Here is a 55,132-nt window from a genome sequence, read left to right as displayed (position 1 = left end):
CGCGGCGGCAGCATCCTGATGCTCCAGCCGGCCGCGGCCGCGCGTTCAGTTTGACACGATCAGGGCGCGAGCGCCGCTTCCAAATCCTAAAGCATTGGCCCTAGCTGTGCATGCTCAAACGACTGCTGTCGCGTTTTGGACGTCGTAGTATGCCTCCGAGAAGACCGACAACAACCGGTGATCCAAAAGGGCTCGAATAATGTCCGGGCATTGCGCCTCGGTCGCGACAAGACGACCGTTGCCATCGAACGTGAGATCAAGCCCAGCTTGGGCATAGTTCTGGCGGAGACGATTCATGAACTCTTGGTTCAAATAGTATCCTTTTTGCCGGATGGCGCTTACCCGCCGCAGATGGAGCTTGTTGGTCCCAACGAAGGCTACTAGAGGCGCCATGTCGACAAAGAGACCAGCGAACCCCGGTTCGGCTTGGAGTTCAACGAAGTCCGTAGCGTGTGCCTGTTTATAGTTCAGGACCGATTCGAAATCAGCCTTGTCGAGAATTACGATGTCCTCACCGACAACGAAGAAATCGACGCTACGCGATAATGAAAACGAGGGGTCATGTTCCAACCCGAGCTGTTCACCGTTGAAATAGACAGTAAATAGATTTTGGATCTGACGTGACTTCCATGATGAATTGGTCTTTGTGACTGCGTGGAGAACCTGGTCCTGATAAGTCAATTTGACAACATAGAAGTCCGTATTCCGCATTTGACCCACATTGAGGGCTCGCCTCTGGGGCAGTTCGGCAGCGGCGCTGTCTACAACTAATCCTGCGTGGGTCTCGTCCAAACTAATCGTGAGTGCCTGGCCTTCTCCAATTGCTGCGAGCAATCCATAGGGCTCGGCCTCATCAATTCCGGCACGGATCTCATGGATTGCCTCCCTGAGCGCTCCCCTCAAGGCGTCGTCAGTCGGGACCCAGCGCCCGGTGAAAACTGGGGCCTCGGATAAACCTGATTTCCGAAATAGCCAAACAGACACCGCAGCATCAGCGATGTTGAAGTCAGTCAAGGCATCGGGAATAGGCATCGTCAGGTACCTTCCAGCGCTCTTGTCGGTTTGATGATAAGCAGTTCTTGAATCGTCAACTGATTGACGCTTTCGCCGGGTGCGATGAAACCTCGGACCAACGCATGGCCGGTTCGCTCGGTCGTTTCCCCACCAAAACTGTAAGTGATTTCATAATAGCGCCAGCCGAAGGCTATGAGCACCGGGTTGAGAAGTATCTGCCCGGAGCGATGGGTTATCCAAAACATCCACGCCAGGAAGATTAGAAAGCCGATGAATTTTCCTGCATCCTGATAGTCGATGCTCATGAAAGATACGACGTAGGGTAGCGAGTAATTCATGAGGTCAGCTGGCGTATGCGACGCTCCACGAACTGTTATTGAGGTATATGGCCTCAAAGTCGCGAGCAACACCAGAGTCACAATAAGACAGGCGAAGCAAAAGACGAAGATTCCTATCGAAAACCAAGGGTTCTTGAATGGAATTATACAGGTTGGCGCCCAGAAATCCCAGCAAATAGATTTCCCAAAAAAACTATAATCGTAGTTCTGAGCTAGCAGAATCAGACTCAACGGCAGGTAGGAGCCGATGAAAATGAGGAATGATATTCCTGTTCGAAACTGCAATAACGTCCAACAAATTAAGTTAAAGGGTCCTCTTGGTTCTAGCAGATAGAAAGCAGCTCGGCAACAATGACGGGTCATCCATCATCTAACTCGGCCCTAGTGCCTACAAGTGAAAGGCTCGGCCGTTGTGGGCGCGAAGGCGTCGACCCGGTCAGGCCGAATACAAGCATTTCGACCTCATCCCAAGGTAAATTTAGATCATTGGCGATGTCGCCACGCGTAATGCCCTTACCCCAAAGGGCTGCGAAAACTTTGGGCAACAGGGTGGACGTTTCACGTTCCACTCCCAGAGGTTCCCCGGTCCTGAAACCACGTTGCCCGAGGTCAATTACAATCGATCGGTAGTTCCAATCAGAAAGCATTCCGATGTGATGAAGTCGGTTGGCCAGGGCAAGGGCCGACACCTTCCATCGCACCTTCGTCTTGATGATCTGCGATGAGCTATAAATAGACGACAAAACGCTTTTCAGGTCTGCATCCGGCATCAGAAAGGCCGATGCGAACATATTGGCCTGCCGCTCAGCATCGTCTTCTGGCAGCGATTCTGCCTGTGCATGGAAGTGCAGGACCAAGTGACCCAGTTCATGGGCGGCATCGAAATTGGAACGCTCGGCAGTCTTCTTCTGATTGAGAAAGATGTAAGGATAGTCTGCATGCCAGAACGAATAAGCATCTACATTGTGAGTGTTCTCAGACAGGGAGAGCACTCTAATACCTTTCGACTCGAACAACCGCAGTATATTTCCTACAGGCCGATCCCCCAATCCCCAATGTTGGCGAAGCAAACGTGCTGCCACTTCTGGGCGAGCCTGTTCCCTGCTCAGATCAATCAAGTCTGGTGCCGGCAAATCGAATCGCGCGCTTATCCATTGATAAAGAGCAATGCCATTTGATCCTGCCGCAAGCGATGCATTGCGTTCTGCAGCCTTCATTTTCTTCAAGCTGCGAAATGATACTGCCCTGGGTTCAAGCACCTCGGGGCTATCCATAAAGAAAAACGCTCGCGGATAGCCGAGTGCCTCCGCTAACTTGTCAACAGTTGCATCATCCGGTTGATGCCCATTCTCCGCCTTGGAGACGGTGACATCCGTAAGTCCCGCCGCTTCTGCTAGCTGCTTTCCCGTTAGCTTCTTTCGATGGCGGGCTACCTTCAATCTCTCTGCACAGAACATCACGCGGCGCGTTCTTTAAGGATCACCGGGACATCAAAGTCGTCGATAGGCCCGGTCTCCGGATCCATGCGCACGTCCAAGCCGTCATCGGGGCGGTCGATGAAGATGCGTTCCACGAATTCGGCATACTTCTTATTCGCGATGACAGGACAGGACAGCTCCACGCTGCCGTCTTCGCCAACCATAACGAAATAGGTAACAATCTGGTCGCTATGCGGATCCTTCACATCGTCACCAGGCAAACGGTCTGTGTCGGACTCCAGAACTACGCCGTAGAAGTCGAACAGAGGCAGGCGACACAGACGGGCCGAGCCGCTGCCCTTTTCTGAGCGGGGCATCGGCGGAAAGTTCGGGTCGCACGAACGATCCACATTCTGATAGCCAATCCGGATGCCCAGCCGATGATTGATGACTGCCTCGACACCAAGCGTCCGGTCGATCACCCACTCGCCGTCCAGAACCTGGCTACGGAGCGCTCCAACGCCATAGATATAGGCTAGTGTGCCAGGGGCATTCTGCGGCATCAACGGGCTTGCATCATCGGATGCCGCACGCGCGCTGTCACGGACAGCTAACATTTGATCGACCGTCAAGTCGAAGTCCGCAAGCCTGCGGCTTGCGTCAACCGGATTTTCGATCACAGAAGTGCGGAAAAGCGGCATGTGTGCTCCTCGCGTTTAAGAATCGCTCTCTCAGTAGAGAGGAAATTTCTTAAACGCACAAGAGGCTTCCCTCACCTGCGCCTGGATGCCAGTCATCACGGCGCGAGAGCCGCTTCCACCAGCCGCTTGGCGTCGGGGCTCGACCATTCGGCTGGGCCGTTCATATGCGCGATCAGGCAGCCTTCGCCATCGATCAGCATGGTCACGGGAAGCCCGAGCGCCAGGCCGCGCGTCTTCGCCTCGTTGAACAGCGCGATCGTCGGGTCCCGGTAGAAGCCGAGCGTCTCGATGCCGATCTCCTTGAGGAACTTCTTCGGCTTGGTATCGTCGCCCGTATCGACATTGACCGCGACGACCTCGAAGTCCTTGCTGCCCTTCTCCTTCTGCAGCGCGTCGAGCGCCGGCATCTCTGCGCGGCACGGCGCGCACCAGGTCGCCCAGAGATTGAGCAGCACCGTCTTGCCGGCATGGTCGGCGATCGTCATCGGCTTGCCGTCTGGCCCGTTGAAGGCGAGGCTTTTCAGCGATTGCGGCGGATCGGCCGGTTGCAGCGCCGCGACCTGGCCGACGGCTTTCGCCGCGATGGTCTTGGCCCGGGTTGCCTTGGCTGCGCAGGCGGCGTCGTCTTTGCCGGCGGCCGCAGCGACCTTCTCCGGAGCGTTGTTGCCAGAACCGCTCTCGCTGACATATACCGCGACCGCGCCGGCCAGCACGCCCGCCACCAAAGCGGCTAGGATGAGGCGCGGGGCCGGGAAGAATCTACTGCCGTCTGCCATTTTCAAAACTGCTCCGGAGCACGGGTTATAGCGATGAGCGACAAGAAGGCCAGCAACCAGATGTGGGGCGGACGTTTTGCCTCGGGTCCGGCCGCGATCATGGAAGCGATCAACGCGTCGATCGGCTTCGACCGCAAGCTCTATGCGCAGGACATAAGCGGATCGATCGCCCATAGCGAGATGTTGGCTGAAACGGGCATTATTTCGGCGGCCGATCAAGAAAAAATCGCTCACGGGCTGAACACGATCCTGAAAGAGATCGAGGCCGGCACATTCGAATTCTCGACCAGGCTGGAAGACATCCACATGAATGTCGAGGCCCGGCTTGCCGACCTGATCGGCCCTGCGGCCGGACGTCTGCACACCGCCCGCTCACGCAACGACCAGGTGGCGGTCGATCTGAGGCTCTGGGTCAAGCAGGAATGCCAGCGCGTCGCCGGGGCATTGAAGGACCTGATCGCCGCGTTCCTCGAACGCGCCGAGGAGCATGCGGCGACCGTCATGCCCGGCTTCACCCATATGCAGGCCGCGCAGCCGGTGACCTTCGGCCACCACTGCATGGCCTATGTCGAGATGTTCGGCCGCGACCTCTCGCGCGTCGGCGACGCCATCGAGCGCATGGATGAAAGCCCGCTGGGCGCGGCGGCCCTTGCCGGCACCAGCTTTTCCATCGACCGCCATATGACGGCGAAGGCGCTCGGTTTCCGCGAGCCGACGCGCAATTCGCTGGACAGCGTCTCGGACCGCGATTTCGCGCTCGAATTCCTGAGCCTCGCCGCGATCTGCGCGACGCATTTGTCCAGGCTCGCCGAAGAGATCATCATCTGGTCGACGCCGCAATTCGGCTTCATCCGCCTGTCGGATTCCTTCTCCACCGGCTCCTCGATCATGCCGCAGAAGAAGAACCCGGACGCCGCCGAGCTGGTGCGCGGCAAGACCGGCCGCGTCAACGGCCATCTCATCGGCCTGCTGACCGTGATGAAGGGCATGCCGCTGACCTATGGCAAGGACATGCAGGAGGACAAGGAAGCGGTCTTTGACGCCGCCGAGGCGCTCGACCTGATGCTGGCGGCGACCACCGGCATGGTGCGCGACATGACCGTCAACGCCGCCGCCATGAAGAAGGCCGCCGGCGCCGGTCACGCCACCGCGACCGACCTCGCCGACTGGCTGGTGCGCAATCTCGGCCTGCCCTTCCGCGAGGCACATCATGTCACCGGCCGCGCCGTGGCGCTCGCCGAGGAGAAGAAGGTCGGCCTGGAGAGGCTCTCGCTGGAGGACCTGCGCTCGATCCATCCCGGCATCACCGACGACATCTTCTCGGTGCTTGCCGTGCAGAATTCGGTGAAGAGCCGGGTGAGCTTTGGCGGCACGGCGCCGTCCGAAGTGCGCAAGCAGATCCGCTACTGGAAAAAGCGGCTCGCCAAGGCTTAATGCCTGTCGCCCAGAAGTACATAGCGGTTCTGGGATAACGACATGCATCAAAACAAATGCCTGTCGCCCAGAAGTGTGTAGCGGTTCTGGGACAACGACATGCATCAAACAATTGCCCGGATGCAAAGCGCCGAAAACTCGGCTAAAAGCGGCGGCACAGGAAACAGTTTCAAACGGATGGATCGATGACCCGTAGCAGGATTTTGGTGACGCTGGCGCTGCTGGCGGCGGTTGTCACCGTCACCGCCTGCGGCAGGAAGACGGGGCTCGACACCCCCTATGAGGCGGCGGAGCAGGCGCGTAAGGATGCCGAACGCGCCAAGCAGCCGGTACCGCCAGAGCCGGAAAAACCGGTCAAGGATAGGAAGTTCATCCTCGATCCCCTGCTCTAGAGCCGACGGGATCGCTCGATCTCACCACGCTCCAACTTTCCGGGACCAACCCTCGTGAACCATTTCGACTACCGCGACGGCGTGCTCCATGCTGAGGACGTCGCCATCCCCGATATAGCAGCCGAGGTCGGCACGCCCTTCTATTGCTATTCGACGGCGACGCTGACCCGGCATTTCCGCGTTTTCAGAGAAGCCTTTGCCGGCCTCGACGCGCTGGTCTGCTACGCCATGAAGGCAAACTCCAACCAGGCCGTGCTGAGGACGCTGGCCAGGCAAGGTGTGGGCGCCGACGTGGTCTCGGAAGGCGAATTGCGCCGCGCCCTGGCCGCCGGCATCCCGGCCAGCAAGATCCTGTTTTCCGGCGTCGGCAAGACCGCGCGCGAGATGGACTTCGCGCTCTCCGCCGGCATTCTGTGCTTCAACGTCGAATCCGAGCCTGAACTCGAATTGCTGTCGGCGCGCGCCGTGGCGCTCGGCAAAGTGGCGCCCGTGTCGCTGCGCATCAATCCGGACGTCGACGCCAGGACGCACAAGAAGATCTCGACCGGCAAGGCCGAGAACAAGTTCGGCATCCCTTGGCAGCGCGCGCGGCAGGTCTATGCCCGCGCGGCCGAATTGCCGGGCATCAAGGTCACCGGCATCGACACCCATATCGGCAGCCAGATCACCGAGCTGCAGCCCTTCGACGACGCCTTCGCGCTGCTGGTCGAGCTGGTTGGAGCGCTACGCGCCGACGGGCATGCGATCGAGCATGTCGATCTCGGCGGCGGCCTCGGCATTCCCTACCGCGTCGACAACAGCCCGCCGCCGCTGCCCGACGCCTATGCCGAGATCGTCAGGAAGCATGTCACCAGGCTCGGTCTCAAGGTGATGTTCGAGCCAGGCCGCCTGATCGTCGGCAATGCCGGCATCCTGGTGTCCGAGGTCATCTATGTGAAGGAAGGCGACGCCAGGAATTTCCTTATCGTCGACGCCGCCATGAACGACTTGATCCGGCCGACGCTCTATGACGCTTTCCACGACATCCGGCCGGTGGTGCAGTCGCCGGCGTCCACGCCGCGCATGAAGGTCGACGTCGTCGGCCCGGTCTGCGAGACCGGCGACTTCCTCGGTCATGACCGCGACCTGCCGAGGCTGAAGGCCGGTGACCTGATCGCCGTTTCCACCGCCGGCGCCTATGGCGCGGTGCAGGCCGGCACCTACAACACCAGGCTTCTGGTGCCGGAGGTTCTGGTCGACGGCGACCGCTTCCATGTCGTGCGGCCGCGCCAGACCTATGAGGACCTGATCGAGCTGGATTCGGTTCCCGACTGGCTGAAGTAGCCGAGCGGCGACGCCTTAAGGAGCAAGCCATGCTGGAGAAAAAGACGATCACGCGCGAGCGCATCGCCGCCGTGGAGCCGCGCATCCGCCCCTATATCCGCCATACCCCGGTCATGCGCGTCGACATGGCGGATTTCGGCCGTCCCGCCTTTCCGGTCGACCTGAAGCTCGAAAGCCTGCAGCATTCCGGGTCCTTCAAGGCGCGCGGCGCCTTCACCAACCTGCTCGAACGCCAGGTGCCCGAGGCAGGTGTGGTGGCCGCGTCCGGCGGCAACCACGGTGCGGCCGTCGCTTACGCCGCCATGAAGCTAGGGCACAAGGCCACGATCTTCGTGCCCGAGGTCAGCCCCCCGGCCAAGCTCGCGCGCATCCGTGGCTACGGCGCGGATCTGGTCGTCGGCGGCGCGCGCTATGCCGAGGCCCTGGCCGCCAGCGAGGACTTCGCGGCCCGGACCGGCGCCCTCCAGATCCACGCCTTCAACCAGGAGGAAACGCTGCTCGGCCAGGGCACGCTCGGCCTGGAGATCGAGGCCGATCTGCCCGAGATCGACACGCTGCTGGTTGCCGTTGGCGGCGGCGGCCTGATCGGCGGCATAGCCGCCTGGTTCGCGGGTCGCATCCGCATCGTCGCCATCGAGCCCGAGGGCGCGCCGACGCTTTATCGCGCTTTGGAGGCCGGAGAGCCGGTCGATGCCCCGGCCGAAGGCATTGCCGCCGATTCGCTGGCGCCGAAGCGCGTCGGCGAGATGATGTTTCCGATCGCCGAAGCCTTCGTCGAGCGCTCTATCCTGGTCAGCGACGACGACATCGTTGCTGCGCAGAAGGCGCTGTGGGAGCGGGTGCGAATCATCGCCGAGCCGGGTGGCGCCGCGGCCTTCGCCGCCATGCTTTCCGGGCGCTATGTGCCGACGGAGGGCGAGCGCGTGGCGGTCCTGGTCTGTGGTTCCAACACGAATCCCGGCAATTTCTGATCATAACCCGGCAAAACCGCTTCACGTTTTTGGAACCCGCCTCGCCTTTGCCGTGTTTGTTGGTATCCTTCTGGTGATGACGTCCGGGCTGTTGTGCCCGGGCAGGAAGGGCCGATGACGGAACGACCCATTTCCAGCGGCGAACGCGGCCTGGCCCTGCGCCTGGCGCTCAGCCGGTTGGCGACGCGGGCCTCGATGGTCTTCGAGCGCGGCTGGCCGCTCGTGCTGCCGCTGTTGATCGTCATCAGTCTGTTTCTCAGCTTTTCGTGGTTCGGCCTGTTCCCGCGTCTGCCCGACGTCGCGCGCATCGGCCTTCTGGTCCTGTTCGCCCTGTCCGGGGTCGCGGCGCTCTATCCGCTGCGTTTCTTCCGCATACCCTCTGCCGCCGAGATCGACAGGCGCATCGAGGCGGCTAACCAGTTGCTGCACAGCCCGGTGCAGGTGCAGAGCGACCGCCCGAGCGGCGCCGAGAGCATCTTCTCGCAGGCGTTGTGGCGCGAGCACCAGAAGCGGATGGCCGAGCGGCTGTCGAGCCTCGGCGCCGACCGGCCGCGCAGCCGCGTCCCCGACTACGACCGCTGGGGCCTGCGCGCGGTGGCCGGATTGCTGTTCGTCACCGCTTTGGCCTTCTCCTTCGGACCCTTCGGCGGCAGGGTGAGCGACGGCTTCGTTGCCCGCGCCGCGCGCGATACCGTGCCGCCGCGCATCGACGCCTGGGTGACGCCGCCCGCCTATACCGGCAAGGCGCCGCTGTTCCTGACGGCCGACGCCAACCAGGCAGTCCAGACCTTCTCGGTGCCGCAAGGCAGCGACGTTTCGCTGCGCGTCACCGGTGGTTCCGGCGAGGAAACGCTAAGCTACGCCGATCAGGGCGGCAATGCGCGCGCCATCGAGCCCGCGGCGCCCAAAGGCCCCGCGCCCGCCAGCCAGGCCGCGCCCAAAGTGCGCCAGTTCTCCGGCAAGCTGGATTCGAACGGCACGCTGACGCTCAAATCCGCCGAAAGCGATCTCGGCCACTGGGCCTTTGCCGTCATTCCCGACAAGCCGCCGGCGATCCGCTTCGTCGGCGAGCCGAAGCGCGCCGTCAACGGCTCCATGGAGCTGAACTACGAGGTCGATGACGATTACGGCGCAGCCTCGGCCAAGGCCGTTTTCGATCTGTCGGACGCACCGGCCGCCAATGCGCATCCGCTCTACGGCCCGCCGGACCTGCCGTTGACCCTGCCGCGCCGCGGCGGCAAGACGAACGCCGCCAAGACGACCAAGGACCTGACCGAGCATGTCTGGGCCGGCAGCGCCATCAAGCTGACGCTGAGCGTCACCGACGATGCCGGCCACACCGCGACCAGCGAAACCAAGACGCTCGTGATGCCTGAGCGGCCCTTCGCCAACCCGCTGGCCCGCGCGGTGATCGAGCAGCGCCGGCTGCTGGCGCTGGATACCAACGCCAAGCCGCGCGTTCTCGACCTGATGGACGCGATCACGCTGCGGCCCGAGGATACGTTCGACAACATGTCGAATTATCTGGCCATCATGAGCGCAAGGAGCCGTCTGAAGCTCTCCGAGAGCGACGACCAGCTGCGCAACGTCGTCTCCTATCTCTGGGAGATCGCGCTCGGCATCGAGGAGGGCAATCTGTCTGCCGCCGAGCGGCGGCTGCGCCAGGCGCAGCAAGCGTTGCAGGACGCCATCAAGAACGGCGCCAGCGATCAGGAGATCGAGAAGGCGATGAAGGAACTGCGCGAGGCGATGAACCAGTTCCTGCAGGAATTTGCTGAGCGCGCGCAGCAGAACCCGAACGCGCCGCAGATGCAGCAGAACGGCCGCGAGCTGCGCCAGAGCGACATCGACCGCATGATGGATCAGATCGAGAACATGGCCAAATCCGGCGATCGCGACAAGGCGCAGCAGCTTCTCTCCGAGCTGCAGGACATGATGAACAATCTGCAGGCCGGCCGCCAGCAGCAGGGCGGCGAGCAGGACAGCGAGCTGCGTCAGCAGATGGACAAGCTCGGCGACATCATGCGTCGCCAGCAGGAGATGATGAACGACACCTTCCGCCTGGACCAGATGCAGCGCGGCCAGCGTGGCGAAGGCGGCGAGCAGCAGCAGCTTGGCGAGGATGGTGAACAGGGCCAGCCCAATGACCAGCAGCGGCCGGGTCCCGGCCAAGATCGCGATCCGCTAGCACGACCGAAAATGTCGCCGAAGGATTTCGCCGATGCATTGAAGCAGTTGCAGGAAGGCCAGGGCCAGCTGCAGAGCGAGCTCAATCAGCTGAAGAAAGGGCTCGAAGGCATGGGCATGGAGCCCAATGAGGGTTTTGGCGAAGCCGGCAAGTCGATGGGCAATGCCGAGCAATCGCTCGGCCAGGGCGACGGTGACCAGGCCGTCGGCCACCAGGGTCGCGCGTTGGAAGCGCTGCGCCGCGGCGCCAAGGACATGATGAAGCAGATGCAGGCCATGCAGGGGGACCAGGGGGGCAGCGAGCAGGGCGGTCGCGAGCAGAATGCCGACCGTGACCCGCTGGGACGGCCGCGCGCCACCAATGGCCCCGATGACGGCACCTCGGTCAAGGTTCCCGACGAGATCGACGTCCAGCGCGCCCGCCAGATCCTCGACGCGATCCGCAAGCGGCTCGGCAATGCGCTCAGCCCCGGCATCGAGCGCAGCTATCTCGAACGGCTCCTGGAGCTGAAATAGCCCGCCGATCGGCGTTGCCAGATTGCCCCGCAAAATCGGAACCGATACCGTCATGCCCCGGAGGACAGGGCGATGATCGACTTCTGGTTTTCCATCGGCAGCACTTATACCTACCTTTCGGTGATGCGACTGGCGGAGGTCCAGGCCGAGACCGGCATCGAATTCCGCTGGCGGCCCTTCAATGTGCGCTCGATCATGATCGAGATGGACAATGTCCCCTTTGCCAAAAAGCCGGTGAAGGCCGCCTATATGTGGCGGGACATCGAGCGCCGCGCGGCGATGCACAGGATGGTGCCGAAGCTGCCGGCGCCTTATCCGCTCGCCGAACTGGAACGCGCCAACCGTGTCGCCGTCATCGCCGCGCGCGAGGGCTGGTGCGAGGCCTATGCACGCGAGAGCTACCGGCGCTGGTTCGAGATGGGCGAGCCCGCCGGCAGCGAGCCGAACATCTCGGCAAGCATCGGGAAGGCGGGGCGGAAACCGGAATCAGTCCTGCGGCAGGCCGACAGCGACGCCGCCAAGGCTGATCTCGCCGCCGCGACGGAACAGGCCAAGTCGCTCGGCATTTTCGGCTCGCCGAATTTCGTGGTCGACGGCGAATTGTTCTGGGGCGACGATCGTCTGGACGACGCCATGCGCTGGCACCGGCAGATCGAAAGCGGCCCGCCGGATTAAAGCCCGGCCGCCGCGCCCGCCTGCCTTGTCAGCATGAAGGCGTCGCGGATCGCGTTTTCCATGCCGTCGATCGCCTCGCCGGTCGCGAGCGGATTGCGATGCAGGACGACGTTTGACGAATCGATGTCGCCGAAGCCGTCGGCGGCCGTCAGTTCCCGGCAATCGGGCGGAATGTTGCTGCGCGAGATGGGTGCGATCGCCAGGCCCGAGGTAACGGCAAGGGTCAGCCCGCCATTGGTGTCGCTGGTGTAAGCGACGCGGTAGTCGAGGCCGCGCTGCTGCAGCGACTTGATCGCGAAGTCGCGGCACCAGCCGTTGCGGCTGTAAAGCGCGATCGGCACCGGCCGTTCCTCATGCATGCGGTGCAGCGTCGATGTCACCCAGACCGTCGGGTCGTGCATCAGCACCTCGCCGCCGGAAGAGCCCTCCCATTCGAACACCACGGCGAGATCGAGCTCGCCGGCCGCGAGCGCCCTCACCTGCGAATCCGAATGCGCGTAGCGCACCGTGACCTCGACGCGCGGATGGCGCTTGGCGAATTCGCCCAGCGCCCGCGACAGGATCGAGCGGCCATATTCGGCCGGGATGCCGATGCGTACCAGCCCGCCAAGCGGCGGCGCCACCAGCGAGGCCGCCGTCTCGTCGAGCAGCGAGACGATCCGGCGCGCATTGGCGATCAACTCGCCGCCGCGGCGCGTCAGCGCCACGCCGCGCGAGCCGCGCTCGAACAGATTGTCGCCGACCATGTCCTCCAGCTTCTTCATCTGCATGGACACGGCCGATTGCGTGCGCCCGGCTTTTTCCGCCGCGCGTGTGAAATTGCCGGTTTCGGCTACCGCCACGAAGGTGCGCAGGAGGTCGCTGTCGAGGACTGGTCTCATCGAAAATCGCCATAAGAAAATCTGATTGCTGGCATCATTCCAATTCGTTTGCAACATGTCAAACGCCGCAGGATAGTTTCCATACCCATTGGATATGCGGTCGCGAATCGGCCGCGGACCAATCGAAGAGTCCTCACTCGTGCCCGCTGCCCTGAAAACGGTAGCGGGTTCTTTTTGCTGCTAGATTACGGCTCGCGGGGGCCGAGACTGATGCAAAACCGGATGGTGCTTGGCATTCTGAGCCTCTGCCTCGGTGTGCTGGTCTTTTCGCTGCAGGACCCGCTGGTGAAGGCGGTGTCGGGCGGCTATCCGGTGACCGAGGTGATGGCGATCCGAGCCATCGTCGCGCTGCCGATCCTGATCGTCATCGTCCAGGCCGATGTCGGCCTGAAGGCGGTGCTGTCCAAGCGCTTCGGCCTGCTGACGCTGCGCGCCTTTATCCAGTTCTCGTCCTATACGGTCTATTATCTGGCGATCGCGGCCTTGCCGCTGGCCGATGCGGTGGCGCTCTATTTCATGGCGCCGCTGTTCATAATGGCGATGGCCGGCCCCTATCTCGGCGAGCGCGTCTCCTGGAAGACGCTGGCGACGGTGCTGATCGGCCTTGTCGGCGTGCTGGTGATGGTGCGCCCGGGCGCCGGCGTGTTCGACTGGGCGGCGCTTTTGTCGCTGGGCTCGGCCTTCCTCTACGGCTTTTCGCAGTTGATGGCGCGCCGCATCGGCGACACCGAATCGTCGACCGTGATGGCCTTCTACCAGAACGGCGCCTATCTCAGCGGCGCCATCGCGGTTGCGACCGTCTTCCATCTCGCCGGCATCACCCATGCGGCGCATCCGAGCGTCGAATTCCTGGTGCGGCCATGGGTGTGGCCGACGATGCCGGATTTCCTGAAGATGGCCGCCTGCGGCTTCGTCGCTTCAGCCGGCATGATCCTGCTGTCGCAGGCCTACCGCATGGCGCCGGCCAACCGCGTCGCCACCTTCGAATACACCGGCATACTGTGGTCGCCGCTGTGGGGTTTTCTGTTCTTCGCCGAAGTGCCGCGCGAGACGACCGTGCTCGGCGCGGCGCTGATCATTGGCGCCGGGCTGCTTGCGCTCAACGGCGAGCGCCGGCGAAGCGCAGCACCCGCGGCCGGTGCGGTCTCAAGCGAAGCAGCTTAACGCCTTGCCAACGCGGGCGCGGATCTCGGCAAGCGTGAACGGCTTCTGCACGACGTCGAGGATGATGCCGTTGAGTTCCTCGGCGCGCTCGCGCTGGTCGGCATAACCGGTCATCAGCATGATCCGCAGCGTCGGGAACTCTCTTGAGGCGGCAGTGGCCATCTCGATGCCGTCCATCTCCGGCATGCGGATGTCGGACACCACCAGATCGTAGCCGCCGCGGGCCTGCCGGATCGTGTGCAGCCCCTGCGCGCCGTCGGTGGCGACGGTGACATCATGGCCGTCGCGCTCCAGAGCGCGGGCGGCGAGGGTGCGGACGGACTCATCGTCCTCGACGATCAGAAGCTTTGCCATGCCGAGATAGATGCCGCCGAAACGTTGACGTTTTCTGAAAATTCTAACGATCAGCGGCTTTTCGGGGCGAAACGGGGGCTCTTCAGGCGTCGCCCTTCACCACCCCGACAAACGGCAGTTCGCGAAACGCGTGGGCGACGTCCATGCCATAGCCGACCACGAAATAGTCCGGGCAGTCGAAGCCGACATAATCGGCGTTGAGCGCGGTCTGGCGGCGCATGCGCTTGTCGAGCAGCACCGCGATGGCGCAGCTCTTGGCGCCGCGCGACAGCATCAGGTCGCGGGTGTAGGAAAGCGTCTTGCCGGATTCCAATATGTCGTCGATCAACAGCACGTCGCGGCCGGCGACCTCATTGTCGATGTCGCGCAGCACCCTGACCTCGCCGCTCGTAGTGCCGGCGCCATAGCTCGAGATGAAGATGAACTCGACTTCCGGCGACAGGCCGACATCATGCATGGCGCGGATGAGATCGGCCGCGAAGACGAACGAGCCCTTGAGAATCGATATCACCAGCAGGTCATGGTAGTCGCGCCCGGCGATTTCCTTGGCGAGCTCGAGATTGCGGCGCGCGATTGCCGACGCCGAAAACAGGACCTCGATGTCCTTGCCACGCACAACTGGCATTCTTTCGTCCTTCAAAATCACCTGGGAGCGGGGGAAGCCGCTCTTCGCAGGCCGGCCTCACCTGAATATCGGCATACCTAGCCGGCGAAGATTACTGAGACAGTCCTGACGCCGTTTCTAGGCACATCGAGCCGGCTGGAAAAGCCGAATCTTTCGCCGGGCGCCAATGCGCGATTGGATGTCCCCAGCCTGTAACGGGTGATGTTGGCGTTGTTGTCGGTGACGCGGATTTCGAGCGGCGGCAATGCTTGCGATGTCACACCGTCATTGGCTGCCTCGCCATCGACGAACAACACCGGTTTCAGGCCCGACGCATCGATGCGTGACGTCACGCCGGAAATGGTGAGCGCGCTCGCCGGCCCAGCGGTCACCCAGAACGGACTGTGCCGGACCAGCGCATGACCGCCCGACACCCAGAACGAGGCGAGAGCTATGCCGACGCCGGCGGTCCAGAACATCGGTCCGCCACGTGAGGGCCGCGACGGCGCGGCATCCGGCTTGCGCAGCATGCCCATGCCTTCGATCGACGGGGTCGGTGGGATCTGCGGCTGGGGCGGCGGCCGCTCCGGATGCGCGGCAAAACGCGGCAACACCACATAGTCGGCATCGACGATGTCAGCCGCATTGGACATGGCGCGCTCCGGCGCGGCATGTGTTGCCGTGCCGGTCATTATTTCGCCGGAAACGGGGCGCGCGGTTCTATTCTCAGCCATTACGGCACCAGTGCAGTCTTCGTTTCTTTTGCGTAAACGGAATTGGTTAACGCTTCCCCACCGGAATGGCCTTGGCGAGTACCGATCGTCGAAAAATTAACCGCCGGTTAACCATGCCGGCCGATGGTCTGTTAATGTAGATCGTGGCGCGTCGCCGCCGAAAGTTTCAGGTCGCCGAACGTGATCCGCTTCGAAAATGTCGGCCTCCGCTATGGCATGGGTCCGGAAATCCTCCGCGACATCTCCCTGCACATTCCGGAGCGCTCCTTTCAGTTCCTGAGCGGCCCCTCGGGCGCCGGCAAGACGACGTTGCTGCGCCTTTTGTTCATGTCGCTGAAGCCGACGCGCGGCCTGATCACCATCTTCGGCAAGGACCGGTCGCGCATCTCGCGCAGCGAATTGCCGCTGCTGCGCCGCCGCATTGGCGTGGTGTTCCAGGATTTCCGCCTGCTCGACCATATGACGACCTACGAGAATGTCGCGCTGCCCCTGCGCGTGCGCGGGCGCGAGGAGGCGAGCTACCGCACCGACGTCACCGAGCTACTGAAATGGGTCGGCCTTGGCGACCGTATGCATGTGCTGCCGCCGGTGCTATCGGGCGGCGAGAAGCAGCGCGCCGCGATCGCGCGCGCCTTGATCGAACAGCCTGAGATCCTTTTGGCCGACGAGCCGACCGGCAATGTCGACCCGCCGCTGGCGCGCCGGCTGCTAAGACTCTTCATCGAGCTCAACCGGCTGGGCACCGCGGTGGTCATCGCCACCCACGACCTGGGCCTGATGGAGCAGGTCGATGCGCGCCGCATGATTCTGGCCGGTGGAAGGTTGGACGTCTATGACTGACTTTCCGGCCGATCACCTCCAGGATGAAACCGCCGAGGCGCCGGTGACAGTCCGGCGCGTCCAGCGCAAGACGGCGCCGATCGTGCCGGCGCAGAACATCGCCGGGCGGGCGCTGGTGCTGGTCATCGCCATCATGACCTTCCTGTCCTGCCTCACCTTCGGTGCGGTGACGCTGGTGCGCGACACCGCCTCGGTCTGGGAGAACCAGATCTCGCGCGAGGCGACGATCCAGATCAAGCCGGCCGACGGCCTCGACATGGAGGCGGCGCTTGCGCAGGCCTCTCAGATCGCCAGCGAATTCCCCGGCGTGAAGGGCACCAAGATCATCGACCGCGACGCCACCGCGCGTCTTCTGGAACCATGGCTGGGCAGCGGCCTCAACATCGACGAATTGCCGGTGCCGCGCCTCATCATCGTCACCATCGACGAGGCCAGCCCGCCTGACTTTGCCGCCATGCGCGCCGCCATCACTCCCAAGATCCCGACCGCCGCGCTCGACGACCACCGCACCTGGGTCGACCGCCTCGTCGCTATGGCGCACACGACGGTGACGATCGGCATCGCCGTTTTGGCGCTGATGCTCTCGGCAACGGTGCTGACGGTGGTGTTCGCCACGCGCGGCGCCATGGCCGGCAACGGCCATATCATCGAGGTGCTGCATTTCGTCGGCGCCGAAGCGCGCTTCATCGCGCGCGAGTTCCGCTGGCATTTCCTGGTCACCGGCATGAAGGGCGCGGCCGCCGGCGGTGCGCTCGCGATCGCCGTCTTCATCGTCTTCTCCTGGTGGTCGTCCCGCAACATGGCGACGCCCCAGGCCGACCAGGCGACCGCTCTTTTCGGCAATTTCGCCATCGGCTCCGCCGGCTATTTCGGCGTCGGCCTGATGGTGCTGGTGATCGGCGCGCTGACCGCGGCCACCTCGCACGTGACCGTCGTCGCCTATCTCAGCGACATCGACGTTCGCCAGCCGGATGCGGGCTGATCCATGAGCTCCAGCCGAAAGCCCGTGGAAGGCGTTGCATACAAACAAGGCAACGATCACGGCTTGGGCAGGTGCCGTAACGCAAAGTGCGCCGTCTCACCTATCAAAGGCCGCATTTCGGAGTTAACCATTAGAAGCTTTCAGGATTAACCCGGGGATGATGGAAGCGCGGGAGCAGATCGAGACGGCTGGACGGATGCCGGCAGTGCGTGCGCGCGCAGCCGCCCCCGCCAGGCTTGGTCGTCTGCGGCTCGCCCTGCGCGTCTGCGGTTTTGTCGCTCTCGCCGCGCTGGTGCTTTTCGCCGGCGGCTTCGGCTGGTTCGCCGACAAGGTCAGCCATATGACGACCCCGCTCGATCCGGCCAGGGCGGATGCCATCATCGTGCTCACCGGAGGGCAGTCGCGGCTCGACGCCGCCATGGACCTGCTGGCGTCCGGCAAGGGCGAACGGCTGCTGATCAGCGGCGTCCATCCGTCGGCCACAAAACGCCAGTTGCAGGCGGCGATGGGCGGCGACAAGCGGCTCTTCTCCTGCTGTGTAGACATCGACCGTGCCGCGCTCGACACCATCGGCAATGCCGAGGAAAGCGCCAAATGGGTGGAAAACCACGCCTATGGCAGCATCATCATTGTCACCAACAATTACCACATGCCGCGCAGCCTGCTCGAGATGGGCCGGCTCTTGCATGGCGCGCGCCTTGAGCCCTATCCGGTGGTCAACACCAATCTCGGCAATGGCGGCTGGCTGACCAAGCCGGAGGCGCTGCGCGTGCTGCTCACGGAATACAGCAAATATGTGTTGTCGTTGGCGCGCGGCTTCCTGCCGCTTCGCACGACGCCCGAAGGCATGACGCTTGCCGAAGCATCGACCGCGGTGAAGAACTAGACCTTAGCCTCCAAATTATCTCGCAAGCGGGCAATCTCCTGCTCAAGGCTGGCGATACGCCGATCGCGCTCGGCGAGCGCCGCCGCGACATCCGCCGCCTCGAAACGCTGCGGTATGTGCTGCGGACAATTGGCATCCCAGGCCGTGACCGTGAACAGGATCGCCTGCTCCGGCTTTGCCTTGTAGTCCGTCGGCATCAGCTTCGCCGTCAGCTCCGGGTCGTTTTCGACGATCCGCGCCCTGCCCCAGACCTTGATGCGCTGCCTGAGCATATAGTCGATCAGGAACAGGAAGGCCTGGTCGTTGTCCTGCAGGTTGCCCTGGGTGATGAACTGCCGGTTTCCCGAGAAATCGGCAAAGCCGATCGTGTGCTCGTCGAGCACCTTGAGGAAGCCGGCCGGCCCGCCGCGATGCTGGACATAGGGCTGCCCATCGGCGTTGGCCGTCGCCAGGAACGCGCTGGTCTGCGCTTCGATGAAGGCGGCAAGGTCCGGCGTGATCGTGGCCCGCCAGCCGCCGCGCTGCTCGACGCGCGCATAGGAATCGCGCGATCCCTTGCGCGACTGGATGGCCTTGACGGTCGGCGTGAAAGCGACGTCGCTGGTGAATTCATTCATGCTCGCGTTCCTTGGACAGGATTCCACGTCAAATAGTCCCTTCCGAAAAGCGGATGTAGATGGCATAGCTGCAACCTATCCTTCCAGATTTCGGAAGAATGATGGATCGCCTCGACGCCATGTCCCTGTTCGTCGCCACGGTGGAGGCCGGCAGCCTTTCCGCCGCCGCCAGGCGCGCTGGCGTGCCGCTGGCAACCGTCAGCAGAAAACTCTCCGAGCTGGAGAAGCACCTGGGGACGCGCCTGCTCAACCGCTCGACGCGGCGCCTGACGCTGACCAACGCCGGCCAATCCTATCTTGACGCCTGCCGCCGCATCCTCGCCGAGGTGAATGAGGCCGAGCGTACCGCTGCCGGCGAATATTCGAGCCCGACAGGCGAGTTGGTCATCACGGCACCGGTCGTCTTCGGCCGCCTGCATGTGCTGCCCGTGATCACCGGTTTTCTCGCCGTCTATCCGCAGGTGGACGTCCGCCTGACCTTGTCGGACCGGATCACCCAGCTGGTCGAGGAGCATATCGATCTGGCCCTGCGCATCGGAGAGCTGCCGGATTCGGCCATGGTCGCGATCCGCGTCGGCTCGATCCGCCGCATCGTCTGCGCAAGTCCGGCTTACCTTGCCTCGCATGGCACGCCGGAGAAACCATCTGAGCTTGCGGGTCACAGCTGCGTCACCTTCGAGGGCCTTGCCTCTCCCGCGACATGGAGCTTCGGAGCGGGCAAGACGGAAACCACGATCCCGGTCCGCTCGCGCCTGCAAGTCAACACCGCCGAGGCGGCGATCGATGCCGCCATCGCCGGGCTTGGCCTGACGAAAGTGCTCTCCTACCAGGCGGATACTGCCGTGCGCGCCGGCGCGCTGCGTGTGGTGCTGGAGCCGTTCGAGCCGCCGCCCTGGCCGGTAAGCCTCGTCCATGCCGGCCAGGGCCGGCTGCCGGTGAAATTGCGCGCGTTCCTCGATTTCGCGGCGCCGCGCCTCAAGGAGCGGCTGGCGCGGTCATTGTAAGCAATTCCAGGAAAAGTGCCTTGCGGTTTTCCGTCCGGAATTGCGGCAAAGCAAGAGTGGCCGGCGTTTCGAGCATGGCGGCGTTTCCTTTTTGCCGCCGCTTGGTGTAACCAACGCACACTTCCTCACGGGCCCCTTGCATGCTCATCATCCGCTCGCTGGCGTTCAACCTCGTCTTCTATCTCAGCCTGATCGTCCAGATGATCTTCTGGACGCCTTTCTATTTCCTGGCGCCGCGCCACCGTGCCTGGTTCGTGCCGAAATTCTGGTCGCGGACCTCGATGTGGCTCTATGACAAGATCGCCGCGACCAAGAGCGAGATCACGGGCGTCGAGAACCTGCCGGAGGGGTCCTTCATCCTGGCGCCGAAGCATCAGTCCTTCTGGGATGCGATCGCGTTCTTCCCCTATCTCGACGACGCGCTCTACATCCTGAAACGCGAGCTGACCTGGATCCCTTTCTTCGGCTGGTACATCATGAAGATGCGCATGATCCCGGTCGACCGCGGCAGTCGTTCGAAAGCGCTGAAGGCGGTAGTCGTCGCGACCAGGCAGGAGATGGACCGCAATCCGCGCCAACTGATCATCTATCCCGAAGGCACGCGCCGCCCGCCGGGCGCCGAGCCGTCCTACAAATACGGCATCGTCGAGATCTACACCCAGCTAGGTGTCCCCGTGGTGCCGGTCGCCCATGTCGCCGGCCTCTACTGGCCGCGCCGCAAGTTCCTGCGCTATCCGGGCACCATCAAGGCCCGCTTCCTGCCGCCGATCCCGCCAGGGCTCGGCAAGGAGGAATTCATGCAGCGGCTGATCGGCGAGACGGAAGCCGCCTGCGACCAGATGCTAGTCGAGGCCGCGCAGGCGCCGAACCCGCCGCCCATGCCGCCGACGGCGCTGAAGCGGCTGGCGGAGCTCGGCGTAGCCGCCAAGGGCTGATCGGCTACCGCAGCGCCGCGAGCAGCGTCGTCAGCACCAGCGTCGCGGCAAACACCAGATTGATGATCCGCGACGCCAGCGGATGGCGCAGCAAACGCGCGAAAGCCGTTCCTGCGAGCAGCCACACGACGTGGATGGCGACGATCATCGCGGCAAGCACCAGCAGCCTGGTGGAAGCGCCCAGCGCATCGGCCTGCGAGGCTGCGCCGGCGAACACGGCAGCGATCGCCACATAGGCCTTCGGGTTGGCGACGGCGAGCATGACGCCGCCGAGAAAATCGGGCTTCGTCGCCGTGCTCCCGCGCTCGGCCAATGGCGGCGCGGTCGCTATCTTGAAGGCGAGATAAAGGATGTAGGCGGCCGAAAGGATCGCCAGCACCGGCGCCACTCCCGGCACCGAGGTCAGTAGGCCGAAAATCCCGGCCGCCACCGCCAGAAGCACGGCGATCGTGCCGAGCACGACGCCCGCGGTGTAACCCAGCGAAGGGCGCAGGCCGAAAGCAGCGCCAACGGCGGTCACGCTGATCGTCGCCGGTCCTGGACTGCCCATAACGACCGTCGCGGCCACAACAAGCGCCAGCACTTGCTGCCAGGATGCATCGCCCAGACCACTGCCAGCCATGCCGAACCCTCCTCCTGCCACGATGCAAGAGGATTTAGGAGGGACCGTCACGGGCGTCTTGGATGATCGTGCGAGGCGCGCCAAGGCGTGTTGAGATTATGAGCTGGCGCGGTCCAGCGCCGCCACATCGTCGGCCGAAAGCGTGAGCGACGCGGCGCGGATCAGGCTGTCCATCTGGGCCGGCGTCGTGGCGCTGGCGATCGGCGCGGTGATGCCTGGACGCGCGATGATCCAGGCCAGCGCCACTTCCGCCTGCTTGGCCGAATGGCGTTCGGCCACGGCATCGAGCGCGGAAAGGATGCGCATGCCGCGCTCGTTGAGGTAGCCGGCCACACCCTCGCCGCGTGCGCTTTGCCCGAGATCGGCCTTGCTGCGGTATTTGCCGCTCAAAAATCCCTTGGCCAGGCTGAAATAGGTGATGACGCCGATATCCTCTGCCTTGCAGAGATCGAGCAGCGGTCCGTCGAGCGACGAGCGATCGTACAAATTGTATTCAGGCTGCAGCACCTCGTAACGCGGCAGGCTGCGCAGGCTGGCCACATCGAGCGCGGCACGCAACTGGCCGGCATCGAGGTTGGAGCAGCCCGGATAGCGGATCTTGCCCTTTTCGAGCAGCCGCTGATAGGCGCCGAGCGTCTCCTCATAAGGCGTGGCCGGGTCCGGCCAGTGCGACAAATAGAGGTCGATGACATCGACCTGCAGCCGTTTGAGCGATGCCTCGATCGCCTTTTCGATATAAGCGGCGGAGAGGTCGCGCTTACCCTGGCCCATGTCGGAGCCGACCTTGGTGATGACGACCACCTTGTCGCGGTTGCCGCGGCTCTTCATCCAATTGCCGATGATGGTTTCCGACTCGCCGCCCTTGTTGCCGGGAACCCAGCGCGAATAGGCATCGGCCGTATCGATGGCGTTCAGGCCCGCCCCGACGAACCGGTCGAGCAGATCGAAGGAGGTCTTCTCGTCGGCGGTCCAACCGAAGACGTTGCCGCCCAGGACCAGCGGCGCGATGGAAAGGTCGGTGCGACCGAGACGACGTTTCTGCAAGACTGATCTCCGTGATGCTGGAACGGGCCTGACGCCCAGGGATGGGATGCCGCTAAGCTAGGTCGTGGCCGGCCGAGGTCAAAGGCATGGTTTTGCTTTTTGATCGGACCAGAGCGATTCCAGCAAAAGTGCGTCGCGGTTTTGCGTCAGGAATTGCGTAAACAAAAAGCACTTCACGAAGACGAGACCTGGCGGCCCACCTCTTCCAGCCAGTGATCGCGGATACCGAGCGCCTCGAGATGCTCGAGCGTGCTCAAGACATAATCCTCATTCCGGCCCGACTGGCCGACGGCGCCGCGAACGATCTTTGCCGCGTGATCGGCATCAAGCGCGCCGGCATATTGTTCATGCCGCCGGTCGACGGTGTAGGCGACCGCCTCGACCGAAACGCCCTCTCCTTTCCCGTCCCTGCCCAGTCGGACATTGAGCATGCGTTCGAGATAGACGCTGGTCACCAGCTCTCGCTCGCGCAGGTAGGAAAGCACCTCGTCGCGCAGATTGCCGGGGACGCGGTAGGCGAGGCCGATGCAGGAGCCGCCCCGGTCGAGGCCGAGCACCAGACCCGGCCTTGCGCGGTGCCGCGATGCACGAAGGAGTAGACGCACAGCGAGCGGCGGTAGCCGTAAAGCCTGGCGCGGCGCGTCTCGACATGGGCGAATCCGGGCCGCCAGATCAGCGACCCATAGCCAAAAACCCAAAAATCGCCCATATCGCCAAGCCTGATCGCATTCGAGTGAACGACGCCGCACCGATAAGGTGCTTCTTCTGCCCCCGCTTGTTTGCGTGAAGCAAACGCCTGCACGCCGGGGTTAACGAGAGCCGCAGCATGACGTCAAGTGACGAGCGATCGCCCAAATCCCGCCGCCGGCTGCTTTGGCTCGCGGCGTTCGTCGTCGTGCTGTTCGCCATCTACAGCGGCGGCTGGTTCTATCTCGCCGAAAGGCTCAAGACCGAGGCCGACCAGGCGGTGGCGCGGCTAGGCAGCAAGGGCATCGCCGCCGGCTGCGCCAACCTTACCGTCAGCGGCTATCCGATGAGCTTCACGGTCTCCTGCGACAACATCGCCTATGAGGACGACGCCCGGAAAGTCGCTGCGTCTACCGGGAGCTTCAACGCCGTCGCTGGCATCACTGGTCTCTTGTCGCCGGTCGCCGATCTGCGCGGGCCGCTGCGCACGATCGCGCCCGGCATGCCGCCGCTCTGGATCGACTGGGACCAGCTGCACGCCAATGTCAAAGTGTGGTGGCCGCTGCCGCGCAGTGTCTCGCTGCAGGCCGAAGGCCTGAACGGCCAGACCGACCCGCAGGACGACACGGATCCGATGCAGCTGTTTAGCGCCGGCAAGGCGGCCGGGCAATTGCAGCCGGCCGGCCAGGACATCAACTATGTCGGCAGCTTCGGCGATCTGGAGATCAATGCGGACGCTATCGAGGGACGCGTACTGCCGGCGCTGGACGGCAGCGGCGATGTGACGCTGAAGAATGGCGTGGCGTTGATCGCGGCCCCGCCCAAAAGCCTGCGCGGCCAGTCGATCGACATTACCAAACTCGACCTGTCATCGGGAACCGCGCGCATCACCGTATCAGGACCGGTCTCCGTCGATGCGGAAGGGCTGGTCGACGGGGACCTGATGATCAAACTCAAGGACCCGAAAGCGGTGGCGGCCATCCTCGCCGGTGCCGTTCCCGAGCATAAAAGCGAAATCGAGCAGGGTTTTGCCGCCTTGGCGATGCTCGGGAAGGAACCGTCGATGCCGCTGAAGATCGTCAAGGGTAAGGCTTCGCTCGGCTTCATTCCGCTCGGCAAGATCAAGCCGCTCGAGTAACACGACGATGGCGAAGCCGGTCAGACTGCTCAGCGTCGGCGCCTTCACCCTCGACACCATTCTCCGAGTCGAGACGCTGCCCGCGCATCAGGGCAAGTTCATCGCCAGCGACGGCGTCCAGATCGCTTCCGGCATGGCGACGAGCGCCGCCTGCGCCGCGCATCGCCTCGGCGCCGAGGTCTCGCTATGGGCAAGCGCGGGCGACGATCCGGTCGGCGACCAGCTGATCGCCGACATCAAGGCCGAAGGCATCGACTGCAGCCTTATCCGCCGGGTTCCCGGCGCGCGTTCGGCGCTGGCCGCGATCGTGGTCGATGCGCATGGCGAGCGCATCATCGTCCCCTTCTACGACAAGAAGGCGCAGGCCGATCCTGAAACGCTGCCGCTCGCCGACCTCTCCGGCTTCGACGCCCTTCTGGTCGATGTCCGCTGGCCGGGCGCCGCGGCGCTCGCCTTGAGCGCGGCCAGATCGATCGGCCGTCCGGCGATCCTGGATGCCGATACAGCACCCGTCGAGGTGCTGGGGCGGCTTCTGCCGTTGGCCTCGCATATCGTCGCGTCCGAGCCTGCGGCGCGCATCGTCTGCGGCCATGCGCTCGACCCGGAAAGCGCTTGCGCCGACCTCGCCTCGCGCACCGATGCCTTTGTCGCGGTGACCGGCGGCGCCGCTGGAACCTGGTGGCACGACCGGGCGACCAGACGCGTGCGCCATGTCGAGGCGCCGAAGGTCAAGGCGGTGGATACGCTCGCCGCCGGCGACGTTTTCCACGGCGCCTTTGCCGTCGGCCTCGCCGAGGCCATGCCGATGGAAGAGGCCCTGCGCTTCGCCAGCGCCGCAGCCGCGCTCAAATGCCTGCGTTTCGGCGGCAGGCTGGGCGCGCCGGACAGAGCCGAGACGCTCGCCATGATGGCGGCGCACTGGCCGCCATCGGAACAAGGGTAGCACGCAATCGGCACCAACGCTGGGGATTGGCCGAAGCCGCTCAACCTCGTCATTCCAGGGCGGAGCAGCCGCGAAGCGGCGTCGCGTAGACCCTGGAATCCATTCCGTGATCTGAGCCGTGGAGTGCAACGGAGCAGAATTCTGCAGCGCGGCAGCGCTCGGAAGTCACGGAATGGATCCTCGGGTCTGGGCGCGTCGCTTCGCTCCTTGCTCCGCCCGTGGATGACGATCGCGATGGCTGTCTCGGCCAATCTCCAGCGCCTGTCATCTGCCAAGGCTGACCGAACCGACAGGTCAAATCCACGCCAGAGAACGAGGGAAAAGCCTACGGCTTGGCCGGATGCTCTATCGCCTGCCGGCCAAAATCCGGCACATCGATATCCTGGCCGGCCTCGATGATCGAGCGGCGGATGGCGCGGGTGCGGGTGAAGAGATCGAACAGCTTTTCGCCGTCGCCCCAGCGGATCGCCCGCTGCAGCGAGGCCAGATCCTCCGAGAACCGCGCCAGCATCTCCAGGATCGCGTCTTTGTTGTGCAGGCAAACATCCCGCCACATGGTCGGGTCGGAGGCGGCAAGGCGGGTGAAATCGCGAAAACCGGAGGCGGAATATTTGATGACTTCGCTCTTGGTCACCGCTTCCAGGTCGTCTGCCGTGCCGACGATATTGTAGGCGATGATGTGCGGCAGATGTGAAACGATCGCGAGCGTCATGTCGTGATGCTGCGGGTCCATCGAGTCGATGTTGGAGCCACAGCGCCGCCAGAACTCCGAAAGCGTCTCGAGCGCGGCGGGATCGGTGCCCGGGAGCGGCGTGAAGATGCACCAGCGGTTCTCGAAGAGATCGGCAAAGCCCGCATCGGGTCCGGACTTTTCCGTGCCGGCGAGCGGATGTCCGGGAATGAAGTGTACGCCTTCCGGCACGTGCGGCTCGATCTGCGCGATGACGGAAGCCTTGGTCGAGCCGACATCGGTGAGGATGGCGCCCTTCTTCAGCGCCGGCGCGATCTCGGCCGCGACCTCGCCGGACGAGCCGACCGGGACCGAGACGATGATGAGATCGGCATCGCGCACCGCTTCTTTTGCCTCCGTCGTATAGGAATCGCCAAGGCCCAACTCCTCGGCGCGCTTCAGCGTCGATGCGCTGCGCGTCGCGATGGCGATATGACGCGCCAGGTCTTCACGGCGGATGACGCGGGCGAGCGATGAGCCGATCAGGCCGATGCCGACCAGCGCTATTTTCTCGAACATCGGTGATGCCATGGTGTCTAGCTTTTCAGGAAGGTCTTCAGCGCGTCAATGACGCCGCGGTTGGCTTCCTCGGTGCCGACGCTCATGCGCAGCGCGTTGGGGAAACCGTAGCCGGTGACGCGGCGCAGGATATAGCCGCGTGCGCTCAGATAATCGTCCGCGGCCGCCGCCGAATGTTTCTTGTCGTCGGGAAAATGGATCAGCACGAAATTGCCGACGCTGGGCGTGACGCGCAGGCCGAGCCCGATGAGCTCCGCGCTGAGCCATCCCAGCCATTTCTCGTTATGCGTCACGCTGCGCTCGATATGGGCACGGTCGCGGATGGAGGCAATGCCGGCCTCGATCGCGGTGGCATTGACGTTGAATGGGCCGCGAATACGGTTGATGGCATCGACGATATGCGCCGGCCCGTACATCCAGCCCACGCGCGCGCCGCCAAGGCCGAGCTTGGAGAAGGTGCGCGTCATCACCACGTTCTCGGCGCTGCCGGCAAGCTCGATGCCGGCTTCATAGTCGTTGCGCCGCACATATTCGGCGTAAGCTGCATCAAGCACCAGAAGCACATTCTTGGGCAGGCCGGCATGCAGCCGCCGCACCTCGCTGAACGGCAGGTAGGTGCCGGTCGGGTTGTTCGGATTGGCAAGGAACACGATACGCGTCTTGGGCGTGACCGCGGCGAGGATCGCGTCGACATCGGCGCGCTCGTCGGTTTCCTTGACCGCGACAGGCTTGGCGCCCGCCGCCTGGATGTAGATCTTGTAGACCATGAAGGCGTGTTCGGTGAACACGGCCTCGTCGCCCGGCGCGAGATAGGTCTGCGCCAGGAGACCCAGGATCTCGTCGGAGCCGTTGGAGCAGATGATGTTCGCCGGGTTCAGTCCATGCACCTCGGCGATCGCCTCGCGCAGCCGCCGCGCCGTGCCGTCGGGATAGACGTCGAGCTTCGCCGCCACCTCGCGCGCGGCCTCGATCGCCTTCGGCGAGGGCCCCAGCGGATTTTCGTTCGACGACAGCTTGTAGACTTTCGTCACGCCGGCCGGCGCGGTGCTTTTTCCCGGCACATAGGCCTCGATGTCCATGATGCCCGCGCGGGGCGTCGGACGGGGCTGATCCTGCTTCATGTCACAAATCCGTCGAGAGGGCCTCAAGGCCGCAGCGGAAATACAGGCCACGGGCTGCAATGTCGAGTGCTGGCGCTTGCGCCAGCCCCTGTCAGCATGGAGGCTACCCCCGTTGACGAACAGCGGCTCCGGTCCTAGAAGGTCAGCCAGACTTCCGTGGTGATTTGGCCGGTCGGCTTGCAGCCACGTTAAACAACTCGCTAAAGGGCCGTTTGCAACCTGTAACCGGCTTTGCGACGGCAAGCCGGTTTTTTGTTGTCCGCCGCCGGCCGGACAGCGCGTCGTGTCGAGACAGATGCGGGACAGGATCGAGGACGGACATGGCCGCTCAGCGCGCTGCAAGAACCAACGACGAGGCCGATCATCCGTCGAGCCCGGTGCTGCAGTTCGGCCCCGACAAGCCGCTGAAGCTCGACGCCGGCACGCTGCTCTCGCCTTTCCAGATCGCCTATCAGACCTACGGCAGCTTGAACGACGCGCGCTCCAACGCCATTCTCGTCTGCCATGCCCTGACTGGCGACCAGCACGTCGCCAACACCAATCCGGTGACCGGCAAGCCGGGCTGGTGGGAAGTGCTGATCGGCCCCGGCAGGATCATCGACACCAACCGCTTTTTCGTCATCTGCGCAAACGTCATCGGCGGCTGCCTCGGCTCGACCGGCCCGGCCTCGACCAATCCGGCGACCGGCAAGCCTTACGGCCTCGACCTGCCTATCATCACAATACGCGACATGGTGCGCGCGCAGGCGATGCTGGTCGATCATTTCGGCATCGAAAAGCTGTTTTGCGTGCTCGGCGGCTCGATGGGCGGCATGCAGGTGCTGGAATGGGCGGCGAGCTATCCGGAGCGGGTCTTCTCGGCGCTGCCGATCGCCACCGGCGCCCGCCATTCCTCGCAGAACATCGCCTTCCACGAGGTCGGCCGGCAGGCGGTCATGGCCGATCCGGACTGGCATGGCGGCAAATATCTCGAGTTCGGCAAGCGGCCGGAAAAGGGGCTCGCCGTCGCGCGCATGGCCGCCCACATCACCTATCTTTCGGAAGCCGCGCTCCACCGCAAGTTCGGCCGCAACCTGCAGGACCGCGAGGCGCTCACCTTCGGCTTCGACGCCGATTTCCAGATCGAAAGCTATCTGCGCCACCAGGGCATGACCTTCGTCGACCGCTTCGACGCCAATTCCTATCTCTATCTGACCCGCGCGATGGACTATTTCGACCTTGCCGCCGATCACGGCGGGCGCCTCGCCGATGCCTTCGCCGGCACCAGGACGCGCTTCTGCCTGGTTTCCTTCACCAGCGACTGGCTGTTCCCGACCGAAGAGAGCCGCTCGATCGTGCATGCCTTGAACGCGGCGGGCGCTTCCGTCTCCTTCGTCGAGATCGAGACCGACCGCGGCCACGACGCTTTCCTGCTCGACGAGCCGGAGCTGTTCGCGGCCATCAACGGCTTCATCGGTTCGGCAGCACGCGCAAGGGGGCTCAGCCTATGAGCGTCAACCGCGCCCAGCGTGTCGACCTCGAAGTCGTCACCGATCTCATTCCGGCCAAGTCGCGCGTCCTCGACGTCGGCTCGGGCGACGGCGTGCTTCTGGAACTGCTGCAGGAGACCAAGCAGGTCGATGGCCGCGGGCTGGAACTGTCGCAGCGCGGCGTCAACGAATGCGTGGCGCGCGGGCTCTCCGTCATCCAGGGCGACGCCGACACGGATCTGAAATTCTATGCCGACAAGGGCTTCGACTTCGTCGTGCTGTCGCAGACGCTGCAGGCGACGCGCAACCCGAAGGTGGTGCTCGACGAGCTGCTTCGGATCGGCAACCGCGCCATCGTCTCTTTCCCGAATTTCGGCCATTGGCGCGTGCGCTTCTCGCTGCTGATCAAGGGCAGGATGCCGGTCACCAAGGACCTGCCCTATTCCTGGTACGACACGCCCAATATCCACTTCTGCACCATCCGCGACTTCGTCAACCTGTGCGAAGAGCTTGGCGCGACCGTCGAGAAGGCGACCGCGCTCGACGCCAACGGCCAGAAGATCGGCCTGTCGATGCCGTGGTGGTTCTGGAACTTCTTCGGCCAGCAAGCGGTGTTTCTGCTCAGGCGCTGACGCCGCGCGATCGGTTCCATGCGCGCATGATTCTCACCGCCGGCTTTGCCGGCGGACGGCCTCCGCGGGCCGGAAGGCCGATTGTGTTGCCATCAAACCGCAACGTTGCGGAAAAAGCCCCATTTCGCATTTCTCGGCCGGCTCGGCGTGACACACAGGTGGCTTTTTTGTAGCGTCGACCGCAAATCACAGGTGGGATAAGAACATAGCCATCAAACCCATCCGACACGCGCCAGATCCGACCGGCAATGGCAGTCCGACGTCGAACCAGGACGTTCCGCTGATCTCAGTGATCACGCCGACCCACAACCGGCGCAGTCAGGTCGTACGTGCGGTGAAAAGCGTTCTGGCGCAGACACTTACCCGCTTCGAGCACATCGTGGTCGACGACGGTTCGACCGACGGGACGGCCGCCGCGCTGGCCGAGATCCGCGACCCGAGGCTGATCTATGTCGGCGCCAAATGGCGCGGCGCCAATGCCGCCCGCAACGCGGGTATCGAGCGTGCGCGGGCGCCCGTGGTGACCTTCCTCGATTCGGACGACGTCTATCTGCCGGACCGGCTGGAGCGGACGCTGGCGCGCTTCGACCAGAATCCCTCGCTCGAAGTCCTGATCAGCTCGTTCCTGTCGCTGAAGGGCAGCCGCAGCACCAAATGCATCAACCGCGAAACCTTTCTTGATAAAAGCGCGCTGCAGCGCGCCCTGGTCTCGCAGACTATTTTCATCGCCGGCTCGGCAATCACCGCCAGGCACGAATCGCTGCTGGCGATCGGCGGCTATGACAGCGACATCACGCGCATGCAGGATCTCGACCTTCTGCTGCGCTTTGCCCGCCGCGGCGGCGCCCAGCTGTCCGAAGACATCGACTGGAAGAAGTACAATTCGGAGAACTCGATCTCCCGCCGGCGCGACGGCTATGTCGCGGCCTATGCCAACCTGATCGACAAGCATCCCTATATCGCCGACCGCTATCCCGATGTCCCGCCCTTTATGATCGCTCGCCAGATCATCGCCGACACATTGAAGGGCCGGCTGCAGGAGGCCTTTTCCGGCTATCTCGCCAATCGTTCGTCCAAGGCGCTCGGCTATTCGCTGCCGAAGCTCCTGCGCGGCTATGTCGTCGGCCGGCGCTGGCGCCGCGATTGCTATGACGAGTTCCGCGCCAAATACGGCGCCCGGGCGGTCTGACGCGGCTGCAAGACAGCTATCGGTCGAGTTCCGGAAAATAGGGATCGGAAAAGCGCTGCCGGAGGCGCTCGCCCAGCAGGCAATCGACGGGCGCCGCATCCTGGACGCGAATGGATCTGGCGTCGGTGAGGCCGCTCACCTCCTGGATCAGCTTGCGGCGGATGGCGGTCGAGAATTCGGACGCCGCATAGATCGGCAGCACGAAGGAACCGTCTCCTCCGGTCACGCAATCGGCATAGTATAGGTCGAGGCGGCTGACGCTCGGCGACGGCCTGATGAGAATCGGCAGGCCGTTGATGACGATACCCTCGGCAACGGCGGCATCGCGGATCGCGGCGACAGGCCGTCCGGTATTGTTGGGGCCATCGCCCGATATGTCGATGACCCGGCGGGGCGCCGAAAAGGCGCTTTTCTCCAGAAGCCCTGCGCCGAAGCCGAGAGCGCCCGAGATCGAGGTGCCGCGAAAGCTGCGGAACGGCCGCGCGGCAATTCTGTCGGCGAAGGCGTTGGCGCTGTCCTCGCCGTCAATGACCTGCCAGGCGATGACGCCGTCGTCGCGCACCACCCCTGCCCATTCGAAATAGGCCAGCGCGATGCGCCCGTTCGTCCCCGAACGCACCGCGTTGATGAAATCGCGATGGCGCAGCGCCTCGACATAACCGGCGCGCTGCAGCGCGAACTCGTCCTCATCCATCGACTGCGAGATGTCGACGGCGAGCACGAGTTCCACATCGACCGGCGTGCCGCCGTCAGGCACGGGCAACGAAGCCGCCTCGGCGCAGGCGAAACAGGCAAGCAGGCTGAGCATCTCGAGCATGGCTGCAGGCGTTCTGTCGACGCCGGCGATTCTTCCCGGCGATCGCGGCAAAATAAAGCTATTTCTTGCGGTGCGCCGCCTGGGGCGGCGGCTCGATCGCTCCGGCGCGGACGCGCGCCGGCTTGAGCGCCGGGCCGCAGACGTCCTTGACGATGGTGAAGGCCCTCGGGAAGAACTGGTTGTTGTGCAGGCCGCGCCCGATATTGAGGATTGCTGCATCCGGGAGTCTGGCCTGCAGCATCGCCAGCACGCGCCGCAGCGTCGCGCCGTCCAACGTGTCCAGCGCCTCGTCGATGATGACCCATTTCGGCTTCCGCAGCGCCAGCCGCGCAAAAGCCAGCAGGCGCTGCTCGTCGTCCGCCAGCTCACGCTCCCAGCGCGCCGAGCGGTCGAGCTGGGACGACAGGCGCTCCAGCCCGACCTCGCCGAGCACGGCCTTGATCTCGGCGTCGTCGATCTTGACGCCTTCGGCGTGGTTCAGCACATCGCGCAGCGAACCGAGCGGGAAATAGGGCGTGCGCGGTACGAAGAACGGCTTCTCCCCGTCGGGCATGCCAATGCGGCCCCCTCCCCAGGGCCACAGGCCGGCAAGGGCGCGGAAGAACAGCGTCTTGCCGGCGCGCGGATCGCCGGTGATCATGACATGCTCGCCCGGATGGACTTCGACGCTCGTCTCGGCAAGCCTGGTGCAGCCGTCGGGCGAGGCGACTTCGAGCTCGTCGAATGTCAGCTTGCCGTCCGGATTCTCGCCGACCTCGATTCGCTTTTCCTTGTCGTGCAGGATGTCCGTTTCGCCAAGCGCGATGCGGAAGTCGGCGACGCGCATCAGCGTTGCCCGCCAGTCAGCGATGGCGCCGATATTGTTGATGAACCAGCGCAGCGAGGAATTCACCTGGTTGAAGGCGCCCACCGCCATCATTAACCCGCCGAAGCTGATGTCGCCCGCGAAATAGACGGGCGCGGCCACCAGGATTGGGGCTACCACGGTGATCCAGCCATAGGCATCGGTGACCCAGGAAAGGTTGATCTGGGCGCTGTAGATACGCCGCATGGCGCCAAGCACGGTGCCAAGGTCGAGCTCGAGCTGGCGCCTGGCATCGGCCTCGCCATGGGCCAGAGCGATCGCATCGACATTCTCGTTGACCCGGACCATCGAGGAGCGCAGCTCCGCCTCGCGGGTGTAGCGGTCGCTGTTGAAGCGTATCAGCGGCCGGCCCACCAGCCAGCTCAGCCAGGACGCGATGCCGGCATAGAGGACCGCAGCCCAGACCATGTAGCCCGGTATGGTGAGCGAATGGCCGCCGATATGGAAGACGAAGCCGGAAGAGAGCTGCCAGAGCACGCCGATGAAGGACGCCAGCAGGATGAAGGACTGCAATAGGCCGACGCCAAGGTCGGTCGACAGATCCGACAGATGGGCGGCATCCTGCTGCATGCGCTGATCGGGATTGACGCCGATGGCGCCGGCATGGGCGAGCCGGAAGGCCCGGGCCGGCGCCATCCATTCATCGATGAGGTCGAGCGTCAGCGCCTCGCGCAGCCTCAGCCGGATCATCTGGTTGAGCCACGTCTGGCCGATATTGAGCACCAGCAGGCTGCCGGCGATTTCCACAAAGATCATCAGTTGGTGCAGGAAGCCCCCGAGGTCGCGCCGCGCCAGCGCATCGTAGAAAGGCTGGTTCCATCGGTTGAGCAGAACCTGCCCGATCGATGTCGCGATGATGACGGCGACGATGCCGACGCTGACCCAGGCAAGCGGCCGGCGCACCGGCGAGGTCTTCAGCGCCATGCGTATCGTGGCCAGCTGGTCGGAAAGGCTGCTGGTCTCGATCGAGAACGCGGCCTGCTCGGCGCCTGGCTTGTAGTCCATTTGGTCAGCCATAAAGGAAATCCCTGATTTCGGGCGCGATCAACGGAGCCGCGCCGCGAAGCTTTCCCTCAGATAGGGTGGCGATGGGGGTAAAGGACAAGGCGCGACACCGATCACGAACGCGTCACTCGTCGGGCGGCGACGTCCGCCGCCTTGCGCCCGAGCCGCGTCGCGCCCTGGGGCGAGAAGACCGGCACGAAGACGCGGCGCGAGGCGCGCTGGGCGACCGGCACGCCCTGGTAGAGCCGTTTCTGCGCCTCGACGACGATGACGCCCGAAAAGATCGGCCAGAATCGGCGGCCGGCCCGCTCCAGCACATTGTGGAACCGCATCAGGAAACGCCGCGGCGACGGCGGGAAGAACAGCGCATCGCTCCACGTCGCCGGGGTGAAATTCGCCTCGCGCAGCAACTCGGTCAGCTGGCCGCGCGAGAACGGCCGGCCGTTGCCGAAGGGCGTGTGCTCGAAGCGCGCCCAGACGCCGCGCCTGTTGGGCACGACGATGACGACTCTGCCCGCCGGCGACAGCACGCGCCAGATTTCGTTCAGCGTCTCGCGCGGGTTTTCGGCGTGCTCGAGCGAATGCACCAGGAGCACGCGATCAATGCAGGAATCGACCAGCGGCAGTTCCTCGTCGAAGACCAGCGCCGTTGCCGTCGGTCCCGACGCCGGCCACACCACCGCGCCCTGCGTTGCCGGCATGAAAGCGAAGACACGCTCGGCATCGGTGCCGAAGCGTTCCAGCCATGGCAGCGTGTAGCCGAGGCCGACCAGCCGCTCGTTGGGGACGGTTGCCCAGATGGACGACAGCGCCATGGTGATCGAGCGCTCGGCGAGACGCCCGAGCGTGGACGAGTAGAAGGAACGCAGGTCGACGATGTCCGAATGCATGCGCGGGACGGTAGCCGTGAAGCCTGCCAAGTTCAACAAAGGCGGCAAGTTCGATGAACGCGCCAAGTTCGACAAACCCGGATGACATCGGCGGCCGGTCGCCCTATGTCTGCGGCGATGGATGGAGAAAGATGCCTATGGCCGTAGAGATCGAGCAGTTCATGTGTCGCACGGACAATTTTGGCGTGCTGGTTCACGATCCCAAAAGCGGCGAGACGGCGATCATCGACGCGCCGGAAGAAGCGCCGATCCTTGCGGCGATCAAGCGCACCGGCTGGACGCCGACATTGATTCTCACCACGCACCATCATGCCGATCATGTCGAGGCCAATCTGGCGCTCAAGGAGCGCTTCAAGCTGCGCATCATCGGCCCGGAAGCCGAGAAGGCAAAGATTCCCGGCATCGACGAGACGGTCAGCCAAGGCTGGGTCGTGCGCCTTGGCGAGGAACGGATCGAAGTCATCGAGACGCCCGGCCATACCGCCGGCCATGTCTCCTATCACCTGCCAACCTCGAAAGTGGCCTTCACCGCCGACACTTTGTTCGCGCTGGGTTGCGGCCGCCTGTTCGAATGCAAGCCGCCGGTTATGCATGAATCGCTGAAGAAGCTGGCGGCGCTGCCGGCGGAAACCGCCATCTATTGCGGCCACGAATACACACTTGCCAATGCCCGCTTCGCGGTGACGGTCGACCCGGGCAACCCGCTGCTGAGGGATCGCGCGGCCAGGATCGAGGCGTTGCGCGCCGACAACAAGCCGACGCTGCCGACGACCATCGGCGAGGAACTGTCGACCAACCCGTTCCTGCGCTGGCACGACCCGGCAATCCGCAAGCATCTCGGCATGGAGAAAGCCTCGGACGCCGAGGTGTTCGCGGAGATCCGCAAGCGCAAGGATAATTTCTAATTCCACCGCATTTAGCGACATGCACCGGGCCAAAGACCGCCAATGACCAGCGCCGCCGAGATCATCGCAACGCTAGGCCTTGAGCCGCATCCTGAGGGCGGCTGGTACGCCGAGACGTTTCGCGACGCTGCGGGCGGCCCGCGCGGTCATTCCACCGCGATCTACTTCCTACTCGAGCAAGGTCAGCTTTCGGCATGGCATCGGGTGCAGGACGCGGCCGAGGTCTGGCATTTTTATGCCGGCGCGCCGCTGGCGCTGTCGATGCATGAGGAGGGCGCAGGCGTGGTCATCGAGCAGGTGCTTGGCACGGCCCTTGCCGCGGGCGAGCGGCCGCAGATCGTCGTGCCGGCCGGCTGGTGGCAGTCGGCGCGCAGCTTAGGTGAATGGACGCTGGTCGGCTGCACCGTGGCCCCGGGCTTCGATTTCGCGGCCTTCGAGCTGGCTGAGCCCGGCTGGCGGCCGGTCTAGGCCAGCAGAAACCCCAGCGTGATCGCCAGCTGGGCGGCGTAATAAAGCACCCAGACCGCGTAGCGCATCCACAGGCGCTGCGGCGAGATCGCCGCGAGCAGGAAGCGCTCGGTGGCCAGCAACCCGTCCGAAGCGATGAACACCACCGCGCCGGCGATGACCCATGCTCTGCCGGTGGTGAGCGCCGAAATGCCCATGGCGAGGACCGCCGCGACATAGACGGCGATCGGGATGCGCAGTTGCGGACCGACGCGGCGCCAGAGCGCGGCAAGCATGACGATGCCGAATACGGCCATGGCGAGCGCGATCACGCCCCGCCAGGATTCGGCGCTCAACAGGCCGAGCCCGCCACCCGACTGCGAGAACAGCGCGACATAGGCGATGTGGCCGGCGAGGAAGCTCGCCAGCCCGCCGAGGAAGGCCTTTTCGCCGTCGCGCGACAGGAAGGCGTCGCCGATGGCGCTCAAGCCCAGCGCCGCGACAAGCAGCAGCGGACCGCCCTGCATGGCGGCAAGCACGGCCAGCAAGGCGACTGCAAGCGTCTTTGCTGCCGTGCGCGTCCATTTCGGCGGCATGTCGAGCGCAAAGGCGTAGATCACGGCCGCGACGAACGAGAACAGAAGCGTCGCGTTGGCGTTGGCCTCGATGCCGCCGGCAAACGGCATCATGCGTTCACCTGTTTGACCGCCGGCTTGCGCATCAGCAGAGACTTCGCGGCCAGCGCGGCACCCCCAGTGATGAGCACGCAAGCCGCGAGGATGCGCAACGACGGCTCGGCGACGCCGGCGGCGATCAGCACCAGCGTCGACAACAGCGGCGCGGCATAGCTCGCGGCGCCCAGCACCTGGATGTTGCCGCGCTTGACGCCGATGTCCCAGGCATAGAAGGCCGCGCCGACCGGCATCAGGCCGAGCCCGATGACCGCCAGCCACTGTCCGGGGCCGTCGGGCAGCACGGTCTTCTCAAGCAGAAGATGGCAGACCAGCGAAAGCACCGACGTCGCCGCGCAGAACCAGGTGACGATCGAGGTCGGCACCGACGGGAAACGCCGCGACAGAAGCGAATAGGACGACCACAACAGCGCGCAGATGGCGGCCATCGCGTAGCCGAAGGCATAGCGCGCGTCAAAGGCCAGCCCGCCGCCCTTGGTGACGATCAGGAAGGTGCCGGCAAGGCCGAGCAGCGCGCCGACGACATGGTTCCAGGCCAGCCGCTCGCCCGGCATCAGCGCGGAACCCAGCACGATCAGCAGCGGCCACAGATAGGCGATCAGGCTCGCCTCGACCGCCGGCGCGTTGCGCAGCGCCGTGAAGTAAAAGAAATGGTAGCCGAACAGGCCGGCTATGCCGATCACCCAGACCTGTGGCGGGATCTTCTCACTGCGGTCGGGCGCCGGCATCACCAGCCGGGCCGCCAGCCCGACGCAGGTGCCGATGGCGAATGTGATGGCCGACAGCAGGAATGGCGGCACCTGCCCCGAGGCGTCGGTGAGCAGCGCCAGCAGCGCCCACATGGCGACCGCCGAAAACCCGATCAATGTTGCGCGCCCCATATCTCCCCCGCCGGCGCGCGGCGGCGCCTGACCTAATTTACCGCTTCGAATCGTCCGGCGCTGATGGTCAGCGGACCGATCTGGGTCCCGACCGTGGCGCGGATCGGCGCATATACGCCGGATTGACCGACCGGTGCAAACGTCACCAGCATGCGGCTCTTGCTCTTGAGGTAGTTCAGCGCCTTGCGTCCCTTGCGATAGCCCGCCACCGGCTCGAAGCCCATCTTGCAGGTCACCGTGTCGCCCTTGTAGCCCGGCACCGCGATCGAGCCCCTGGAGGCATAGGTCAGTGTCAGGTCGGCGCGCATCTCGCCATCATAGAACTTGACCGTGCGTCCGCAGACCTTGTCCAGGCTGTCGGCATGGATGACGGTCGCGGCCATCGGATCGAGCACCGATTTCAGGTCTCCGTCGCCGATCGGCACCCAGCTCTTCGGATCGCGCTTCCCTGGAGCGGGAACGACTTGCGTGGAGGAGACCGCCCCGTTGCTGAAGCGGATGTCGACCATGGAGGACTTCTTGCCGGACGTATAGTCGGCCCTGAACACCTGCGGCGTCATCCGCTTGTCGGCAATGATGCCTTTCGACGAAATCGTGCCTTTCGTGTCGTCGAACAGCCTGCCGAGCCCGGCGGCGGAGACGGTGCCGTTGATGGCGTAGGTATCGCCCACATAGCGGCTGGAAAAGGTCGCCCTGGCGATCGAAAGGCCCAGATAGGACACCGTATATTCGCCCTTGAAGGACTGTGGCGAGGGGGCGGCGAAGCTTGTTGCCGGCACGGCAAGGGCAAGAAGGGTGGCGAACGCATGAGATGGACGGAGCATGGCGGCTGGCGAATCCCTGGCGGTTCGGCCGGAACGCAACGGCTCCAGCCTGGCATATCCCTTCGCTAAGGGCTTATAGTATTAAATCCGGCCTTTATATGGAGCGGGCCCGACGGCAGGCGACGCGCCGGAGCTTGACGCAATGGCGAAATGCCACTATGGAACGCCAACTTTTCCAAAGGCCGCCTGACCGAGACCGCGCGCCGCCTGGCGCGGGCAGAATGGTTTGGCAGGTTTAGAAACTGAAGGTTAGACAAATGTCCCGCACCTGCGAACTCACTGCCAAGGCAGTCCAGACCGGCAACAATGTGAGCCACGCCAACAACAAGACCAAGCGTCGCTTCCTGCCGAACCTCGTCAATGTGACGCTGATTTCCGAAGCGCTGAACCAGAACGTTCGGCTGCGCATTTCGGCCAACGCGCTGCGTTCGGTCGAGCATCGCGGTGGCCTCGACGCCTTCCTGGTCAAGGCCGACGTCAAGGAATTGTCGCAGCGCGCTCGTCTGCTGAAGAAGCAGATCGCCAAGAAGCTTGCCGAGCAGTCGGCCGCTTAAAGCATTCGGGCGCGGGACGACCGCCTCGGGCACCGGCCAGACCGATGCTCGGATATGAGCGAGCGTCGCCTTGACGCTCGGCTGGTTCCATTACCCAGGATAAAAAAATGAATTTCCTGACGCGATACCTGCCCTTTGTGGCCGCCATGGCGCTTGTCGTCGTGGCGTCGAATATCCTCGTGCAGTTCCCGATGCAGGGCCAGGTCGGCGACCTGTCGCTCGCCGACCTGCTCACCTGGGGCGCCTTCACCTATCCCTTCTCCTTCCTGGTCACCGACCTAGCCAACCGCCGCTACGGCCCGGCCGTGGCGCGCAAGGTGGTGTTCTTCGGTTTCATGACTGCGGTGACCTGCTCGATCCTGGTCCCGCCCTTCCTGTTCCGTCATGGCCTGATCGAGTTCGAGACCGCCGCCGATCGGCTGGTGCGCATCGCGGCCGCTTCCGGCGCCGCCTTCCTCACCGCGCAATTGCTCGACGTCACCGTCTTCAACCGGCTGCGCCGGCAGAGCTGGTGGCGCGCGCCGATCGTCGGCACGCTGGTCGGCTCGGTGTTCGACACGCTCGTCTTCTTCGGCGTCGCCTTTTCCGCCGCCTTCGCCTTTGCCGGTCCCAATGACAGTTTCGCGCTGGAGAACGCGCCGCTGATGGGCGTGCTGCCGGTCGAGACGATGCGCTGGGTCTCCTGGGCGCTTGGCGACCTTTCGGTCAAGCTCATCATCGCCGTCGTGGCGCTGATCCCCTACCGGCTGCTCGCCGCGCGCTGGAGCCAGCCGGCGGTCGCCGTCGGAGCATGATCCCAAAAAGTGGGACTCGGTTTTTGGAAAAGATCATGCTCAAGCCTAAAGAGGGAACGTGATCCCCTGGGTTCAGCTTGATTCCGCCCGCACGCCCGATGGCGCTCAGGAACTGCGCCTGAAGCAGCGCGGCACTGAATTCTCGATCATGCTCGGCACCAACGAGCTGATGAACAGCCGCCTCAGCGGCTCCGAGGAGGCGCTCGCCAGGCTTTCCTGCGAGCGGATCGCCGGCCGCAAGCGGCCAAGCATCCTCATCGGCGGGCTCGGCATGGGCTTCACCTTGCGCGCCGCTCTCGCCGCGCTCGATGGCGATGCCGCCGTCACTGTCGCCGAGCTTGTCCCCGCGGTCGTTGGCTGGGCGCGTGGGCCGATGTCGACGATCTTCGGCGGCTGCCTCGACGATCCTCGCGTCAGCATTCGCGAGGCTGATGTCGGCAAGCTGATAAGGACGCAGAAAGCCGCTTGGGACGCCATCCTGCTCGACGTCGACAACGGTCCCGAGGGCATCGTCTACAAGGGCAATGACTCACTCTATGACGCGGCCGGGCTGGCCGCCGCGCGTGCCGCATTGAAGCCAGGCGGCATCCTGGCGGTCTGGTCGCAGGGGCCGGACGGCGGCTTCACCCGGCGGCTGAAGCAGGCAGGCTTCGCGGTCGAGGAGGTCAACACGCGCGCCCACGGCAAGCGCGGAGCCCGCCACGTCATCTGGATTGCAAGCAAGGCTCCGTGATCCGAGAGGATTGCCACGGCGGCTTTACGCTTTGTTACGGCTGATGGTGCAGGATCGCGAAAATTCTCCAAGGCTTCGCAACCACCATGACCGTGCAAGGCACCGGTTGGAAAAATGATCTCCTGCTTGCGGCATGCGCTACCCTGGTGGTGCTGACGATCAACGCGGTTTCCGGCTTCCCGACCCTTGCGAATTATGGCGCGGACAATGACAGCATGCTGCGGCTGGTCGAGGTCCGCGACCTGCTCGCCGGCCAGGGCTGGTTCGATCTCCATCAATACAGGATGGGCACGGCGGGCGGTTTCGTCATGCACTGGTCCCGGCTGGTGGACGCGCCGCTCGCATTGCTTGTCATGGCCTTCGACGCGCTGGGCGCCGGCGCCGCCACCGCCGAACGGGCGGCGCGGATCATCTGGCCGACCACGCTTTACGGACTGACCATATTCGTGCTCATGCGCGCCTCGCGGCGCTTCGCCGACGCCGACGTCGCGATGCCGTCGCTGATCCTGTCGACGGCCGCGCTTTTCTTCCTGATGGTCTACAGCCCCGGCGTGATCGATCATCACAATGTCCAGCTGCTGCTGACGGCGGCCAGCCTTTGGCTTCTGATGGAAGCACCCTTCTGGCGGCCTGCCGCCCTGCTGTCGGGCATTTGCGCCGGCCTGACGCTCGCTGTCGGCATGGAAACCGCTCCCTATGTGGCGACGCTCGGCATCTGCGCCGCGGTCCTGTTCATCCTCGACGATAAGGAGCGCGCCACCGCGCGAGGCTTCGGCCTTGGATTTGCCGGTGTCGCCTTGGGGGTCTTCGTGGCGACCATCCGGCCGTCCGACTGGAGCGTTGCCCAATGCGACGCGTTCTCGTCCTTCCAGTTCGCGGTTGCGGCGCTTTCCGGCTTCGGCCTCGCGATTGCCTCGACATTGACAGTATCGACGGTCCAGGCACGGTTCGTTTCGATGCTGGCGCTGGCCGTCGTGGTCGCGGTGACCGTGATAGCGGCCTTCCCGCAATGCCTGGCATCGCCCTATGCGGGCATGGACGAGCGCATCCGCACCTTTTGGCTGGCCGACGTGGTCGAAGCGCAGCCCTTCTGGAGCGTCGCCATCCACCAGCCCAAGCTGATGGCGGCGCGCTATGTGACGCCCTTCATCGCGATCCTGCTGATCGGCTTTCAGTTGCGAAGCCGTCGCCTGCGCCGCGAGGAGATGCTTGCCGCCATCCTGCTTGTCGTCGCCTTCGGCGTCAGCCTCTGGCAGGTGCGCGGCTCGACCTTTTCCGTCGCCTTCGCCGTGCTGCCGCTCTCGGCCTGGATCGCGCAAATCCGCCTCAGGGCCAGCGCCGCGCCCTCTTGGCGGATCTCCATCGCCATCGTCATGGCGTGGCTGGTCTCGCTCAATGCGACCTGGGCCGGGGTAGCGGTGGCGGCGCAATCCGTGGTCCAGAAGGCGCCGCAGGAGGTCCATTCCGATCCCGATCATGCCGTGACCTGCGGCAAGCCGGACGACTTCCGCGATCTGGCCGCCATGCCGGCGACGACCGTGCTTGCCTCGTCCAATCTCGGCTCGGGGATATTGATGTTCACCGGCCACCGGGCTCTGGCCGGCCCTTACCACCGCAATGTCGGCGGCAATCTCGCCATGCTCGACGCTTTCATGGGAACGCCGGAAGCAGCCCGCGCCGTCATCCAGCGCGAGCAGGTGGGATTGATCGCGATCTGCCGCGGCAACACGGAAGAGATATCGCTGGGCTTGGACGCGCCGGATGGCCTTGCCGCGGCGTTGCTGCGGGGCGACCTGCCGGCATGGCTTGAACTGGACCAGTCGACCGCGGGCAAGCCGATCGAGATATACAAGGTCCGTTGAATATCGGCTTGGGGCCAAATCAGCACCGTCGCCGGGTGCCTCGCAACGCCCTTGCTTTGCGCCGATGCAACATCACCTCGTGTTTTGGATACGGCGATTGAAGCCAGTCCGTGGATCATTGCAATCCAGCCTGTGCTTTGGTTAGCATTCCGCACGGTCGGGGTTCTTCGGATTGGGGAAGGTTATCCATGTCGGTCATAGACGGCGCGACGGCGCCAGCATCAGCCAGACAAACGCTGCAGCATATTGTCTCCCACATGGTGGAGGCGGTGAACCGCGCCGCGTTCGTGGAAAAGCCCTTCTGGCATCTGGAAATGACCGAAGTCTTCCCGGCGGACCTCTATCAGCGCATGCGCGCCGCCATGCCCGAGGCGCGCGAATATCGCGCGCTCAAGGGGCGCCACAATGTGAATATCAAGGCCGACGGCACCGCGACGCGGATCAAGATCGACCTCTACCCCGAATATATCCGCCATCTGCCGGCTGAGAAACGGGCCGTCTGGGCCCTGGTCGGCAAGGCATTGCACGCGCCGGAACTGAAGGAGGCCTTCATGCGCCGCCTTGCCCCGGGCCTGGAGCGCCGGTTCGGCTCGGATTTCATGAAGGTCGGCATGTATCCTGTGCCGATGCTGACGCGCGACGTGGCGGGCTACAAGATCGGCTTCCACACCGACACGAAATGGAAGGGCATAACGGTCCAGTTCTATTTGCCCGAGGACGACTCGATCAACCATATCGGCACCCGCTTCGCCGAGCGCATGCCGGACGGGCGTTTCGAGAATTCGCGCCGGATGTTGTTTTCGCCGAACACGGGCTACGCCTTTGCGGTCGGCGCCGACACCTGGCACGCGGTCGATACTGTCGGGCCGGAAGTCCGCACCCGCGACAGCATCCTTCACACCTATTTCGTCGACAACACGGCGACACTCAAGATCCGCAACCGGAGCAAGCGCGTCGCCAATTTCGTGATGAACGAAGTCCGCCACGTCGGCCGGTAATCTCCCGGCGCCCGCCGGCCGGTCTTGTTCAGTCCTGATGCAGGATGAATTCCAAATAGAGGTTGCGCTGCAGGATCGAATGGTTGTCGTCGGATACCAGCGACACCATCAGCGCGCCATCGTCGCGGGTCCAGACGTCGAGCCCTTCCATATTGTCGATCTCGTAGCCCTGGTCTGCCTCCATCAGCACCGGCCCGTCGGCAACCGCGCCCTTCTCGACGCTCTCACCATAGATGCGCCGCAGCCGCATCTTCACCCCGCGCGCGATCGAGAAACTGCGCTCCAGAAGCAGCAGGTCGCCGTCCGGCAAAAAGGCGCCGTCGGTGATGTCGAAATCGCCGTTGCGCCTGACGGTGAAGACGCCCTTGTGCGGACCTTCGATAATGGCGGCGTAGACGTTGCCCGCCTTGTCGAGGCTCCTCTCCGAAACCACGACCAGCCCGCCCGCATGCTGGCCGTAAGGATTGGCATGGGCGACGGTCTCGAAGCCGCGGTTCTGGCGCAGCTCCTGGGCGGGAACCAGATAGTCGAGCTGCCTGATCGGCGCTTTCATATTGTCGGGGTCGATCTTGAACTGGGCGACGCGCTGGTCCCGCTCGAAGCCGACGGTGGCGATGCCGTCCTTCACCGCGAGCCCTTCCGCGTCGACCTTCCATTTCCGGTCGATCGGCCGTCCCGAAGCGTCGACCATCTGCTGCATGCGGAAATTCTTGACACCCGAGGGGCGCTTGCCGGCGTCATGCGCGATCGTGCCGAAGAACCAGAAGCCGGTGTCGGCGACCCCGATGAAGTCGCTGCTCGGCTTCAAGAAACGAAGCGCCGACAGCGCGCCGAAATCGCGCGCCGGCGAGGTCATCTCCAGCCCGCCGACGAATTCGAACGGTCCGAACCGCGTCTCGTCATGGCCGGTATGGAACTGGGTGATCGGCCGCGCCGAAATCTCGACGGTCTCGACGGGAGCTCTCGGGGCGGCAATGGCCGGCGAGGCGCAGGTCAGCACGCAGGCGAAGAGCGTCCGCCGCGCACGCCGCCCCGAAAACATCATCCGGCGCGCCGCAACCCGCCGCGGCGCGTGTCGCGCGCGCTTTCCTCGCCGAACAGCGAGGCGAGCTGCTCGGTCATGGCCCCGGCCAGTTCCTCGGCATCGACGATGGTGACGGCGCGGCGGTAGTAGCGCGTGACGTCGTGGCCGATGCCGATGGCCAAAAGCTCGACCGGCGAACGCGTCTCGATCAGCTCGATGACCGCCCGCAGATGCCGCTCCAGATAATTGCCCGGATTGACCGAGAGGGTGGAATCGTCGACCGGCGCGCCGTCCGAGATCATCATCAGGATCTTGCGCTGCTCGGGCCGGCCGATCAGCCGGTTATGCGCCCAAAGCAGCGCCTCGCCGTCGATGTTTTCCTTGAGCAGGCCCTCGCGCATCATCAGACCGAGATTGCGCCGGGCGCGCCGCCATGGATGGTCGGCTGACTTGTAGATGATGTGGCGCAGGTCGTTGAGCCGGCCGGGATTGGGCGGCTTGCCGTCCTTCAGCCACTTTTCACGCGCTTGCCCGCCTTTCCAGGCGCGGGTGGTGAAGCCGAGGATCTCGACCGAAACGCCGCAGCGCTCCAGCGTGCGCGCCAGGATGTCGGCGCAGGTCGCCGCGACCGTGATCGGCCGGCCGCGCATCGAGCCCGAATTGTCGAGCACAAGGGACACGACGGTGTCACGGAACTTGGTGTCGCGCTCCTGCTTGAAGGACAGCGGCTGCATCGGATCGATGACGACGCGCACCAGACGCGCCGGATCGAGATAGCCTTCCTCAAGATCGAAATCCCAGGAGCGGTTCTGCTGCGCCATCAGCCGGCGCTGCAGCCGGTTGGCTAACCGCCCGACGACGCCGGACAGGTTGGCGAGCTGCTTGTCGAGGAAGGCGCGCAGCCGGTCGAGCTCCTCTTCCTCGCACAGGTCCTCGGCGCCCACCGTCTCGTCGAAGGCGGTGGTGAAGACCTTGTAGTCGATCTCTTTCGGCAAATTGAGGAACGGGTTGTCGTTGCGCTTGGCTTCGCCGGGCGTCTCGGCGTCGGAATCGTCCTCGTCGGAGAGGTCGTCCGATGTGGCGTCGGTCGCCTCCGTCTCGGCCGACTCTTCCTCGTCGGCGGAAGCCTCGGCATCTTCCGACTGCGACTGCTCGGAGCCTGAATCCTCCTCGCCGCCTTCCTCGCTCTGTTCCTCGCCCTGCTGCTCGTTCTCTTCGTTTTCCTCGGAGTCGTCGGTTTCCTGGTCGTCGCCGAGTTCCTCGGCCATCTCCATGGAAACCAGCATGTCGCGCACGACGCGGGCAAAGGCCTGCTGGTCCTCCAGCTTGGCCGAAAGGCCGTCGAGATCGCCGCTTGCCTTCTCCTCGACCCAGGGGCGCCAGAGATCGACCAGCCGCTCGGCGCTCTTCGGGATAGCGCGGCCGGTGAGTTTTTCGCGCACGATTAGCGCGATCGCTTCCTCCAGTGGGGCGTCGGCCTTGTCCCTGACGTCGACGAGGTTGGCCTTGGTGTATTTGTCCTCGAGCATCGAGCCGATATTGTCGGCCACGCCCTGCATGGCGCGGCTGCCGATCGCCTCGACGCGCGCCTGCTCGACGGCGTCGAAGATGGATCGCGCGAGCTTCCCTTCCGGCGCCAGCTTGTTGTGGATGCGCTGATCGTGGCAGGCCCGCTTCAGCGCCATGGAATCGCCGATCCCGCGGGTGATCGCGATGTCGTTGCGCGAAGCTTTCTTCGGCAGCTCGGGCAGCCGGGCGCGGTTGCCGGCCAGCGCCGGCCGGTCCTTGGCGAAGCCGACCTCGAGATCCTTGTCGCCGGCGACGGCGCGCATGCACACGGTGACGGCGCGCTTGAAGCTGTCCGCTTCAGACCCGTTCTTCGGCTTGTTGCGCGTGTTGTCGCCCGGACCCGCCATTGATCATTCCCTGCGCGTTTTCATGCTGAACGGCCGGAGGCCATTCAGCTGCGCGCCTAGCCCAGCACCACGTTGGCGGCGCTCTCTGGCAGATCCTCGCCGAAGGCGCGCTGGTAGAACTCGGCCACCACCGAACGCTCCAGCTCGTCGCATTTGTTGAGGAAGGTCAGCCGGAACGCCATGCCGATATCGCCGAATATCTCGGCGTTCTCGGCCCAGGTGATGACGGTACGCGGGCTCATCACGGTCGACAGGTCGCCATTGATGAAGGCCGAGCGCGTCATGTCGGCGACGCGCACCATCTTGTTGACGATGTCCCTGCCCTTGTTGTCGCGATAGTGCTTGGCCTTGGCCAGCACGATGTTCACCTCATTGTCATGCGGCAGGTAGTTGAGCGTGGTGACGATCGACCAGCGGTCCATCTGCGCCTGGTTGATCTGCTGCGTGCCGTGATAGAGGCCGGTGGTGTCGCCGAGACCGACCGTGTTGGCGGTGGCGAACAGCCGGAAGGCCGGATGCGGGCGGATGACACGGCTCTGGTCGAGTAGCGTGAGCCGCCCCGACGATTCCAGCACGCGCTGGATGACGAACATCACGTCCGGCCGGCCGGCGTCATACTCGTCGAAGCAGAGTGCGACATTGTGCTGATAGGCCCAGGGCAGGATGCCGTCGCGGAACTCGGTGACCTGCAGGCCTTCCTTGACCACGATGGCGTCCTTGCCGACGAGGTCGATACGGCTGACATGGCTGTCGAGGTTGACGCGCACGCAGGGCCAGTTGAGCCGTGCCGCCACCTGCTCGATATGCGTCGACTTGCCGGTGCCGTGATAGCCCGACACCATCACGCGGCGGTTGTAGGCAAAGCCGGCGAGGATCGCCAATGTCGTCGCCTTGTCGAACAGATAATCCGGGTCGATGTCCGGGACATGCTCGGTCGCCGCCGAATAAGCGGGAACGACCATCTTGGACTCGAAACCGAATTTCTCCTTCACCGACACCGTCGTGTCGGGCAGGTTGGCGATGTCGCGATCGACCTTGTTCATCTCTATCAACGTCTCCACGGGCGAAACGCCGCGTTTCGCCGGCAATCGATTTTGTCCGGGGGCGGTCTTAGAGCCTTTTCCAACCTGATGAAAGTTGGAAAACGCCACGAACCGTAGGGCCGCTCAGCACAATCCTGCCTGCTTGAGCACGCGATAGGCCTGCAGCACATCGCGGAACCGGTCTTCCGAACCTCTGTCGCCGCCATTCGCATCCGGATGGTGGCGCTTAACCAGTTCCTTATAACGCGCCTTGATGTCCTGACCAGTCGCCTTTGTATCAAGGCCAAGCGTTTCCAGCGCCTTGGCCTCAAGCGGCTTGGCCTTGCGCTCGCGCGGTTCGCGCGCGCCTGAGCCGAACAGGTTGAACGGGTCGCGCATGCGGTTGTAGTAGCCGGCGCGCCCTGAGCGCTGCTGCGCGAAATCCGGCGCCGAGCGCGTCCCGCCGCCATTGGCGCCCATGCGCCAGGTCGGCCTGTGACCGGTCAGCGCCTCTTTCTGGAAGCGGGCGATCTCGCTGTCCGACACGCCGGAGAAGTAGTTGAAGCCCTTGTTGTATTCGCACACATGATCGAAGCAGAAGCGGAAATACTCGCCCTCCTTGAGCCGCCCGACTGGCGCCCGGTGCGTGCCGGCCTCGTTGCAGCCGTCCCACTGGCAGATCGGCGCGCGCGACTTCAGCTCCGCGTCCTTTTCCGGCCGGATCCGGATTTTCTCGAAATATTTGGGATACGCTTTCATCTCACCCATTTATGGGCTGTTCGCATATGCGAAACAAGAATTGACATTTCGCCGATGATCGCCCTAACCGCTGAATCGCGGCTTAAAAGCGGTCGAAATACAAGATTTTGCGGCTGTGCCGCATATGTGGTGAAGGGAAGCCCTGATGTCCATACAGGCCAACATGGAAGACAAGCTGAAAGCGGCATTTTCGCCCGAACGGCTCGCCGTCATCAATGAAAGCCACCTTCATGCAGGCCATCACCATGTCGAGTCCGGCCATCACGCGACGTTCGACGGCACCGGCGAGACACATTTCCGCGTCCGCATTGTCTCGCCGAGTTTTGCCGGCATGAGTCGCATCGACCGCCACCGCGCCGTCAACCAACTGCTTGCCGACGAACTGAAGGCAGGCGTGCACGCGCTGGCGATCGAGCCGGCCGCACCCGGCGAGAAGACGCGCTGGTAATCAGGCCACCGTCGCCTTCAGGAAGGCCAGGACCGCCGCGGTCAAGGCGTCGCCATCCTCGCCGAAATCGCCATTGATCGACATATGCGTATAGGCGCTGCCGTCGAACAGCGTGACCTTGGTGCCGGTGGCGCGCAGGCGTTCCGCGAAAGCTTTCGACTCCTCGCCTCGCCCGGGCGCGCGTGAATAAGCGATGAAGGTCGGCGGATGCTTCCTGCCGTCGACATAGCTCGACGGCGAGAGCGCCGCCCATTGTTTCGGGTCGGAGAAGACACGCGCATAGGCGCGCACCATGCCGCCATTTCTCGCAAGCGCGGCAAGATCGTAGGCCCTGGTGTCGTCCAGGATCAGCGCGGCGACGCCCGGCAATCCTCCGCGCATGCCGGTCAGCGCGACCAGATGGCAGCCGGCCGAATGGCCCATGCCGACGATGCGGTCCGGATCGCCGCCATGCCGGGCGATGTTGGCGCGCACATAGGCATAGGCCTTTTCGACATCGCCGGCCTGGGTGGCGACATCCGCTTCCGGCAGCATGCGGTAGTCGATCGAGACGAACACGAAGCCATTGGCGAGCAGGAAGTCCGGCTTTGAGCCGACCTGGCTGCGCTTGCCGAACCGCCAGGCGCCGCCATGGACGAAGAAGACCACCGGCAGGTTCTTCGCGCCGGCCGGCGCGTAGATGTCGAGCTTGGCCGGACCGTAATCGAGGGTCTGCGGTTCCGGCTGGCCCGGACGGCCGGCTGACACACCCAGGGGCAACAGCGCCGCCAGGCCTGCCACGATGAAGCTGCGTCGATCGATCATCGTCATCTCCGGCCAGGTTGTGTCGCGGCGGGCACAGATGCTCGCCACGCGCCTCGTTTACGAACCAAAAATGACAACTTTCGGTGCGAAACCAAATCCGCTCCTTGACCGTCCGCTGGCAATCACCACGTATGTTCATAGGCGAGCATTTAAGGCCGAATCGGGGTGTCCCGAAGGCCAATGTCGGGGTGCATTGTGCGCTCTCTCTTCAGATGAAGGGAACCACAATGCTTTCCGGTGGTTGATGAAGCGATGAGCCGATTGGCAGCCTATCGGCTCCGAGGCAAAGCATCATGCGCGAGAACCAATCCGACGTCTTCGATCTGTTTTCGGAGATCTATTCCAATGCGGCACAGGAAGAGATCAGCCTTCAGCAATATCTGCTGGCCTGCCGCGAGGACAAATCCATGTACGCCTCGGCGCCGGAGCGCATGGTCGAGGCGATCGGCGAGCCGAATCTGGTCGACACCAGCAAGGACGAGCGGCTCGGCCGGATTTTTTCCAACCGCACCATCAAGATCTATCCCTCCTTTTCCGACTTCTACGGAATGGAGGATACGATCGAGCGCATCGCCGGATATTTCCGCTACGCCTCGCAAGGCCTCGAGGAGCGCAAGCAGATCCTCTATCTTCTCGGCCCGGTCGGCGGCGGCAAATCCTCGCTCGCCGAACGGCTGAAGAAGCTGATGGAAGAGCGGCCGATCTACACGCTCAAGGTCGGCAACCAGATCAGCCCGATCTTCGAATCGCCGCTCGGCCTCTTCCATCCCGACCGGATGGGCGATCTGCTGGAGGACAAATACGGCATCGCCCGCCGCCGCCTGAACGGACTGATCTCGCCCTGGGCGGCCAAGCGCCTGGATGAGCTGAAGGGCGACATCTCGAAATTCAGCGTCGTCAAGCTGATGCCGTCGCGGCTGCGCCAGATCTCCATCGCCAAGACCGAACCCGGCGACGAGAACAATCAGGATGTCTCGGCGCTGGTCGGCAAGGTCGACATCAGGCAGTTGGAGCATTTCAGCCAGTCCGACCCGGACGCCTATTCCTACAGCGGCGGTCTGAACCGGACGACGCAAGGCCTGCTCGAATTCGTCGAGATGTTCAAGGCGCCGATCAAGGTCCTGCACCCGCTGCTGACCGCGACCCAAGAAGGCAGCTACAACGGCACCGAGAATTTCGGCGCCTTCCCCTATCAGGGCATCGTCGTCGCCCATTCCAATGAATCGGAGTGGCAGCAGTTCAAGAACAACAAGAACAATGAAGCGTTCCTCGACCGCATCCTCGTGGTCAAGGTGCCCTATTGCCTGCGCATCACCGAGGAGCGGCAGATCTACGAGAAGCTGCTGCGCGAAAGCGAACTGGCGAACAGTCCTTGCGCCCCGGAGGTGCTGGACATTCTCAGCCGCTTCACCGTCTCGACCCGCCTTGCCGAGCATGAGAACTCGCCGCTCTACACCAAGATGCGTGCCTATGACGGCGAGAACCTCAAGGAGATCGATCCGAAGGCGAAATCGGTGCAGGAATATCGCGACGCCGCCGGCGTCGACGAAGGCATGACCGGCGTCAGCACGCGTTTCGCCTTCAAGATCCTGTCGCAGACCTTCAACTACGACACCAAGGAGGTGGCCGCCGATCCCGTCCACCTGATGTACATCCTCGAAGAGGCGATCAAGCGCGAGCAATTCCCGAAGGAAACGGAGGCCGCCTATCTCGAGTTCATAAAGTCGGAACTCGCTAGCCGCTATGCCGAGTTCATCGGCCACGAGATCCAGAAGGCCTATCTGGAATCCTACAGCGAGTATGGCCAGAACCTCTTCGACCGCTACATCGCCTATGCCGATGCCTGGATCGAGGATCAGGACTACAAGGACCCCGACACCGGCCAGATCCTCAACCGCGAGGTTCTGGAGAAGGAGTTGTCGCAGGTCGAGAAGCCGGCCGGCATCGCCAATCCCAAGGACTTCCGCAACGAAGTGGTGAAATTCACCTTGCGCGCCCGGGCGCGCAACCATGGCCGCAATCCTTCCTGGACGAGCTATGAAAAGCTTCGCGAGGTTATCGAGAAGCGCATGTTCGGCCAGGTCGAGGATCTGTTGCCGGTGATCAGCTTCGGTTCCAAGCAGGACAGCGTCACGGAGAAGCGGCACAATGAATTCGTTCAGCGCATGGTGGAGCGCGGCTATACCCAGCGGCAGGTGCGCCGATTGGTCGACTGGTACATGCGCGTGAACAAGGCGGGTTGAGGGACGCCCGAACGGTGCCATGCCGATCTTCATCGACCGCCGTCTGAACCCGAAAGACAAGAGCCTTGGCAATCGCCAGCGCTTCCTCAGGCGCGCCCGCGAGGATCTCAAGCGCAGCATCCGCGACAAGGTCCGCACCGGCGGCATCGCCGATCTCGACCGCGAACACGCCGTGCCGATGCCGCGCAAGGGCACCGACGAGCCGAGCTTCGGCGACGACAGGCAAAGCGGCCGGCGCCAGCACATCCTGCCCGGCAACAAGACGTTCAGCCCTGGCGATCTCATCGACAAGCCTGGCGGCGGCGGAGGCTACGGATCGGCTCCCGGGACCACGGAATCCGAAGACGACTTCCGCTTCGTGCTGTCGCGCGAGGAGGTGCTCGACCTTTTCTTCGAGGACCTCGAACTGCCGGATCTGGTCAAGCTCAACCTCAAGCAGATACTGAGCTTCAAGCCGAGGCGGGCAGGCTTCGCCGCAAGCGGGGCGCCGACCAACATCAATGTCGGACGCACGATGCGCAACAGCCACGGCCGCCGCATCGCGCTGAGGCGCCCCAAGCAGGCGGAGCTGGACGAAATCGCCAAGCAGATCGCCGAGCTGGAAGCGAAGCCGGCAAGCGCTGCGGTGCGCGAACGCATCACGGCGCTGCGCGAAGAGCTCGACCGGCTCGAGCGCCGGCGCAGGCGGATTGCCTATGTCGATCCGGTCGACATTCGTTTCAACCGCTTCGATCCCCAGCCTGTGCCCAATGCGAACGCGGTCATGTTCTGCCTGATGGACGTCTCGGGTTCGATGGGAGAGCGCGAGAAGGATCTGGCCAAACGCTTCTTCGTGCTGCTGCATCTCTTCCTGACGCGCCGCTACGAACGCATCGAGGTCGTCTTCATCCGCCACACCCACCAGGCCAAGGAGGTGGACGAGCAGACGTTCTTCTACCACACCGAAAGCGGCGGCACCGTCGTCTCCACCGCGCTCGAGGAAATGCACCGCATCATCGAAGAACGCTATCCGGCCGCCGAGTGGAACATCTACGCCGCCCAGGCCTCCGACGGCGACAACTTCGCTACGGACTCCGAGCGCTGCATAGAACTGCTCGACCGCAAGCTCATGCGGCTTTGCCAGTATTTCGCCTATGTGGAGATCATCGACGAGCGGGAAAGCCACATCTTCGGCTCGACCGAGAACGGCACGTCGCTCTGGCGCGCCTACAACGCCGTCGACGGCAAATGGCCGAACTTCCAGATGAGGCGCATTGCCGCGCCGGCCGATATCTACCCGGTCTTCCGTGAGCTCTTCGCCAGGCAGCCCGCCCTGCGCAAGAGCGCTTGAGGGGCTTCGGAAATGGTCAGCCAGGCGCGCAAATCCGAACTGCTGTTTTCCGGCTCGGACTGGAATTTTGCAAAGCTGTCCAGCGTCTATGACGAGATCGAGGCGCTCGGGACCGAAGAACTGGGCCTCGACATCTATCCTGTGCAGATGGAGGTCATCTCTTCCGAGCAGATGCTCGATGCCTATTCCTCGGTGGGCATGCCGCTGATGTACCGGCATTGGTCGTTCGGCAAGCGTTTCCTCTACGACGAGTTTCTCTACCGCAAGGGCGCGCGCGGCTTGGCCTATGAGTTGGTCATCAACTCCAACCCGTGCATCGTCTATCTGATGGAAGAGAACACCATGGCCCTGCAGGCCCTGGTGACCGCGCATGCCGCGCTCGGGCATAATCATTTCTTCAAGAACAATCATCTCTTCCGGCAATGGACCGATGCCGGCGGCATTCTGAGCTATCTGGATTTTGCCAAGGGCTACATCGCCCGATGCGAGGAACGGCATGGCCTGGCGGCCGTGGAAGCGATCCTGGACTCGGCCCACGCGCTGATGGAGCAGGGCGTCTTCCGCTACCATCGTCCGCCTAAACTGTCGTCCGAGCAGCAGCGCGAGGGGCTGCGCGAACGCCTCGAATATGAAGAGCGCTCCTTCAACGATCTGTGGCGAACGCTGCCGCCCTCGCAGGGAAAGAGCAAGCCGGAAGCGGGGGAAGAAATCCTTGCCGAGCGGAAGAAATCGCTCAAGCTGCCGGAGGAAAACCTTCTCTATTTCCTCGAGAAGAACAGCCTCGTCCTTGAGCCCTGGCAGCGCGAGATCGTCAGGATCGTGCGCGTCATCGCGCAATATTTCTACCCGCAGCGGCAAACCCAGGTGATGAACGAAGGCTGCGCCACCTTCGTGCACTACACGATCATGAACACGCTGTTCGATCGCGGCCGCATCAGCGAAGGCGCCATGCTCGAGATCCTGCGCAACCACTCCAACGTGGTCTTCCAGCCGACCTATGACGATCCGCGCTACTCCGGCATCAATCCCTACGCGCTGGGCCTCGACATGATGCAGGATATCCAGCGCATCTCGACCGCGCCGACCGCCGAGGACCGCGACTGGTTCCCGGACATCGCCGGCCGCGGCGACTGGCGCGACACCCTGCTCGACGCCTGGGCCAACCACCGTGACGAATCCTTCATTCGCCAGTATCTGAGCCCGGCGCTGATCCGCAAATGGCGGCTCTTCGCGCTGGCCGACGGCGCCGACGAGCCGCATTACGAGGTGGCCTCGATCCACAATGAGCGCGGCTATGCCAGGATAAGGTCGGCGCTGGCGCAAAGCTACGATATCGGCGCCAGCCGCCCCGATATCCAGGTGGTTGACGTGGACCTGCTGGGCGACCGGCATCTGCGGCTGCAGCACAAGGTCAAGGACGGCATCATGCTCGAGGGCCAGAGCCGCGACGCAACCCTGCGCCATATCCGCAACCTCTGGGGCTACGAGGTCAGCCTGGCGGCAATCGATGCCGGAACCGGCGCGACGCTCAGCGAGCGCTGGACGAAGGAATTGTAAGACCGCAAGCCGCTCCGCTTAGAGCAATTCCAGGAAAAGTGTGAGCGGTTTTCCGTCCAGAATTGCTTCAAAAACAAAAAGATAGAGCGGTTCGCCGTTTCAGTGAAACGGTGAAACGCTCTAGGTGTGTCGAGATTTAGGTCAGGCCGAACCGAGAATGGTGGATTCCGAGAACCGGAGCGGAGCGTACTAAAAGTACGAGAGCACCGGAAGCGCAGGAAGCTGCCATGCGCAGGCCGGCATCACCTGAATATCGACACACCTAGCTTTCCCCGGCGGGTCTGATCCTCAACCTCGCAATGCGGTTCTTGTCGCGCTTCATGACGACGAAACGCTTGCCGTGGAAGGTGAAGGCCTGCTTCTCCTCCGGGATCGACTGCGTCTCATGGATGACGAGGCCGGCGATCGTCGTCGCCTCCTCGTCGGGCAGGTCCCAGTCGAGCGCGCGGTTCAAGTCGCGGATAGGCACGGTGCCGTCGACGACGACCGAGCCGTCGGCTTCTTTCTTGACGCCCTGCATGTCGACATCGTGCTCGTCGGCGATCTCGCCGACGATCTCCTCGATGATGTCTTCCAGCGTCACCAGCCCTTCGACCTCGCCATACTCGTCGACGACGATGGCGAAATGCGTCTTGCGCCGCAGGAAGGCGTTGAGCTGTTCCTGCAAGGTGGTGGTGTCGGGCACGAACCAGGGCTTCGCCGCGATCTTCATCACGTCGATCTGCGAAAAGTCGTTGCCGACCTCGTTGAGGGCCCTCAGCAGGTCCTTCGCGTGCAGCACGCCGACGATGTTGTCGAGCGAGCCTTTCCACAGCGGCATGCGGGTGTGCGGACTCGTGAGGATCTCGCGCACCACCACCTCCGGCGCATTGTCGGCATTGACGGAGCGCATATTGGTGCGGTGGACCATGACGTCCGACAC

The 55,132-nt window shown here is 63.8% G+C and carries 55 protein-coding genes, 1 pseudogene and 1 riboswitch (2 of these 57 only partly in view); of the genes and pseudogenes, 29 read left to right on the top strand and 27 right to left on the bottom strand.

Annotated features, from left to right (window positions below):
- Positions 1-54: the end of an EAL domain-containing protein gene (locus EJ069_RS30040; RefSeq protein WP_126064210.1), read on the top strand. It extends 2,424 nt beyond the left edge of the window; only the last 54 of its 2,478 coding nucleotides appear in the window; the start codon falls outside the window, past its left edge; it ends in the stop codon at positions 52-54.
- Between the two features lie 60 nt (positions 55-114).
- Here EJ069_RS30040 and EJ069_RS30035 read toward each other — a convergent pair whose 3' ends face one another.
- From EJ069_RS30035 to EJ069_RS30015, 5 genes are all read right to left on the bottom strand, one after another.
- Positions 115-1,032: a Kiwa anti-phage protein KwaB-like domain-containing protein gene (locus EJ069_RS30035; RefSeq protein WP_126064209.1), complete on the bottom strand. Its 918-nt coding sequence runs from the start codon at positions 1,030-1,032 to the stop codon at positions 115-117.
- Between the two features lie 2 nt (positions 1,033-1,034).
- Positions 1,035-1,319 carry a hypothetical protein gene (locus tag EJ069_RS30030; protein ID WP_126064208.1) on the bottom strand — a complete coding sequence of 95 codons (285 nt, stop codon included), beginning with the start codon at positions 1,317-1,319 and terminating at the stop codon, positions 1,035-1,037.
- A 392-nt stretch (positions 1,320-1,711) separates the two neighbouring features.
- Positions 1,712-2,809 (bottom strand): ImmA/IrrE family metallo-endopeptidase, encoded by a 1,098-nt coding sequence (locus EJ069_RS30025; protein ID WP_126064916.1) that lies wholly within the window; start codon positions 2,807-2,809, stop codon positions 1,712-1,714.
- Positions 2,809-3,471 (bottom strand): hypothetical protein, encoded by a 663-nt coding sequence (locus EJ069_RS30020; protein ID WP_126064207.1) that lies wholly within the window; start codon positions 3,469-3,471, stop codon positions 2,809-2,811. Before EJ069_RS30020 ends, EJ069_RS30025 begins: the two co-directional genes overlap by 1 nt.
- A gap of 95 nt (positions 3,472-3,566) precedes the next feature.
- On the bottom strand, positions 3,567-4,247 hold the full coding sequence (locus EJ069_RS30015; RefSeq protein ID WP_126064206.1) for a TlpA disulfide reductase family protein: 681 nt from the start codon (positions 4,245-4,247) through the stop codon (positions 3,567-3,569).
- Positions 4,248-4,280: 33 nt separating this feature from the next.
- Between EJ069_RS30015 and argH the strand changes: the two genes are divergently transcribed.
- The 6 genes from argH to EJ069_RS29985 all read left to right on the top strand — a co-directional run bounded on the left by argH (position 4,281) and on the right by EJ069_RS29985 (position 11,745).
- Positions 4,281-5,681, top strand: a complete 1,401-nt coding sequence (gene argH / locus EJ069_RS30010; RefSeq protein WP_126064205.1) for an argininosuccinate lyase — start codon at positions 4,281-4,283, stop codon at positions 5,679-5,681.
- A gap of 185 nt (positions 5,682-5,866) precedes the next feature.
- On the top strand, positions 5,867-6,073 hold the full coding sequence (locus EJ069_RS30005) for a lipoprotein (RefSeq protein WP_095767477.1): 207 nt from the start codon (positions 5,867-5,869) through the stop codon (positions 6,071-6,073).
- Positions 6,074-6,127: 54 nt separating this feature from the next.
- On the top strand, positions 6,128-7,396 hold the full coding sequence (lysA, locus tag EJ069_RS30000; RefSeq protein WP_126064204.1) for a diaminopimelate decarboxylase: 1,269 nt from the start codon (positions 6,128-6,130) through the stop codon (positions 7,394-7,396).
- A gap of 29 nt (positions 7,397-7,425) precedes the next feature.
- Positions 7,426-8,367: a threonine/serine dehydratase gene (locus EJ069_RS29995; RefSeq protein ID WP_126064203.1), complete on the top strand. Its 942-nt coding sequence runs from the start codon at positions 7,426-7,428 to the stop codon at positions 8,365-8,367.
- Between the two features lie 114 nt (positions 8,368-8,481).
- Positions 8,482-11,070 carry a TIGR02302 family protein gene (locus EJ069_RS29990; protein WP_126064202.1) on the top strand — a complete coding sequence of 863 codons (2,589 nt, stop codon included), beginning with the start codon at positions 8,482-8,484 and terminating at the stop codon, positions 11,068-11,070.
- 72 nt (positions 11,071-11,142) lie between these two features.
- Positions 11,143-11,745, top strand: a complete 603-nt coding sequence (locus EJ069_RS29985) for a DsbA family protein (RefSeq protein ID WP_126064201.1) — start codon at positions 11,143-11,145, stop codon at positions 11,743-11,745.
- On the opposite strand, the gene EJ069_RS29980 is transcribed toward EJ069_RS29985, so the two are convergent.
- The gene (locus EJ069_RS29980; RefSeq protein ID WP_126064200.1) at positions 11,742-12,626 is read right to left on the bottom strand and encodes a LysR substrate-binding domain-containing protein; all 885 of its coding nucleotides are present in this window, start codon (positions 12,624-12,626) and stop codon (positions 11,742-11,744) included. The genes EJ069_RS29985 and EJ069_RS29980 overlap by 4 nt on opposite strands.
- 210 nt (positions 12,627-12,836) lie before the next feature.
- Here EJ069_RS29980 and EJ069_RS29975 point away from each other — a divergent pair, with 210 nt between their 5' ends.
- Entirely contained in the window at positions 12,837-13,790 is a 954-nt protein-coding gene (locus tag EJ069_RS29975; RefSeq protein ID WP_126064199.1) for a DMT family transporter, read from the top strand.
- On the opposite strand, the gene EJ069_RS29970 is transcribed toward EJ069_RS29975, so the two are convergent.
- The 3 genes from EJ069_RS29970 to EJ069_RS29960 form a co-directional block, all read right to left on the bottom strand.
- Positions 13,773-14,144, bottom strand: a complete 372-nt coding sequence (locus EJ069_RS29970; RefSeq protein WP_126064198.1) for a response regulator — start codon at positions 14,142-14,144, stop codon at positions 13,773-13,775. The genes EJ069_RS29975 and EJ069_RS29970 overlap by 18 nt on opposite strands.
- An 82-nt stretch (positions 14,145-14,226) precedes the next feature.
- Complete coding sequence (hpt, locus tag EJ069_RS29965) at positions 14,227-14,769, bottom strand: hypoxanthine phosphoribosyltransferase (RefSeq protein WP_095816886.1); 543 nt, start codon at positions 14,767-14,769, stop codon at positions 14,227-14,229.
- A gap of 77 nt (positions 14,770-14,846) precedes the next feature.
- Positions 14,847-15,440: a hypothetical protein gene (locus EJ069_RS29960; protein ID WP_245456360.1), complete on the bottom strand. Its 594-nt coding sequence runs from the start codon at positions 15,438-15,440 to the stop codon at positions 14,847-14,849.
- A 222-nt stretch (positions 15,441-15,662) separates the two neighbouring features.
- On the opposite strand from EJ069_RS29960, the gene ftsE reads away from it, so the two are divergent.
- From ftsE to EJ069_RS29945, 3 genes are all read left to right on the top strand, one after another.
- Entirely contained in the window at positions 15,663-16,322 is a 660-nt protein-coding gene (gene ftsE, locus EJ069_RS29955) for a cell division ATP-binding protein FtsE (protein WP_040998894.1), read from the top strand.
- Positions 16,315-17,304 carry an ABC transporter permease gene (locus tag EJ069_RS29950; protein WP_126064196.1) on the top strand — a complete coding sequence of 330 codons (990 nt, stop codon included), beginning with the start codon at positions 16,315-16,317 and terminating at the stop codon, positions 17,302-17,304. The genes ftsE and EJ069_RS29950 overlap by 8 nt, the downstream gene beginning before the upstream one ends.
- 157 nt (positions 17,305-17,461) lie before the next feature.
- Positions 17,462-18,190, top strand: a complete 729-nt coding sequence (locus tag EJ069_RS29945) for a YdcF family protein (protein ID WP_126064195.1) — start codon at positions 17,462-17,464, stop codon at positions 18,188-18,190.
- On the opposite strand, the gene EJ069_RS29940 is transcribed toward EJ069_RS29945, so the two are convergent.
- Positions 18,187-18,807 carry a pyridoxamine 5'-phosphate oxidase family protein gene (locus tag EJ069_RS29940; RefSeq protein ID WP_126064194.1) on the bottom strand — a complete coding sequence of 207 codons (621 nt, stop codon included), beginning with the start codon at positions 18,805-18,807 and terminating at the stop codon, positions 18,187-18,189. The two genes, EJ069_RS29945 and EJ069_RS29940, sit on opposite strands and share 4 nt — an antisense overlap.
- Before the next feature lie 101 nt (positions 18,808-18,908).
- Here EJ069_RS29940 and EJ069_RS29935 point away from each other — a divergent pair, with 101 nt between their 5' ends.
- Both EJ069_RS29935 and EJ069_RS29930 read left to right on the top strand, forming a co-directional pair.
- The gene (locus tag EJ069_RS29935; protein ID WP_126064193.1) at positions 18,909-19,811 is read left to right on the top strand and encodes a LysR family transcriptional regulator; all 903 of its coding nucleotides are present in this window, start codon (positions 18,909-18,911) and stop codon (positions 19,809-19,811) included.
- A 140-nt stretch (positions 19,812-19,951) separates the two neighbouring features.
- The gene (locus EJ069_RS29930; protein WP_126064192.1) at positions 19,952-20,746 is read left to right on the top strand and encodes a 1-acyl-sn-glycerol-3-phosphate acyltransferase; all 795 of its coding nucleotides are present in this window, start codon (positions 19,952-19,954) and stop codon (positions 20,744-20,746) included.
- A 4-nt stretch (positions 20,747-20,750) separates the two neighbouring features.
- Here the strand turns inward: EJ069_RS29930 and EJ069_RS29925 are convergent, their stop codons facing one another.
- The 3 genes and pseudogenes from EJ069_RS29925 to EJ069_RS29915 all read right to left on the bottom strand — a co-directional run bounded on the left by EJ069_RS29925 (position 20,751) and on the right by EJ069_RS29915 (position 23,121).
- Entirely contained in the window at positions 20,751-21,368 is a 618-nt protein-coding gene (locus tag EJ069_RS29925) for a LysE family transporter (RefSeq protein ID WP_126064191.1), read from the bottom strand.
- 96 nt (positions 21,369-21,464) lie between these two features.
- The gene (locus EJ069_RS29920) at positions 21,465-22,412 is read right to left on the bottom strand and encodes an aldo/keto reductase (RefSeq protein WP_126064190.1); all 948 of its coding nucleotides are present in this window, start codon (positions 22,410-22,412) and stop codon (positions 21,465-21,467) included.
- A gap of 173 nt (positions 22,413-22,585) precedes the next feature.
- Positions 22,586-23,121 (bottom strand): annotated as a pseudogene (locus tag EJ069_RS29915) (gamma-glutamylcyclotransferase).
- A 117-nt stretch (positions 23,122-23,238) separates the two neighbouring features.
- On the opposite strand from EJ069_RS29915, the gene EJ069_RS29910 reads away from it, so the two are divergent.
- Together EJ069_RS29910 and EJ069_RS29905 are read left to right on the top strand one after the other, a co-directional pair.
- Positions 23,239-24,237 carry a DUF2125 domain-containing protein gene (locus EJ069_RS29910; protein ID WP_126064189.1) on the top strand — a complete coding sequence of 333 codons (999 nt, stop codon included), beginning with the start codon at positions 23,239-23,241 and terminating at the stop codon, positions 24,235-24,237.
- 7 nt (positions 24,238-24,244) lie between these two features.
- On the top strand, positions 24,245-25,180 hold the full coding sequence (locus tag EJ069_RS29905; protein WP_126064188.1) for a sugar kinase: 936 nt from the start codon (positions 24,245-24,247) through the stop codon (positions 25,178-25,180).
- Between the two features lie 325 nt (positions 25,181-25,505).
- Here the strand turns inward: EJ069_RS29905 and EJ069_RS29900 are convergent, their stop codons facing one another.
- A complete protein-coding gene (locus tag EJ069_RS29900; RefSeq protein WP_189476034.1) occupies positions 25,506-26,441 on the bottom strand; it encodes a prephenate/arogenate dehydrogenase family protein in 936 nt (311 codons plus the stop codon).
- A 5-nt stretch (positions 26,442-26,446) separates the two neighbouring features.
- Entirely contained in the window at positions 26,447-27,550 is a 1,104-nt protein-coding gene (hisC, locus tag EJ069_RS29895; RefSeq protein ID WP_126064186.1) for a histidinol-phosphate transaminase, read from the bottom strand.
- Between the two features lie 146 nt (positions 27,551-27,696).
- Positions 27,697-27,774: riboswitch (SAM riboswitch) on the top strand.
- A 96-nt stretch (positions 27,775-27,870) separates the two neighbouring features.
- Between hisC and EJ069_RS29890 the strand changes: the two genes are divergently transcribed.
- The 3 genes from EJ069_RS29890 (at position 27,871) to EJ069_RS29880 (ending at position 30,840) form a co-directional block, all read left to right on the top strand.
- Positions 27,871-29,040 carry a homoserine O-acetyltransferase gene (locus EJ069_RS29890; RefSeq protein WP_126064185.1) on the top strand — a complete coding sequence of 390 codons (1,170 nt, stop codon included), beginning with the start codon at positions 27,871-27,873 and terminating at the stop codon, positions 29,038-29,040.
- Positions 29,037-29,651: a methionine biosynthesis protein MetW gene (gene metW, locus EJ069_RS29885; RefSeq protein WP_042643794.1), complete on the top strand. Its 615-nt coding sequence runs from the start codon at positions 29,037-29,039 to the stop codon at positions 29,649-29,651. The genes EJ069_RS29890 and metW overlap by 4 nt, the downstream gene beginning before the upstream one ends.
- A gap of 220 nt (positions 29,652-29,871) precedes the next feature.
- Positions 29,872-30,840: a glycosyltransferase family A protein gene (locus tag EJ069_RS29880; protein WP_126064184.1), complete on the top strand. Its 969-nt coding sequence runs from the start codon at positions 29,872-29,874 to the stop codon at positions 30,838-30,840.
- A 16-nt stretch (positions 30,841-30,856) separates the two neighbouring features.
- Here EJ069_RS29880 and EJ069_RS29875 read toward each other — a convergent pair whose 3' ends face one another.
- The 3 genes from EJ069_RS29875 to EJ069_RS29865 all read right to left on the bottom strand — a co-directional run bounded on the left by EJ069_RS29875 (position 30,857) and on the right by EJ069_RS29865 (position 34,417).
- Positions 30,857-31,657, bottom strand: coding sequence for a DUF1194 domain-containing protein (locus EJ069_RS29875; protein ID WP_126064183.1), 801 nt, complete (start codon positions 31,655-31,657; stop codon positions 30,857-30,859).
- 58 nt (positions 31,658-31,715) lie between these two features.
- Positions 31,716-33,539 (bottom strand): ABC transporter ATP-binding protein/permease, encoded by a 1,824-nt coding sequence (locus EJ069_RS29870; protein ID WP_126064182.1) that lies wholly within the window; start codon positions 33,537-33,539, stop codon positions 31,716-31,718.
- 101 nt (positions 33,540-33,640) lie between these two features.
- Positions 33,641-34,417, bottom strand: coding sequence for a methyltransferase domain-containing protein (locus EJ069_RS29865; protein ID WP_126064181.1), 777 nt, complete (start codon positions 34,415-34,417; stop codon positions 33,641-33,643).
- A 137-nt stretch (positions 34,418-34,554) separates the two neighbouring features.
- Here EJ069_RS29865 and gloB point away from each other — a divergent pair, with 137 nt between their 5' ends.
- Positions 34,555-35,322 carry a hydroxyacylglutathione hydrolase gene (gene gloB, locus EJ069_RS29860; protein WP_126064915.1) on the top strand — a complete coding sequence of 256 codons (768 nt, stop codon included), beginning with the start codon at positions 34,555-34,557 and terminating at the stop codon, positions 35,320-35,322.
- Positions 35,323-35,364: 42 nt separating this feature from the next.
- Positions 35,365-35,790: a cupin domain-containing protein gene (locus tag EJ069_RS29855; protein ID WP_126064180.1), complete on the top strand. Its 426-nt coding sequence runs from the start codon at positions 35,365-35,367 to the stop codon at positions 35,788-35,790.
- Here EJ069_RS29855 and EJ069_RS29850 read toward each other — a convergent pair.
- Genes EJ069_RS29850 through EJ069_RS29840 form a run of 3 tightly spaced genes read right to left on the bottom strand, consistent with a single transcriptional unit; the run spans position 35,787 to position 38,166 of the window.
- A complete protein-coding gene (locus tag EJ069_RS29850) occupies positions 35,787-36,458 on the bottom strand; it encodes a lysoplasmalogenase family protein (RefSeq protein WP_126064179.1) in 672 nt (223 codons plus the stop codon). The two genes, EJ069_RS29855 and EJ069_RS29850, sit on opposite strands and share 4 nt — an antisense overlap.
- Positions 36,455-37,342: an EamA family transporter gene (locus tag EJ069_RS29845; RefSeq protein WP_126064178.1), complete on the bottom strand. Its 888-nt coding sequence runs from the start codon at positions 37,340-37,342 to the stop codon at positions 36,455-36,457. The genes EJ069_RS29850 and EJ069_RS29845 overlap by 4 nt, the downstream gene beginning before the upstream one ends.
- 32 nt (positions 37,343-37,374) lie before the next feature.
- Positions 37,375-38,166: a DUF3108 domain-containing protein gene (locus EJ069_RS29840; protein WP_126064177.1), complete on the bottom strand. Its 792-nt coding sequence runs from the start codon at positions 38,164-38,166 to the stop codon at positions 37,375-37,377.
- Between the two features lie 257 nt (positions 38,167-38,423).
- Between EJ069_RS29840 and rpmB the strand changes: the two genes are divergently transcribed.
- The 5 genes from rpmB to EJ069_RS29815 all read left to right on the top strand — a co-directional run bounded on the left by rpmB (position 38,424) and on the right by EJ069_RS29815 (position 43,107).
- A complete protein-coding gene (rpmB, locus tag EJ069_RS29835; protein ID WP_040989302.1) occupies positions 38,424-38,720 on the top strand; it encodes a 50S ribosomal protein L28 in 297 nt (98 codons plus the stop codon).
- Positions 38,721-38,827: 107 nt separating this feature from the next.
- Complete coding sequence (locus tag EJ069_RS29830; RefSeq protein WP_126064176.1) at positions 38,828-39,514, top strand: queuosine precursor transporter; 687 nt, start codon at positions 38,828-38,830, stop codon at positions 39,512-39,514.
- A 58-nt stretch (positions 39,515-39,572) separates the two neighbouring features.
- Complete coding sequence (locus EJ069_RS29825) at positions 39,573-40,247, top strand: hypothetical protein (RefSeq protein ID WP_126064175.1); 675 nt, start codon at positions 39,573-39,575, stop codon at positions 40,245-40,247.
- 86 nt (positions 40,248-40,333) lie between these two features.
- The gene (locus EJ069_RS29820; RefSeq protein ID WP_126064174.1) at positions 40,334-42,109 is read left to right on the top strand and encodes a GtrA family protein; all 1,776 of its coding nucleotides are present in this window, start codon (positions 40,334-40,336) and stop codon (positions 42,107-42,109) included.
- A 188-nt stretch (positions 42,110-42,297) separates the two neighbouring features.
- Complete coding sequence (locus EJ069_RS29815) at positions 42,298-43,107, top strand: hypothetical protein (protein WP_126064173.1); 810 nt, start codon at positions 42,298-42,300, stop codon at positions 43,105-43,107.
- 28 nt (positions 43,108-43,135) lie between these two features.
- Here the strand turns inward: EJ069_RS29815 and EJ069_RS29810 are convergent, their stop codons facing one another.
- From EJ069_RS29810 to EJ069_RS29795, 4 genes are all read right to left on the bottom strand, one after another.
- Positions 43,136-44,152, bottom strand: a complete 1,017-nt coding sequence (locus EJ069_RS29810) for an esterase-like activity of phytase family protein (protein WP_189476031.1) — start codon at positions 44,150-44,152, stop codon at positions 43,136-43,138.
- Complete coding sequence (cobT, locus tag EJ069_RS29805; protein WP_126064172.1) at positions 44,149-46,047, bottom strand: cobaltochelatase subunit CobT; 1,899 nt, start codon at positions 46,045-46,047, stop codon at positions 44,149-44,151. Before cobT ends, EJ069_RS29810 begins: the two co-directional genes overlap by 4 nt.
- Positions 46,048-46,103: 56 nt before the next feature.
- Entirely contained in the window at positions 46,104-47,090 is a 987-nt protein-coding gene (gene cobS, locus EJ069_RS29800) for a cobaltochelatase subunit CobS (protein ID WP_126064171.1), read from the bottom strand.
- 123 nt (positions 47,091-47,213) lie between these two features.
- Positions 47,214-47,837 (bottom strand): J domain-containing protein, encoded by a 624-nt coding sequence (locus tag EJ069_RS29795; RefSeq protein WP_126064170.1) that lies wholly within the window; start codon positions 47,835-47,837, stop codon positions 47,214-47,216.
- 136 nt (positions 47,838-47,973) lie between these two features.
- On the opposite strand from EJ069_RS29795, the gene EJ069_RS29790 reads away from it, so the two are divergent.
- The gene (locus EJ069_RS29790; protein ID WP_126064169.1) at positions 47,974-48,276 is read left to right on the top strand and encodes a BolA family protein; all 303 of its coding nucleotides are present in this window, start codon (positions 47,974-47,976) and stop codon (positions 48,274-48,276) included.
- On the opposite strand, the gene EJ069_RS29785 is transcribed toward EJ069_RS29790, so the two are convergent.
- Positions 48,277-49,080, bottom strand: coding sequence for an alpha/beta hydrolase (locus EJ069_RS29785; RefSeq protein ID WP_126064168.1), 804 nt, complete (start codon positions 49,078-49,080; stop codon positions 48,277-48,279).
- Between the two features lie 293 nt (positions 49,081-49,373).
- Between EJ069_RS29785 and EJ069_RS29780 the strand changes: the two genes are divergently transcribed.
- Genes EJ069_RS29780 through EJ069_RS29770 form a run of 3 tightly spaced genes read left to right on the top strand, consistent with a single transcriptional unit; the run spans position 49,374 to position 54,210 of the window.
- On the top strand, positions 49,374-51,323 hold the full coding sequence (locus EJ069_RS29780) for a PrkA family serine protein kinase (RefSeq protein WP_042643762.1): 1,950 nt from the start codon (positions 49,374-49,376) through the stop codon (positions 51,321-51,323).
- Between the two features lie 19 nt (positions 51,324-51,342).
- Entirely contained in the window at positions 51,343-52,653 is a 1,311-nt protein-coding gene (locus EJ069_RS29775; protein ID WP_126064167.1) for a YeaH/YhbH family protein, read from the top strand.
- A gap of 12 nt (positions 52,654-52,665) precedes the next feature.
- Entirely contained in the window at positions 52,666-54,210 is a 1,545-nt protein-coding gene (locus EJ069_RS29770) for a SpoVR family protein (RefSeq protein WP_126064166.1), read from the top strand.
- 262 nt (positions 54,211-54,472) lie between these two features.
- On the opposite strand, the gene EJ069_RS29765 is transcribed toward EJ069_RS29770, so the two are convergent.
- Positions 54,473-55,132 carry the 3' portion of a transporter associated domain-containing protein gene (locus EJ069_RS29765; RefSeq protein WP_126064165.1) on the bottom strand. The gene runs 237 nt beyond the window's last position, so 660 of the gene's 897 nt are visible here — the last part of the coding sequence; its start codon lies beyond the right edge, outside the window; it ends in the stop codon at positions 54,473-54,475.

This window comes from Mesorhizobium sp. M2A.F.Ca.ET.043.05.1.1 (assembly GCF_003952445.1).
In the GTDB taxonomy this organism is placed as follows: Bacteria; Pseudomonadota; Alphaproteobacteria; order Rhizobiales; family Rhizobiaceae; genus Mesorhizobium.
The sequence above is the reverse complement of the archived record's forward strand: the minus strand, read 5'-3'. Positions and strand labels throughout refer to the sequence as shown.

What these genes read in the sequence shown, in the direction of transcription:
- EJ069_RS30035 (WP_126064209.1), bottom strand. Translation starts at nt 1,032, where the DNA reads ATGCCTATTCCCGATGCCTTGACTGACTTCAACATCGCTGATGCTGCG.
- EJ069_RS30030 (WP_126064208.1), bottom strand. Translation starts at nt 1,319, where the DNA reads ATGAGCATCGACTATCAGGATGCAGGAAAATTCATCGGCTTTCTAATC.
- EJ069_RS30025 (WP_126064916.1), bottom strand. Translation starts at nt 2,809, where the DNA reads ATGTTCTGTGCAGAGAGATTGAAGGTAGCCCGCCATCGAAAGAAGCTA.
- EJ069_RS30020 (WP_126064207.1), bottom strand. Translation starts at nt 3,471, where the DNA reads ATGCCGCTTTTCCGCACTTCTGTGATCGAAAATCCGGTTGACGCAAGC.
- EJ069_RS30015 (WP_126064206.1), bottom strand. Translation starts at nt 4,247, where the DNA reads ATGGCAGACGGCAGTAGATTCTTCCCGGCCCCGCGCCTCATCCTAGCC.
- argH (WP_126064205.1), top strand. Translation starts at nt 4,281, where the DNA reads ATGAGCGACAAGAAGGCCAGCAACCAGATGTGGGGCGGACGTTTTGCC.
- EJ069_RS30005 (WP_095767477.1), top strand. Translation starts at nt 5,867, where the DNA reads ATGACCCGTAGCAGGATTTTGGTGACGCTGGCGCTGCTGGCGGCGGTT.
- EJ069_RS29995 (WP_126064203.1), top strand. Translation starts at nt 7,426, where the DNA reads ATGCTGGAGAAAAAGACGATCACGCGCGAGCGCATCGCCGCCGTGGAG.
- EJ069_RS29990 (WP_126064202.1), top strand. Translation starts at nt 8,482, where the DNA reads ATGACGGAACGACCCATTTCCAGCGGCGAACGCGGCCTGGCCCTGCGC.
- EJ069_RS29985 (WP_126064201.1), top strand. Translation starts at nt 11,143, where the DNA reads ATGATCGACTTCTGGTTTTCCATCGGCAGCACTTATACCTACCTTTCG.
- EJ069_RS29980 (WP_126064200.1), bottom strand. Translation starts at nt 12,626, where the DNA reads ATGAGACCAGTCCTCGACAGCGACCTCCTGCGCACCTTCGTGGCGGTA.
- EJ069_RS29975 (WP_126064199.1), top strand. Translation starts at nt 12,837, where the DNA reads ATGCAAAACCGGATGGTGCTTGGCATTCTGAGCCTCTGCCTCGGTGTG.
- EJ069_RS29970 (WP_126064198.1), bottom strand. Translation starts at nt 14,144, where the DNA reads ATGGCAAAGCTTCTGATCGTCGAGGACGATGAGTCCGTCCGCACCCTC.
- hpt (WP_095816886.1), bottom strand. Translation starts at nt 14,769, where the DNA reads ATGCCAGTTGTGCGTGGCAAGGACATCGAGGTCCTGTTTTCGGCGTCG.
- EJ069_RS29960 (WP_245456360.1), bottom strand. Translation starts at nt 15,440, where the DNA reads ATGACCGGCACGGCAACACATGCCGCGCCGGAGCGCGCCATGTCCAAT.
- EJ069_RS29950 (WP_126064196.1), top strand. Translation starts at nt 16,315, where the DNA reads ATGACTGACTTTCCGGCCGATCACCTCCAGGATGAAACCGCCGAGGCG.
- EJ069_RS29945 (WP_126064195.1), top strand. Translation starts at nt 17,462, where the DNA reads ATGATGGAAGCGCGGGAGCAGATCGAGACGGCTGGACGGATGCCGGCA.
- EJ069_RS29940 (WP_126064194.1), bottom strand. Translation starts at nt 18,807, where the DNA reads ATGAATGAATTCACCAGCGACGTCGCTTTCACGCCGACCGTCAAGGCC.
- EJ069_RS29935 (WP_126064193.1), top strand. Translation starts at nt 18,909, where the DNA reads ATGGATCGCCTCGACGCCATGTCCCTGTTCGTCGCCACGGTGGAGGCC.
- EJ069_RS29930 (WP_126064192.1), top strand. Translation starts at nt 19,952, where the DNA reads ATGCTCATCATCCGCTCGCTGGCGTTCAACCTCGTCTTCTATCTCAGC.
- EJ069_RS29925 (WP_126064191.1), bottom strand. Translation starts at nt 21,368, where the DNA reads ATGGCTGGCAGTGGTCTGGGCGATGCATCCTGGCAGCAAGTGCTGGCG.
- EJ069_RS29910 (WP_126064189.1), top strand. Translation starts at nt 23,239, where the DNA reads ATGACGTCAAGTGACGAGCGATCGCCCAAATCCCGCCGCCGGCTGCTT.
- EJ069_RS29905 (WP_126064188.1), top strand. Translation starts at nt 24,245, where the DNA reads ATGGCGAAGCCGGTCAGACTGCTCAGCGTCGGCGCCTTCACCCTCGAC.
- EJ069_RS29900 (WP_189476034.1), bottom strand. Translation starts at nt 26,441, where the DNA reads ATGGCATCACCGATGTTCGAGAAAATAGCGCTGGTCGGCATCGGCCTG.
- hisC (WP_126064186.1), bottom strand. Translation starts at nt 27,550, where the DNA reads ATGAAGCAGGATCAGCCCCGTCCGACGCCCCGCGCGGGCATCATGGAC.
- EJ069_RS29890 (WP_126064185.1), top strand. Translation starts at nt 27,871, where the DNA reads ATGGCCGCTCAGCGCGCTGCAAGAACCAACGACGAGGCCGATCATCCG.
- metW (WP_042643794.1), top strand. Translation starts at nt 29,037, where the DNA reads ATGAGCGTCAACCGCGCCCAGCGTGTCGACCTCGAAGTCGTCACCGAT.
- EJ069_RS29875 (WP_126064183.1), bottom strand. Translation starts at nt 31,657, where the DNA reads ATGCTCGAGATGCTCAGCCTGCTTGCCTGTTTCGCCTGCGCCGAGGCG.
- EJ069_RS29870 (WP_126064182.1), bottom strand. Translation starts at nt 33,539, where the DNA reads ATGGCTGACCAAATGGACTACAAGCCAGGCGCCGAGCAGGCCGCGTTC.
- EJ069_RS29865 (WP_126064181.1), bottom strand. Translation starts at nt 34,417, where the DNA reads ATGCATTCGGACATCGTCGACCTGCGTTCCTTCTACTCGTCCACGCTC.
- gloB (WP_126064915.1), top strand. Translation starts at nt 34,555, where the DNA reads ATGGCCGTAGAGATCGAGCAGTTCATGTGTCGCACGGACAATTTTGGC.
- EJ069_RS29855 (WP_126064180.1), top strand. Translation starts at nt 35,365, where the DNA reads ATGACCAGCGCCGCCGAGATCATCGCAACGCTAGGCCTTGAGCCGCAT.
- EJ069_RS29850 (WP_126064179.1), bottom strand. Translation starts at nt 36,458, where the DNA reads ATGATGCCGTTTGCCGGCGGCATCGAGGCCAACGCCAACGCGACGCTT.
- EJ069_RS29845 (WP_126064178.1), bottom strand. Translation starts at nt 37,342, where the DNA reads ATGGGGCGCGCAACATTGATCGGGTTTTCGGCGGTCGCCATGTGGGCG.
- EJ069_RS29840 (WP_126064177.1), bottom strand. Translation starts at nt 38,166, where the DNA reads ATGCTCCGTCCATCTCATGCGTTCGCCACCCTTCTTGCCCTTGCCGTG.
- rpmB (WP_040989302.1), top strand. Translation starts at nt 38,424, where the DNA reads ATGTCCCGCACCTGCGAACTCACTGCCAAGGCAGTCCAGACCGGCAAC.
- EJ069_RS29830 (WP_126064176.1), top strand. Translation starts at nt 38,828, where the DNA reads ATGAATTTCCTGACGCGATACCTGCCCTTTGTGGCCGCCATGGCGCTT.
- EJ069_RS29820 (WP_126064174.1), top strand. Translation starts at nt 40,334, where the DNA reads ATGACCGTGCAAGGCACCGGTTGGAAAAATGATCTCCTGCTTGCGGCA.
- EJ069_RS29815 (WP_126064173.1), top strand. Translation starts at nt 42,298, where the DNA reads ATGTCGGTCATAGACGGCGCGACGGCGCCAGCATCAGCCAGACAAACG.
- EJ069_RS29810 (WP_189476031.1), bottom strand. Translation starts at nt 44,152, where the DNA reads ATGATGTTTTCGGGGCGGCGTGCGCGGCGGACGCTCTTCGCCTGCGTG.
- cobT (WP_126064172.1), bottom strand. Translation starts at nt 46,047, where the DNA reads ATGGCGGGTCCGGGCGACAACACGCGCAACAAGCCGAAGAACGGGTCT.
- cobS (WP_126064171.1), bottom strand. Translation starts at nt 47,090, where the DNA reads ATGAACAAGGTCGATCGCGACATCGCCAACCTGCCCGACACGACGGTG.
- EJ069_RS29795 (WP_126064170.1), bottom strand. Translation starts at nt 47,837, where the DNA reads ATGGGTGAGATGAAAGCGTATCCCAAATATTTCGAGAAAATCCGGATC.
- EJ069_RS29790 (WP_126064169.1), top strand. Translation starts at nt 47,974, where the DNA reads ATGTCCATACAGGCCAACATGGAAGACAAGCTGAAAGCGGCATTTTCG.
- EJ069_RS29785 (WP_126064168.1), bottom strand. Translation starts at nt 49,080, where the DNA reads ATGATCGATCGACGCAGCTTCATCGTGGCAGGCCTGGCGGCGCTGTTG.
- EJ069_RS29780 (WP_042643762.1), top strand. Translation starts at nt 49,374, where the DNA reads ATGCGCGAGAACCAATCCGACGTCTTCGATCTGTTTTCGGAGATCTAT.
- EJ069_RS29775 (WP_126064167.1), top strand. Translation starts at nt 51,343, where the DNA reads ATGCCGATCTTCATCGACCGCCGTCTGAACCCGAAAGACAAGAGCCTT.
- EJ069_RS29770 (WP_126064166.1), top strand. Translation starts at nt 52,666, where the DNA reads ATGGTCAGCCAGGCGCGCAAATCCGAACTGCTGTTTTCCGGCTCGGAC.